41 protein-coding genes and 1 pseudogene are annotated in these 46,182 nt (G+C 68.2%); 15 read left to right on the top strand and 27 right to left on the bottom strand.

Annotation, left to right across the window (positions count from 1 at the left end; all coding sequences use genetic code 11):
- The first annotated feature begins 295 nt into the window (after positions 1–295).
- Positions 296–1,345, top strand: coding sequence for a replication initiation protein (locus JGR78_RS17665; RefSeq protein WP_182793046.1), 1,050 nt, complete (start codon positions 296–298; stop codon positions 1,343–1,345).
- A gap of 137 nt (positions 1,346–1,482) precedes the next feature.
- Here JGR78_RS17665 and JGR78_RS17660 read toward each other — a convergent pair whose 3' ends face one another.
- The gene (locus JGR78_RS17660) at positions 1,483–2,526 is read right to left on the bottom strand and encodes a cellulase family glycosylhydrolase (RefSeq protein WP_200559575.1); all 1,044 of its coding nucleotides are present in this window, start codon (positions 2,524–2,526) and stop codon (positions 1,483–1,485) included.
- 310 nt (positions 2,527–2,836) lie between these two features.
- Here JGR78_RS17660 and JGR78_RS17655 point away from each other — a divergent pair, with 310 nt between their 5' ends.
- Together JGR78_RS17655 and JGR78_RS17650 are read left to right on the top strand one after the other, a co-directional pair.
- Positions 2,837–4,222, top strand: coding sequence for an oligosaccharide flippase family protein (locus JGR78_RS17655; RefSeq protein WP_200559573.1), 1,386 nt, complete (start codon positions 2,837–2,839; stop codon positions 4,220–4,222).
- A gap of 6 nt (positions 4,223–4,228) precedes the next feature.
- Positions 4,229–5,278: a hypothetical protein gene (locus JGR78_RS17650; RefSeq protein ID WP_200559571.1), complete on the top strand. Its 1,050-nt coding sequence runs from the start codon at positions 4,229–4,231 to the stop codon at positions 5,276–5,278.
- An 11-nt stretch (positions 5,279–5,289) separates the two neighbouring features.
- On the opposite strand, the gene JGR78_RS17645 is transcribed toward JGR78_RS17650, so the two are convergent.
- The 5 genes from JGR78_RS17645 to JGR78_RS17625 are packed head-to-tail and all read right to left on the bottom strand — an operon-like array spanning position 5,290 to position 10,802.
- Positions 5,290–6,684, bottom strand: a complete 1,395-nt coding sequence (locus tag JGR78_RS17645; RefSeq protein ID WP_200559569.1) for an O-antigen ligase — start codon at positions 6,682–6,684, stop codon at positions 5,290–5,292.
- Positions 6,675–7,475, bottom strand: coding sequence for a glycosyltransferase (locus JGR78_RS17640; protein WP_200559567.1), 801 nt, complete (start codon positions 7,473–7,475; stop codon positions 6,675–6,677). The genes JGR78_RS17645 and JGR78_RS17640 overlap by 10 nt, the downstream gene beginning before the upstream one ends.
- Complete coding sequence (locus tag JGR78_RS17635) at positions 7,472–8,533, bottom strand: hypothetical protein (RefSeq protein ID WP_200559565.1); 1,062 nt, start codon at positions 8,531–8,533, stop codon at positions 7,472–7,474. The genes JGR78_RS17640 and JGR78_RS17635 overlap by 4 nt, the downstream gene beginning before the upstream one ends.
- Complete coding sequence (locus tag JGR78_RS17630; RefSeq protein ID WP_200559563.1) at positions 8,530–9,774, bottom strand: polysaccharide biosynthesis/export family protein; 1,245 nt, start codon at positions 9,772–9,774, stop codon at positions 8,530–8,532. Before JGR78_RS17630 ends, JGR78_RS17635 begins: the two co-directional genes overlap by 4 nt.
- Complete coding sequence (locus JGR78_RS17625) at positions 9,771–10,802, bottom strand: glycosyltransferase family 2 protein (protein ID WP_200559562.1); 1,032 nt, start codon at positions 10,800–10,802, stop codon at positions 9,771–9,773. The genes JGR78_RS17630 and JGR78_RS17625 overlap by 4 nt, the downstream gene beginning before the upstream one ends.
- A 221-nt stretch (positions 10,803–11,023) precedes the next feature.
- On the opposite strand from JGR78_RS17625, the gene JGR78_RS17620 reads away from it, so the two are divergent.
- Together JGR78_RS17620 and JGR78_RS17615 are read left to right on the top strand one after the other, a co-directional pair.
- Positions 11,024–11,983: a glycosyltransferase family 2 protein gene (locus tag JGR78_RS17620; protein ID WP_200559560.1), complete on the top strand. Its 960-nt coding sequence runs from the start codon at positions 11,024–11,026 to the stop codon at positions 11,981–11,983.
- A complete protein-coding gene (locus JGR78_RS17615; protein WP_200559558.1) occupies positions 11,976–13,133 on the top strand; it encodes a glycosyltransferase family 4 protein in 1,158 nt (385 codons plus the stop codon). Before JGR78_RS17620 ends, JGR78_RS17615 begins: the two co-directional genes overlap by 8 nt.
- A gap of 9 nt (positions 13,134–13,142) precedes the next feature.
- On the opposite strand, the gene JGR78_RS17610 is transcribed toward JGR78_RS17615, so the two are convergent.
- From JGR78_RS17610 to JGR78_RS17590, 5 genes are all read right to left on the bottom strand, one after another.
- Complete coding sequence (locus tag JGR78_RS17610; RefSeq protein ID WP_200559557.1) at positions 13,143–14,561, bottom strand: glycosyl hydrolase; 1,419 nt, start codon at positions 14,559–14,561, stop codon at positions 13,143–13,145.
- A gap of 342 nt (positions 14,562–14,903) precedes the next feature.
- A complete protein-coding gene (locus JGR78_RS17605) occupies positions 14,904–16,256 on the bottom strand; it encodes a GntP family permease (protein ID WP_200559556.1) in 1,353 nt (450 codons plus the stop codon).
- 173 nt (positions 16,257–16,429) lie between these two features.
- Positions 16,430–17,458 (bottom strand): glycine betaine/L-proline ABC transporter substrate-binding protein ProX, encoded by a 1,029-nt coding sequence (proX, locus tag JGR78_RS17600; protein WP_220495032.1) that lies wholly within the window; start codon positions 17,456–17,458, stop codon positions 16,430–16,432.
- A 76-nt stretch (positions 17,459–17,534) separates the two neighbouring features.
- Positions 17,535–18,470, bottom strand: coding sequence for a proline/glycine betaine ABC transporter permease (locus tag JGR78_RS17595; protein WP_182793059.1), 936 nt, complete (start codon positions 18,468–18,470; stop codon positions 17,535–17,537).
- Positions 18,454–19,689 carry a glycine betaine/L-proline ABC transporter ATP-binding protein gene (locus JGR78_RS17590; protein ID WP_200559555.1) on the bottom strand — a complete coding sequence of 412 codons (1,236 nt, stop codon included), beginning with the start codon at positions 19,687–19,689 and terminating at the stop codon, positions 18,454–18,456. The genes JGR78_RS17595 and JGR78_RS17590 overlap by 17 nt, the downstream gene beginning before the upstream one ends.
- A 326-nt stretch (positions 19,690–20,015) precedes the next feature.
- Between JGR78_RS17590 and panB the strand changes: the two genes are divergently transcribed.
- Positions 20,016–20,840 carry a 3-methyl-2-oxobutanoate hydroxymethyltransferase gene (gene panB, locus JGR78_RS17585; RefSeq protein WP_200559554.1) on the top strand — a complete coding sequence of 275 codons (825 nt, stop codon included), beginning with the start codon at positions 20,016–20,018 and terminating at the stop codon, positions 20,838–20,840.
- A complete protein-coding gene (gene panC / locus JGR78_RS17580; RefSeq protein ID WP_200559553.1) occupies positions 20,837–21,691 on the top strand; it encodes a pantoate--beta-alanine ligase in 855 nt (284 codons plus the stop codon). Before panB ends, panC begins: the two co-directional genes overlap by 4 nt.
- Before the next feature lie 12 nt (positions 21,692–21,703).
- Here the strand turns inward: panC and JGR78_RS17575 are convergent, their stop codons facing one another.
- The gene (locus JGR78_RS17575; RefSeq protein WP_200559552.1) at positions 21,704–23,017 is read right to left on the bottom strand and encodes an AarF/ABC1/UbiB kinase family protein; all 1,314 of its coding nucleotides are present in this window, start codon (positions 23,015–23,017) and stop codon (positions 21,704–21,706) included.
- A 244-nt stretch (positions 23,018–23,261) separates the two neighbouring features.
- On the opposite strand from JGR78_RS17575, the gene JGR78_RS17570 reads away from it, so the two are divergent.
- The 3 genes from JGR78_RS17570 to JGR78_RS17560 are packed head-to-tail and all read left to right on the top strand — an operon-like array spanning position 23,262 to position 29,146.
- The gene (locus tag JGR78_RS17570) at positions 23,262–24,419 is read left to right on the top strand and encodes an efflux RND transporter periplasmic adaptor subunit (protein ID WP_200559591.1); all 1,158 of its coding nucleotides are present in this window, start codon (positions 23,262–23,264) and stop codon (positions 24,417–24,419) included.
- Positions 24,419–27,559, top strand: a complete 3,141-nt coding sequence (locus tag JGR78_RS17565; RefSeq protein WP_234450993.1) for an efflux RND transporter permease subunit — start codon at positions 24,419–24,421, stop codon at positions 27,557–27,559. The genes JGR78_RS17570 and JGR78_RS17565 overlap by 1 nt, the downstream gene beginning before the upstream one ends.
- A 48-nt stretch (positions 27,560–27,607) precedes the next feature.
- The gene (locus JGR78_RS17560; RefSeq protein ID WP_200559589.1) at positions 27,608–29,146 is read left to right on the top strand and encodes a phosphatidylserine/phosphatidylglycerophosphate/cardiolipin synthase family protein; all 1,539 of its coding nucleotides are present in this window, start codon (positions 27,608–27,610) and stop codon (positions 29,144–29,146) included.
- Between the two features lie 281 nt (positions 29,147–29,427).
- Here JGR78_RS17560 and JGR78_RS17555 read toward each other — a convergent pair whose 3' ends face one another.
- Positions 29,428–30,780 carry an ISNCY family transposase gene (locus tag JGR78_RS17555; RefSeq protein WP_200559425.1) on the bottom strand — a complete coding sequence of 451 codons (1,353 nt, stop codon included), beginning with the start codon at positions 30,778–30,780 and terminating at the stop codon, positions 29,428–29,430.
- Positions 30,781–31,580: 800 nt separating this feature from the next.
- Between JGR78_RS17555 and JGR78_RS17550 the strand changes: the two genes are divergently transcribed.
- Positions 31,581–31,967: a hypothetical protein gene (locus JGR78_RS17550; protein ID WP_200559587.1), complete on the top strand. Its 387-nt coding sequence runs from the start codon at positions 31,581–31,583 to the stop codon at positions 31,965–31,967.
- A 93-nt stretch (positions 31,968–32,060) separates the two neighbouring features.
- On the opposite strand, the gene JGR78_RS17545 is transcribed toward JGR78_RS17550, so the two are convergent.
- From JGR78_RS17545 to badI, 10 genes and pseudogenes are all read right to left on the bottom strand, one after another.
- On the bottom strand, positions 32,061–32,450 hold the full coding sequence (locus JGR78_RS17545) for a hypothetical protein (RefSeq protein WP_200559586.1): 390 nt from the start codon (positions 32,448–32,450) through the stop codon (positions 32,061–32,063).
- Positions 32,451–32,603: 153 nt separating this feature from the next.
- On the bottom strand, positions 32,604–33,125 hold the full coding sequence (locus tag JGR78_RS17540; RefSeq protein ID WP_200559585.1) for a hypothetical protein: 522 nt from the start codon (positions 33,123–33,125) through the stop codon (positions 32,604–32,606).
- A gap of 375 nt (positions 33,126–33,500) precedes the next feature.
- A complete protein-coding gene (locus JGR78_RS17535) occupies positions 33,501–34,433 on the bottom strand; it encodes a formylglycine-generating enzyme family protein (protein WP_200559584.1) in 933 nt (310 codons plus the stop codon).
- Positions 34,434–34,452: 19 nt separating this feature from the next.
- Positions 34,453–34,989 (bottom strand): MgtC/SapB family protein, encoded by a 537-nt coding sequence (locus JGR78_RS17530; protein ID WP_182793035.1) that lies wholly within the window; start codon positions 34,987–34,989, stop codon positions 34,453–34,455.
- 56 nt (positions 34,990–35,045) lie between these two features.
- A complete protein-coding gene (locus JGR78_RS17525) occupies positions 35,046–35,306 on the bottom strand; it encodes a hypothetical protein (RefSeq protein ID WP_200559583.1) in 261 nt (86 codons plus the stop codon).
- Positions 35,307–35,416: 110 nt separating this feature from the next.
- Positions 35,417–37,057, bottom strand: a complete 1,641-nt coding sequence (locus JGR78_RS17520; protein WP_200559582.1) for a sulfatase-like hydrolase/transferase — start codon at positions 37,055–37,057, stop codon at positions 35,417–35,419.
- Positions 37,058–37,094: 37 nt separating this feature from the next.
- On the bottom strand, positions 37,095–37,517 hold the full coding sequence (locus tag JGR78_RS18325; protein WP_234450992.1) for a hypothetical protein: 423 nt from the start codon (positions 37,515–37,517) through the stop codon (positions 37,095–37,097).
- Positions 37,518–38,022: 505 nt separating this feature from the next.
- Positions 38,023–38,391, bottom strand: a pseudogene (locus JGR78_RS18480) (AMP-binding protein); the annotation flags it as partial.
- Positions 38,388–38,669 carry an AMP-binding protein gene (locus JGR78_RS17510; protein WP_200559580.1) on the bottom strand — a complete coding sequence of 94 codons (282 nt, stop codon included), beginning with the start codon at positions 38,667–38,669 and terminating at the stop codon, positions 38,388–38,390. The pseudogene JGR78_RS18480 and the gene JGR78_RS17510, both read right to left, overlap by 4 nt.
- A 61-nt stretch (positions 38,670–38,730) precedes the next feature.
- Complete coding sequence (gene badI, locus JGR78_RS17505) at positions 38,731–39,522, bottom strand: 2-ketocyclohexanecarboxyl-CoA hydrolase (protein WP_200559598.1); 792 nt, start codon at positions 39,520–39,522, stop codon at positions 38,731–38,733.
- Between the two features lie 7 nt (positions 39,523–39,529).
- On the opposite strand from badI, the gene JGR78_RS17500 reads away from it, so the two are divergent.
- The 4 genes from JGR78_RS17500 to JGR78_RS17485 all read left to right on the top strand — a co-directional run bounded on the left by JGR78_RS17500 (position 39,530) and on the right by JGR78_RS17485 (position 42,869).
- Positions 39,530–40,198: a MarR family winged helix-turn-helix transcriptional regulator gene (locus JGR78_RS17500; protein WP_234450991.1), complete on the top strand. Its 669-nt coding sequence runs from the start codon at positions 39,530–39,532 to the stop codon at positions 40,196–40,198.
- Between the two features lie 373 nt (positions 40,199–40,571).
- A complete protein-coding gene (locus JGR78_RS17495; protein ID WP_200559579.1) occupies positions 40,572–41,042 on the top strand; it encodes a MarR family winged helix-turn-helix transcriptional regulator in 471 nt (156 codons plus the stop codon).
- The gene (locus JGR78_RS17490) at positions 41,039–42,139 is read left to right on the top strand and encodes an FUSC family protein (protein WP_234450990.1); all 1,101 of its coding nucleotides are present in this window, start codon (positions 41,039–41,041) and stop codon (positions 42,137–42,139) included. The genes JGR78_RS17495 and JGR78_RS17490 overlap by 4 nt, the downstream gene beginning before the upstream one ends.
- A gap of 76 nt (positions 42,140–42,215) precedes the next feature.
- Positions 42,216–42,869 carry a sulfotransferase family 2 domain-containing protein gene (locus tag JGR78_RS17485; protein WP_182793042.1) on the top strand — a complete coding sequence of 218 codons (654 nt, stop codon included), beginning with the start codon at positions 42,216–42,218 and terminating at the stop codon, positions 42,867–42,869.
- Positions 42,870–42,947: 78 nt separating this feature from the next.
- Here the strand turns inward: JGR78_RS17485 and JGR78_RS17480 are convergent, their stop codons facing one another.
- The 4 genes from JGR78_RS17480 to JGR78_RS17465 form a co-directional block, all read right to left on the bottom strand.
- The gene (locus JGR78_RS17480) at positions 42,948–43,361 is read right to left on the bottom strand and encodes a type II toxin-antitoxin system VapC family toxin (RefSeq protein ID WP_182793043.1); all 414 of its coding nucleotides are present in this window, start codon (positions 43,359–43,361) and stop codon (positions 42,948–42,950) included.
- Positions 43,358–43,597 (bottom strand): AbrB/MazE/SpoVT family DNA-binding domain-containing protein, encoded by a 240-nt coding sequence (locus tag JGR78_RS17475; protein ID WP_200559578.1) that lies wholly within the window; start codon positions 43,595–43,597, stop codon positions 43,358–43,360. The genes JGR78_RS17480 and JGR78_RS17475 overlap by 4 nt, the downstream gene beginning before the upstream one ends.
- Positions 43,598–43,745: 148 nt before the next feature.
- Positions 43,746–44,690, bottom strand: a complete 945-nt coding sequence (locus tag JGR78_RS17470; protein WP_234450989.1) for a ParB/RepB/Spo0J family partition protein — start codon at positions 44,688–44,690, stop codon at positions 43,746–43,748.
- Positions 44,687–45,886, bottom strand: a complete 1,200-nt coding sequence (locus JGR78_RS17465; RefSeq protein ID WP_200559577.1) for an AAA family ATPase — start codon at positions 45,884–45,886, stop codon at positions 44,687–44,689. Before JGR78_RS17465 ends, JGR78_RS17470 begins: the two co-directional genes overlap by 4 nt.
- Positions 45,887–46,182: the final 296 nt, after the last annotated feature.

Genomic DNA, 46,182 nt, shown 5'->3' with positions numbered 1-46,182 from the left:
ATAAAAAGTCCATATTCCTACATCTTGGGATGGCTTGCGCTACCTTTCGGGTGCCTTCTCCTTACCAATCGGGATGGGAGGTCTTACCTTCCGGGACGACGATATCGCTTACTTTACGGGTGTCCCCGGCAACCTGCGGCAACCGCCCGCTTTTTCCCAAGGAATACAGCCTTCTGCGAATCACCTTTGTTCCCCTTGTCAAGCTGTTGCTTACTTTTCGGGTGCAACGCATGCTGCCCGGTTGAAGACTTACCAGAGCGGCGGTAACGAGGTAAGACTTGGACGAGGCGGGGCCATGGCAACAGCGATTCGCACGGTAGAGGCGCGGCCCAATGCCGACAGCCTCATCAAGCCCGGTGAGCTGGTTGATCTGGTCGAGGTGACGCCGCTGACGCTGAACGACCGGCGCATCTACAACCAGCTTCTGGAAAACGCCTGGGACGCCATCGACAAGCCAGTGACCCATGTCATTGCCAAGGCAGCGCTGCGGGGCAGCCACAACTCGAACGACCGCGTGGGCGAAAGCCTTGAACGGCTGATGTCGGCGATCGTCAGGGTCGCGGTGGTCTGGGATGGTGAACCCGCGATCGAGCGGGTGCAGTTGCTGGGCGGCAACCTTGAAAGCCGGCGCCCTGACGGGCTGCTGGAATACGAGATCCCCGCGCGGCTGCGGAAGATCATCCGCAACAGTCAGGTCTTTGCCCGGCTGCAGCGCGAGGTGATGTTCGCGCTGTCCTCGAAATACGCCCTGACCCTTTACGAGATGGTGCAGAAGCGCGGCAACCTGCGCTGGAAGGCATCGGAACGCTTCGCGCTGGACAACTTCCGCGGCATCATCGGCGTGCCGAAGGGAAAGCTGTCATCCTGGTCGAACCTCAAGCTGCGCGCCATCGACCCGGCGGTGGGCGAGGTGAACGCGCTGTCGGATTTCATGGTCGAGATCCTGCCGGTCAAGACGGGCAGGGCGGTCACGCATGTGGAACTGCGCTGGTGGCGCAAGGACGGCGATGCCTCGGGCGCCGCCGACCGGGCGCTGCAGTTTTCAAAGGTGGGCCGCCGCGCCAAGGCCGAGGAAACCTCCAGGAAGGCCGTTGCCCCCGTTCCGCCATTGCCGGCGGGGCAGGGGATCACGAGCCTGCGCCCGCGCCCCGCCTGGCTCGAGAGCCGCGGCGCCCCGCTGCTGACGGAAACCTACGAGACGGCACGCCTGCGTCATCCGGGATATGACATCTATTTCGTCGAAGGCGAATGGCGGGCCTGGGCCCAGGGAAAAGAGCCTCCGCAGGACCCTGACCGCGCCTTCCTGGCCTTCTTCCGCCGCTATGCCGAGGGCAATCCGATCTGAATTGCCAACTGGCAATTTCTGCGTCGGGCAGGGCGCTGGTGCCAGCAGCGCCTGCATATCACGGATGATGCCCTGCCGGACGCGTCGGTAAAAAGGTCCATGTCCTCAATCGGAGAAATACTGACAAGCCGTTGTTTTCACTTGTTGTCTATGCTTTCCAGAACCTCTCGCGCCGGCTTGACGCGCCCATCAGCAGCCATCAGTCCGAACCAGTCCTCGCGGTCCTTCGGATCGGTCCCGAGGTCGCGGTAGCTGTACCAGAACACCGGGCCGAGCCATGGCGTGACGCGGGCCAGGTCCACGCTGGCAGCCAACTGCTCGGCTTGCCGGGATTCCGGCGCGCCGCCCTCGGCCTCGTTCGTGGGTGCCCCGTATTCGGTGATCCAGATCTTCTTCTCTGCGTCGCCATGCGCCGCCATCAGATCACGGATCGGCCCGGCCATCAGTGCCCAGGAATTCCGCCAGCCCCGAAGATCGGGCAGGCTGGCGCCGGTATAGGGGTGAAAGCCCAGGGCGTCGAAGCTGCCCCCCGCGCCCTCGTCGTAGACGCGCTGCAGGAACTCCACGGCGGCGATGGCCCGCCCCGAACGGTCGGTCGAGGTCGCGGCGGCAAGGCCGCCGAGGATGACCGTCGCATCCGGGTCGGCGGCGCGGATGGCCGCATGCGCCGCCTTGAGGATCGCGGCAAAGGCCACCGGGTCGGGGCGGGGGGGGAAGGGCCCGTCCAGGTTCGGCTCGTTCCAGATTTCCCAGGTGTCGATGCCGCGCGGTTCATAGCGGCGGACCGCCGCCTCGAGAAAGCGGCCGAAGGCCTGCGGGTCGCCGGGGGGCGAATGGTCCTCGGGGTTCGCCCAGGCCCATTCGGGGGTCGAGCCGGCAACGGGCAGCACCCCGATGCCGAAGGATGCGGCAAGATCGACGATGCGGTCCATCTCGCTCCAGTCGAAGCTGTCGGGGCCGTCGCGCTGGATGCTGGCCCAGTTCAGGTCGGTCCGCAGCCAGCGCACGCCCATGGCGGCGTAATCCGCGAATTCGGCCCGCAGGTCGAGGCTGTCCTGCCAGCGCAGGGCGTCAAGGCCCACGGCAAGGCCCACGGCATCATCGGGGATCGAGGACGCCTGCACCGCCGCCCCGCCTGCGAATCCGAATTGCAGCAGGATCGCGGCAATTCCCCCGATCATTCCGCGCCGCAATGCTCGTGGCATTCCGCCGCAGGTGGGGTCGGAAAGGGCAAATGACGGGCGGCAGGGGGCAGGGATCGTTCCGGGCATGGGGAATTCCATTTTTCTCACGGACAGGACCCTACGGCATATTGCAATTCCGACACAACGCGGCCAGATCATTCGTGATCGGCGATGTTGGCGTTAACCGTGCTTGTTTATTGGGCACCTGCGGATTAGGCAGCGGAAACGGGCCGAGTGCAGGACATGAATGTTCAGGATCTGGATCGGAAGTTCCGCAGCAGATGCTGTTCTGAGGCTGTCTGCCCAGATGGCCAGCACGGTTGTGGTGGCCCGCATCCTGCCGCCCGCGGAATTCGGCGTGGCAACGCTGGTCCTGGCCGTGGCCACGATCATGGGCGCCTTTATCGGCCTGCCCTTCGAGGAGTCCCTCAGCCAGCGGCGCCAGGTGCGGTCCGCGCATCTGGAAACCGCGCTTTTCGTCTCGATGGTGCTGACAGGGGCCGCGGTGCTGCTGTCGCTGCTGCTGGGCCCGCTCATCGAGCATTGGGCGGCCGCACCCGGATTTGCCCTGTATCTGGTCGTTTCGGCCCTGCTGCTGGCGGGGCAGGGGCCGGGGGCGGTGGCGCGGGCGGTGGCCCGGCGCAGCCGCCGCTTTGTCGAGATCTCGTTCTGCCAGGCCGCCGGCACGGTGATCGCCTCGCTGGTCGCGGTGCTGGCGGCGCTGGCGGGCTGGGGGGTCTGGTCGCTCCTGCTGCAGCGGCTGCTGCCGAACGTGCTGTATCCGCTGCTTGCGGCGGGTTTCCTGTGGCATCGCGGGCAGGCAATGCGGACGCTCGTGCGCTGGCATCCGCAGCGGTTCCGGGAACTCTTCCGCTTATCCTGGCTGAGCCTCGCCGATGTCGGCGTCGGTTCCGCGGTGCCGGCGGTGCTGGCCTTCATGGTCAACGCAGTCTTCGGCAGCGCCACCCTGGGCCAGCTCAACATCGCGCTGAGGATCGTTGATCCGTTGCGGATGGCATTGATGGGGGTGGGGCACAATCTTGCGTTCTCGGTGCTGGTCCGGCTGCAGCTTGACCCGCCCCGTCTGGTCCGCACGGCCGGAGAGATCGTCGCGGGCGTTGCCATGGTCGCGGTCCCGGCCTTTGTCGGGCTGGCGATGGTCGCCCCGGTGCTGCTGCCGCTGCTGGTGGGACCGGGCTGGGACCAGGCGGTGCCGCTGTCGCAGATCCTGTGCCTCGCGGTGGCGCTGTCGCTGCCCTTCCAGTTCTACGATTCCGCCTATTCGGCCTTGGGCCGCCCGGAATACGGGTTGATCGGCGGCATCTTCGCGCTGGCCTGCATGGTCGCGGGATTTGCGATCACGGTCGGTGCCGGGGGTCGCAATGCCCCCGCGATCGCCTTCCTGGTCTATGAGCTGGCAACCATCGCCGCCGTCCTGTTCTTCGCCCTCCGCCTTGGACGGGGAAACGTGGCCCCGGCGTCAGGCCGTATCGGGCGGGTGTGGCTGGCGGCGCTTGCCATGGGGGCCGCGATTGCCGCATTGTGCTTTCGAAACGGCGTCCCGGAGCCTTCGGTGCCGACCCTGGCCGTCATCATCCTGGCCGGAGCGGCGGCCTATCCGATCGCTCTTCTGGTGACATGCCGCCCATGTGCCCAGGACTTCATCTCTCTGCTTCGCAACCGGAAATCGTGAGTTGACATGATCACCTTTGTAGCTACAGCCGAGCACCAGTACACCGTCCGTGACGTGCTCGAAACCCGCGACCACCCCCTGCACGGCCGTATTGTCATCCTGAGCTACGAGGAATTCACCGGACTGCCGCGCCTGCCGGTTTCGGCCTATATCTTCGCCGACCACGAACGCTTGGACGAAGACGAACTTCCGGCCGTCCTGAACCGGATCGACGCGCTGCGCCGCGCCTGCCCCGACTGCGCGATGCTGAACCTGCCCGACCGCATCGGCAACAGGCTGGACATCATGCGCCGCCTGCACGAGGCCGGGATAAACGACTTCCGCATGATGCCGCTGCGGACCCCGCCGGAATCCTTCCGCTACCCCGTCTTCCTGCGCCGCTTGGACGATCACGAAGGACCGAGGTCCGGGCTTCTGCGCACGCCCGAGGCCCTGCGCGCCGCCGTGGCCGCTCTCGACCTCGACGACCGCCAGGGAGACCGTTTCGTCGTCACCGAATATATCGATGCCCGCAACGAACTGGGACTGCATGAAAAACGGTCCTACACTCGTGTCGGCGACCGGCTGTTCCCCTCGGCGCTGGACCAGAGCCGGGACTGGATCTGCAAGGGCGAATTCACCGATCTCAGCATCGTGCCCGCGGCCGAGCGCGAGATGGCATTCCTGCAGGTCAACGAGGACGAACCCGTCCTGCGCGCGGCCTTCGAGGCGACGGGCATCCAGTATGGCCGCGCCGATTACGCGCTGGTCAACGGCCGTCCGCAGATCTTCGAGATCAACACAAACCCCTATGTCGACAATCCCGAAACCGTGCCGGAACGCGGGCACGTCGCGGCTGCGCATATTTCCAGCGCATGGCTCGACGCCCTTGTGCGGCTTTCGGATGCCATGCCCCCTTCGGCGGGAGTCTGGCGCGAGGTTCCGCATGGAACCGGCCGGATTCCGTGGGCGCCCACGCGGCGGCGGACGGTTCACATGGCCATGCGCGGGCTGCGCCAGCTTCACAATGAGACAAAGGCCATGCGCTGGCTGCGGCGGTTCCGGCTGATCCCCTGACCGGGCGGTCCTTACGCCGCCGAAGAGCGCGCGGGCGAGCGCCACAGCGCCAGCCCGACCCCCAGGGCGATCCAGCCCCCGAAAAAGCGGAAGCTGTCGATGCTGGCCCCCAGCATCAGCCAGCCGCTGAGCGTCATCGCCACTGCCAGATGCAGCCGGCCCGTGTAGCTCGCCCCCGAGGCCCGCAAGAGCGAGCGCAGCAGCAGCGGCAGGATCATCGCAAGCCACAGCAGGTAGCCCAGCAGCCCGGTTTCAGCCAGCAGGCGGACGTGCAGCGAATAGGCGGGCGGCCAAGTCAGCCCCACGTCGGCGGCGGTGGCATAGCTGCGGACCTCCCAGCTTCGCAGGTCCTCGGCCCGGATGTGGTAGGGATAGTTGAAGCCGTATTGCCCGAGGCCAACCCCCAGGACCGGGCGTTCCTCGAACATCGACAGGCCGGCGCGGATGGCGGCCAGGCGGGTGACGTTGGACACGTTCTCGGTCGCGCCCGGCGTCGGGTCGATCAGCCCGTCCATGCTGCCATAGCGGATCAGGTTGCTGCCCCGTTCCATGACCGCGTTCTGCACGCCCGGAATCAGCATCATCACCAGCAGCCCGACCGCCGCGGCCGAGGCGCCATGCAGCAGCCAGTCCTTGCGGTGGCGCAGGAAGCCCAGCAGGAACAGCATGAACTGGACGCCGATCACCAGCATCGCGGTGCGCGACTGCAGCAGCACCATCATCACCGCCACGATGGCCAGCACCAGCGCCACCCGCCGCCCGCTGCCGCGGGTGATGGCGAAAGGGAAGATGAAGGTCAGCATCACCGCCGCCCATGACGATTCAAAGGCGGTCATCCGCAGCCGGTCGGGATAGTATTCGTGGGTCTCGGCATGGATGACCAGCGACAGCGCCCCATAGATCTGGGTCGGGCCGGGGATGCCGTACCACGAGGCGACCTCGATCACCGCGATGCCCGCCATCACCATCAGCGCGACCCAGGCCCCGCGCGAGATCGCGGCCAGCCCCTCGGGGCCGCGGGCCGCGAAGTTGAAGAACATCAGCGTGACCAGCGGCCCCAGCGCGACGGCCATGCCCTGGGTGATGACCCGGCTCATCCCCGAGCGTCCCTTGTACCAGACGGTCGAGATTTCCGGGAAATTGATCGCGACCCCCGCCACCACGACCACAAGGAAGGCCACGGTCACAAGGAAGAAGGCCGAGGGGATGGCGATCCGTCCCGGCTGCATCACGAAGTAAAGCAGCGCCAGCGGCAGGACATAGATGAAGCCGTCCTTGGACAGCTCGCCCGCCGGCAGCAGCGGCATCAGGTCGTTGAAGACCGTCGCCACCACCAGAAGCACGATCAGCGGCGCGGCCTGCAGCCCCTCGCGCGTGGCAGCCGAGGCGCTGGCCGTCACTTCCACGCCTTCTTCTTGACCGCGTTCAGCCAGCCGAAGGGGATGGCCATGAACAGCAGCGTCCGCGCCATCCCGGCCCAGGCATGGGGATCGCGGGCCGAGAAATTGTCCCGCTGCACCCGGAAGCGCGCCACGAGGTTGCGCTTGCGCCTGGCCGCGGTCGTGCCCGTGGCGCTGATGGTGTATTGCGTCAGCACCTCCGGGATGTTGGCCAGACGCCAGTTGCGGCCCATGCGGACGAACAGGTCGTAATCCTCGGCGGTCTTGTAGCGGTCGGAATAAAGCCCGATGTCGCGCAGCGCCTCGGCCCGGATCATGATCGTGGGATGCAGAAGGGCAGGGACGTAGCGCTGCTTGCGCAGCATCTCGTCATGGTCCACCGGGAAGCGCAGCGTGAACATGTAGTTGCCGTCGTCATCGACGCAGCGCGCCCATGTGCCGACCATGCCGACGCGGGGGTTGGCCTTCAGGAAGTCCTCCTGCCGCGCGAACCGGCCGGGCAGGGGCAGGTCGCCGCAATCCAGCCGGGCAATATGCGGATAGCCGCGCGCAAGGATCGCCTCCAGCCCGGCGTTCAGGGCGTGTTCGATCCCCCGGTTGCGGTCCAGCCGCATCAGGGTCACGGCATGGGGGCCGTAGCTCTCGGCGCAGGTGACGGGCTGGGGCGAGCCGTCGTCCACCACCACGATGTCGAAGGGATGGGACTCGCGGCCCAGCACCTCCAGCGTCTCGATCAGCCCGGATTGGTCCTTGAAGACCGGGATCAGCACGCAGAGATCGGGTCTTGCTTCGGTCATTGGTCCCTCCGCGCAAGGCGCCGGCGCTGCCAGGCGCTTCGCAGGATGGCCAGCGACGATCCGGCAAGGAAGCCCGCCACCAGCCCCAGCGCCAGGATGATCGGCTTGGCGTTGAACCCGGCCGGGGTCAGCGGGACCACGGCGGGGGCGAAAAGCTGCACGGTCAGTTCCGGCGCGCCGATCCGGCTTTGAATCCGGCGGTATTCCAGCAGAAGCTGTTCATAGACGGCGGCGGTGGCCTGGACCTCGCGCTCGGCTTCGCGCTGCTGGGCATAGACCTCGGCGCTGGCCTCGATGGCCTCGGTCTGGCGCTGGCCGGTCAGGGTCTCAAAGCGCAACTGCATCAGGCGGCCGCGTTCGCGGGTGGTCTGGGCGCGTCGCTCGGCTTCCGCGAGGTCGCGGGTCAGGGTGTCCAGCTCGCGGTCGAGGTTCACCAGCATCTGCTGGTAGACGTCCAGCCGCAGGTCCGACCGGGATTTCAGGTAGCCCTGCGCCACCGCATTGGCGATGGTGGCCGAAAGCTCGGGACTTTCCGAGTTGTAGGTGATGTTGACCACATAGGACCGGCCGCTGTGGGTCACGTCGAGGCTGCGCGACATGTGCCGCAGCAGTTGCGCCCGTTGCTGCGCCTCGGTCATCGGCTCGTCGGGCGGGAACTCGGCGGTGACGATCAGTTCCGACTGCTGCTGGGGCGTCAGCGCGTCCAGCGCATAGGCCAGCGACACGGGGGTGTCGATGGTTTCCACGATGGTCGCGGTGGCGGCATCCTCGGCGGTGACCTGGGTGCCCGGCTCGGTCCGCTGGATGATGCCGGCGCGGTCGGCGTCCGAGATCAGCTTGGCCGTGGCCGAATAGCTGTCGGGCATCGCCTTTGCGGCCATGAAGGCGCCGCCGCCGCCGATCGCGGTGAACAGCAGCACCAGCAGCGGGCTGCGCCGGATCGCGGCGAAGACCTCGCCCAGGGTGAACGAGGCGGCGGGCTGCGGCACTGCCTCGGCCCCGTGATGTCCGGCCTGCTGCCCGGTTTGGGGGTCGGGGGGAAGGCTGGCGTGGTTCATGGCGTGGGCCTTTGCTGGGCCAGGGTCGAGAGCTGGCCGGAACGCCGCGGGACCGAGGCGGGTTCGGCCGACAAGGCACCGGCGGAAGGCGGCAGCCCGAAGAAGCTGTCGGGCAGGTCGACCTCGATCAGGTCGCCCGGCTGCAGGACGGTGTCCTCGCTGGCCTCGGCCGCTGTTTCCTGACCGTCGGCCACGCGATACAGCGTCACCTCGACGGCGTCGAAGCCGCCGGCGCCAAGCTGGGAAAGCTGGCCCGCGACGCCGTTCATGCGGGCGTTCAGCGCGGCGATGGCGGTCAGGGCCTCCTGCGCCTCGGCTTCCAGCGCGGCGGTGCGGCGGGCGTCGTGGCGGTCAAGCTCATGGGCGACGCTTTCGCGCTGGCGCTCGACATCGGCGATCGAGGCCTCGACTTCGGAAAGATTGCCGCGCAGTTCGTTGAGGGTGCGGTATTCCTCGGACACGCGGGTCTGCGGGGTCAGCCCACGGCTTTGCATGTCGGTGTAGCGGGTGACTTCCTCGATCTGCTGCTCGACCAGCGCCCGCTGATACTCGATCTGTTCCTTCAGCCGGGCGACGCGGGTGTCGATCATGGAAATGTCGCGGGTGTAGAAGGCCTTTTCCGCCTCGCTTTCGGCATTGGCCGCCGCCAGAAGGCGGTTGGCAAGCGCAAGGACGGCCTCGTCCTCGTTGCCGGCAAGCCGGGGCAGGTCGGCGGCGGCGATCTGCCCGGCGCCGTCCAGTTCGGCGCGGGCGCGGGCCAGCGTCGCGTGCTGGGCCAGAAGCTCGGCGGCGATGGCATCGCCTTCGGCGCGCAATTCAGCCGCGGCCCCCAGCGAGGGACGCAGCGCCCCCAGCCCCCCCGCCATGGCGATGGCGCGGCGCACGGTCATCCCCCGTTCAAAGGGGATCGCGCCGGGCTGGGCGACATCGCCGCCGATCACCACGGGGCGCACGGCGGCAAGCCCCACCGTCACCTGCGCGTCCAGCATGATCTCCAACCCTGACAAGCGTTCCTGAAGAAGCGCTGTGACATCCTCGGTGGTCTTCCCGGCGACCGCGATCCGCCCCAAGGGCGGAAAGGCGATCTGGCCGTCGATGTCCACGACGGCCTCGCGCGTCAGTTCGGGCACCCGGAAGACCGAGATTTCAAGTGTTTCGCCCGAGGCGATCACATGCTGCTGCGCCTGCGCGGGCGCGACCGCCGCCAGCAGCAGAAGAAGCGGCCAGATGAGGCGGGTCATCGGATGGTCCCCGGCTGCCCTGCGGCAGCGTCCCGCGCCGTGGCACAGAAGGCGCGGGCGCGGGCGTCGAACTCGCGCCACCTTTCGCCCGCCGCGATCAGGCCGGGGTCGACCGGTGCCGGCGCCCGCTGCCGCCAGCCCGCGCGCAGCCGGCTGTAAAGCCCTTCGCCCGCGATCATGCTCAGTGCCCGGCGGGCGGTTTCGCGCGGCGAGACGGGGGGCACGAGGCTGCGGGCCAGCGCCGCGAAGGCGGCGGGGCGGCGGCCGGAATCAGCCAGCCGCCAGACCCGGTCCTGCAGGAAATAGCCGCTGCGGGCGGCGGGCGACCAGTCGCCCGACTCGCGCCGGTACCAGGCAAAGGACAGGTCCGCCGTCTCGGCCCCGGTGGTCAGCCGGTCGGGGCGGGGGGATTCCTCCTTGATGACGCCCGGCTCGGGGTCGATGTGAAAGGCGATCCCGGCCCGGTCCATCCGCATGGCAAGGTCGGTGTCCTGGTTCACCCGCAGATCCTCGTCAAAGGGATGGGCGCGGGCGATGCCGGCGGGCAGGCTCAGCATCGAGGTTTGCACCCGGCCGCCGTCGCGGTAGCAGTATTCGACCAGCGAGCGGCCCGGCCGCCAGTCCGGCTGGTGCGGCCTGCGGATGTCGCCGTCGATATGCAGCAGGGCGCCGCTGACCAGAACCGTCCGGTCCCGGCCGGGCGCGGCATAGAAGCGGCGGATGTGGTCGTGGCGGCCCGGCAGCCAGACATCGTCCGAGTCGAGAAAGCTGACATGGGTGCCCCCGGCCTCGCGCACGCCGCGGTTCCGCGCCGCCCCGCCGCGCCGGCGGCTGTCCTGCCGCAGCACCCGCACGCCCATGGCCTGTAGCCGGGCGTATTCGGCGGACAGGTCCTCGTCCGAGCAGTCGTCGACGACAATGATTTCAGCCCCGGCGTCGTCATCGCGCACCGACAGGACCGCGCGGGCAAGGGAATGCGCCCGGTTGCGGTTGGGAATTACAACCGAAAGGTGAAACTCGCCCGACATCGAAACAAAACCTCAATCAGCAGTTGATCCATGCACAATAGATCAGCTTGCCCGTCCAGCCCGGGCGGATGCGAGGTCTTCTGACAGGAACAACGGGACGGGCGCAACCTCCGTATTTCGGCAATTCCCCGCCTGTCAAACACATTTCGGTTTGCCTTCGAGTGATCTGAGGCGTCCTATTAACTATATAACGATCTCCACGTTTCGCATCGGCGGCCTTGATGAACCGGACATTCAGGAATGCAGCAGCGCCCGGCGGCGATCGCGCAGGCGGCCCGCCGCGATTCTCGATCGTCATTCCGGCCTACAACCGCGCCGACACCATCGGCCGCGCGATCGAATCCTGCCTGGCCCAGACCTTCCCCGACTTCGAGGTGATCGTCGTGGACGACGGCTCGCGCGACAACACCGCCGCGGCGGTCGAGGCCATGGGCGACCCCCGCATCCGCTGCATCCGCCAGCCCAATGCGGGCGCCTCGGCCGCCCGGAACACGGGCGCGGGGGCGGCGGCGGGCGAATTCCTTGCGTTTCTCGATTCGGACGACGAGTTCCTGCCTCGCAAGCTGCAGCGGCTGGACGCGGCGATCCGCGAGGATGACGCGCCCGAACTGACCGTCTGGTATTCGCCGCTGCTGTTCGACCGCGGCGACGGCAACCGCATGGTCAAGCCGCCGCGCGCCATCGGCCCGGATGAAAGCGTGGGCGACTACCTGTTCGCGGACGACGGGCTGATGCAGACCTCGACCCTCGTGATCCCGCGGGCGCTGTTCGCGCGGGTCAGCTTCGACCGCGGCCTGCGCTGCCTCGAGGATCTGGACCTCTGCCTGCGGCTGGAGGAGGCGGGCGCCCGCTTCCGCATGCTGCCCGAGCCAGAGGTGATCTGGCACGACGACCGCGCCGCCGGGCGGCTGAGCTATACCACCTCGCAGGCCGAGGTGCTGGAATGGGCGGCGCGGCAGGCCGGGCGGCTGTCGCCCCGCGCCATGCACGGCTATCTCGCCCGCTTTCTTGTTCCCCAGATCGTCCGCACCCGGCCCTTGCGCGCCCTGTCGCTGCTGGCCTCGGCGATCCGCCATGGCGGCCTCGGCCCCAGCCGCGCCGCCATGCTGCTGGCGCGGGGCGCGGCGCCGGGGATCTACGGCCGCCTGCGCGACGCCGTGACAAAGGTGCGCCATGCGTGACGCCAACCCCCCCCTGCACCGCATCCTTCATGTGACCGAAGCCCCCCTGGGCGGTGTCGTGACCTATCTCGAGGAACTGGTGGGCGAGCAGTTGCACAGCCTTGCGGATGTGCAGATCGACGTCATCACCCCGGAAATCAACCGCGAGGCGCTGTCGAAGCTGTCCGGTCCGCGGTTCAGCCTCATCACCTTCCGCCACCGCCGCGGCTCGGTCCGGGCGCTTCTGCGGATGGCGCTGCTGACGCTGCGCCATGTCCGCCGGACCCGGCCCGACATCCTGCATATCCATTCGACCTTCGCCGGCGCCGCGATCCGCGCCTTCTTCCCGCTGATCCCCAAGGGGACGCATGTGGTCTATTGCCCGCATGGCTGGGCTTTCTCGCGCGAAGGCTCAAGCCGGATGCGGCGGGCGACGGCCCTCGTGGAACGGCTGCTGGCCCGCGTGACCGAGCGGATCGTCTGCATCTCGGACCACGAACGGCGCGAGGCGCTGGCCGCGGGCATTTCCCCCGACCGGCTGGTGGTGATCGAGAACGGCATCAGCCCGCCTCCGGGGAACGGGATCGCGGGCGACTACCTGACGCCCGCGCCCGCCCGCCGGCTGATCGCATTCGCCGGGCGCTTCGACCGGCAGAAGGGCTTCGACACCTTCCTCGAGGTCATGCGCGAGCTGGGGGACGATGCCGAGGCCGTCGCCATCGGCAGCAGCATCACCTCGGACGAGGCGCTGCCGGACTGCCCTGACAACGTCCGCATCATCGGCTGGCAGGACCGCGCGACGGTCTTCGACCTGTATCGCCGGGCCGACCTGCTGCTGGTCCCGTCTCGCTGGGAAGGCTTCGGCCTTGTCGCCGCCGAGGCGATGCAGCAGGGGCTTGCGGTCTTTGCCAGCCAGGTGGGCGGGCTGCAGGACATCGTCGTCGATAACGAGACGGGCCGGCTGTTCCAGCCCGACGACGTGCAGGGGATCGTGGCGATGATCCGCGCCACCTCGGACGCCGAACTGGCCCGCTTCGGCGAAAACGGCCGCCGCCGCTATCTGGCCCGCTACACGACCGCGCAGATGACGGCCAAGGTCACGGCGCTTTACAACGAGCTGCTGGCAGGGAAGGCGGGCGCCGGAGTCGTCAGCGCCCGCCATATCCTGTAAAGCTGCGGATCAGATCAGGAAGTCCGACGCGCTGAGCTGGTGGATACCGTCCAGGACGATGTTGACCTCGAACTCGCGGTCGTTGTCGGTGTTGGCCTGGATATAGGTCTTGTTATGCGCCCGGCTGGTGTAGACTCCCAGGTCGCCCGCGTCCCGCAGCCAGTTCGAGCCGACGAAGTCGAAGCCCTGGTGACCCCAGCGCCCGGAATCGGCATCAAGGCCGCGCAGGTCGATCCTGTCGCCCTTTTCCCAGTCGGTGATGCGGTCATAGGACCCGGTTTCGTTGAACACGAAGGTGTCCCGGCCCGAACCGCCCGTGAAGCGGTCCTGTCCGCCCCGGCCGATCAGGATGTCGTCGCCGCTGGTGCCGTGCAGCACGTCGTTGCCCCTGCCGCCCTCGATGGTCCGGCCGTTGTCGGACCCGGAACCCGAGTCGGGGGCCGGTTGCTGCGGCGGCGGTGCCGCGTAAACCGGGGGCTGTTCGGTCTCGCCCCGCGGCGGCGAGGAAACAGGCCCCGAGCCGCCGTCCTGGGTGCCCAGTTCCTTGAACGCCCAGTAGGCCTCGCGGCGGTTGCCGTTGCCGTCCAGCAGGCCGAAGCCCGGCTCGAAGCTGGAATCCTGGTACGAGAACCACATGATCGGCCCGGCCCAAGGCAGGTCCTCGGCGATGTCCACGGCATCGCGCAGCATCCGCGCCGCGTCGCCCTGGCTGACGGTCAGGCCATTGCCCGCCTGCTTGGCGCCGAACTCGGTCATCCAGACCTGCTTGTGCGAGTCGCCGTTGTCCACCATCGTCTTGCGGATGCCGTCTTCCATCATCTGCCAGCCGTTGTAGGACTTGTCGCTGCTGGGCATCAGCGGGAAGCTGTAGGGGTGGTAGCCCACGGCGTCGAAATAGTCCTTGGCCCCCGCGTCATACATCTGCTTGAGGTAGTCGACCGCGCCCCACATCCCGTTGCCGGTCGAGGGGACCGCCGCGGTGCCGCCGGTGATGACAGCGTCATCGCCGTTCACCGCCTTGATCGCGTCATGCGCCTGCTGCAGCACCCTTGTATAGTTCTGGGGCGTGATCCCGCTCTTGTTCTGCTCGTTCAGGACTTCCCAGTGGTCCACGATGTGGTCATAGCGCTGCGCCGCAGCGCCTGCGAAGCGGCCGAAGGCTTCCTGGTCGGCGCGGCTGGACAGGTTGTCGCCCACCCAGTTCGGGGTGTTGTTCAGCACCGCCGTGACCTTGATCCCCTTGGCGTCAAGGGCGTTGAAGACCTTGTCCACCTGCGACCATTCAAAGCTGCCGTTGGCGCGGGGCTGGACAAGGCTCCAGTGGATGTCCAAGCGCACCCAGTCGACGCCGAGCGCCACATAGTCGTCGATTTCGGCATTCATCTCTGCCGTGGAACGTCCCAGCAACTCTCCGAACGGAGTCGCCATGCCCAACTGTCCCGGTTTTGCTCTTGCTGCCATGATTCAGCAGGTTCCCTTTGTGATAGTGCCGGCGGAGGGGTTACGGCACACCCCATCACCTTGTCAGCATGGGGGAAATCCGCTCGGCGTAGCTTCGCCGAAGCATCGGCAAGAGAACGCTTACAACCTGCGGTTGTGATTCTCAATGATTTGTTATCTTCCCTTCAAGCGGCCGGACTATGCCAGATCGTCGAAGGGAATCCTCGCCTGAATCCGACAACCGCCAGCGCCCCGCCACCTTGGAAGGGGCGGGTTGCCGAGCGGCTGCGGTGACGGGAAATGCGCCGGGAACAGACGCGGAGCGAGGCTCTAGAGAACCAGGCTCACGAGGAACACCATGGGCAGGGATACCAGCGACGCCAGCGAGGTGACGACCGTCAGCGTCTTCAGCGCGCCCGAGGTGGAGAGACCCAGCAACGCCTTGAACATCCAGAAGAAGTTGCTGTTCACATGGACCGCGAACAGCGACCCCGAAGCGATGGCGAGGCCGATCACCACCGGCGAGACGGAAAGCTGCGGGATGATCGGCCCGATGATGCCCGCGGCCGTCAGCGCCGCCACCGAGACCGAGCCGATGGCCAGGTGCAGCACCGCCGCGATGAACCACGCCAGCAGGATGCTGAGCAGGACCGACCCGCTGGCGTCAGCCGAGAACAGACCCGCCAATGCCTCGCCCATGCCCGAGGCGCCGATGACCTCGCCAAGCGAGCCGCCGACCCCGGTGATCAGCAGGATTTCGCCGCTGGTATGGAAGCCCTCGGACACCGCCGCGTTGCTGCGCTCGATCCCGATGGACCGGCGGGCCTGCAGATAGGCCCAGAGCAGCCCGACGAACAGCGCCAGATTCGCGTTGCCGATGAAATCGATGAAGTCGTTGGTGATGCCCGCAAGGTCGGCGAAGGCCCCGAAGGCGATCATCAGCAGCGGCACAAGGATGGGCGCGACCGACATGGGCAGGCTGGGGATGTTCACGTCCCGCACCTCCTCGACCGCGCGGTCATGCGCCTCGACCTCCTCCATCGCGTCGTCGGGGTCCTCGTCCGAGACGGGTTTCCAGTAGCGCGTCCGCAGCAGCATCTGGAACAGGAAGGTCGTCAGCAGCGCGGTGGAAAGCCCGAGGATCAGGCCCCAGAACAGCCAGGCCCCGAGGCTCACATCCACTTGGCCTGCGATCAGCAGCACGGCCAGCCCCGGCACCACGAAGACATAGCCCGAGAAGATGCCCGTGCCGATGGCCCCCGCCAGCAGCGGCAGGCCGGTCCGCCCGACATGGGGCGCAACCGCGCGGGCGACCGGCGAGGCCAGCACCACCTGCACATCGACATAGATCGAGGGGAAGATCGTCGACATGACCGCCGCCATGGCATAGGGCAGCCGCCGTGGCCCGACGCCTGCGACCAGCACCGTGACGATGCGCTTGAAGGCCCCTGTCGCGTGCAGAAGCGAGCCGATCAGCACCCCGAAGCCGATCAGCAGCCCGACCTTGGCCATGATCTCGCCGAAGCCCGAGGTGATCGCGGCCAGCGTCCCGGTGAAACCCACCCCCGAGGCGAGCCCGAGGTAAAGCGAACCCAGCACCAGCGCGATGACCGGGTCCACCCGCATGCGGATGATGAGAAGGATGACCAGCAGGATCGCAACGGCGCAGTGCAACACGACCATGGGGCCTGTTCCTTTCCGCAGGTGGATGCCCGTTCACCGCTCCTCACGAAATGGCGAGCGGGCATTGGATGAACCCCAGCGCCCGAACCTGCCCGGCGGTTCCATTCCGGCCCGTGACGAAAACGGGCGCAGGTTTCCCGGCGCCCGCTGTTCCGTGCATCCTGTCTGTCGGGTCAGCGCGCGGCGGCGCGGGCCTGTTCCAGCCAGCCGTCCACGGTGGCGCGGTTTTCCGCGATCCATGCGGTGGCATGGGCCACGATGTCGGTGTCGCCCGCGTTCATCTTCGCGCTCTGCGCCGACATTTCGGCCGCCGGGATCTCGGCGGCTTCCAGCAGCGCCCGCACGGCCGGGTTCTCGTCCAGGAAGGCCGTGTTCACGACCGAGGAGATGTCGTTGGCCGGAAAGCCCAGCCGGCAGGGATCGCTGACGCAGCCCTCGATCCCCGGACTGGTGGCGGAATCCGCCAGGTGCATCAGGTCGGCAGGCAGGTCCACTTCGGGAACCTCGATCCAGACCACGTCCTCGCCGGGCACCAGTTCGTTCACCGTCCAGTTGGGCGTCCAGGTGTAGAAGAACACCGGCTCACCCGCGCCATGGGCCGCGACCGCGTCGGCCATGGCGGCGGCATAGCCCGCCTTGATCGGGTTCACGTGGTCGCGCAGGTCATAGGCCTCGATGTGATGTTCCAGCACCATCTCGCAGGCCCAGCCGGGCGGGCAGGCCACCAGGTCCGCGCGGCCATCGCCGTCGCGGTCGAAGGCTTCCTTGACCTCGTCGCGCTTGAAATCCTCGACCGAGGTGATCCCCAGCCGCTCGGCCGCGGCCTTGTCCACCAGATAGCCCTCGATCGATCCGCGGGGCGCGACCACGCCGACGACCTCGGCCCCGCTTTCATAAAACGGGCTGTAGGTGGTGTGGCCGGGGAAATAGCCGTCCACCCACATGGTCACGTCGCCATAGGCGACCGACTGGTAGAAGGCGGGGTTGTCCAGCGTCATCGGCTGGGACACCTCGTAGCCGAGTTCGCGCAGCACCTGGCTGAAGATCTCGGTCTGGAACCAGCCGGTGTCCCAGCTTGGGCGGGCCATGGTGATCGACTGGCCCTCGCCGGGGCGGTCCTGGTTCTGGGCCTGCGCCGGCATGGCGGACAACAGCGCCACTGCGGCAGTCGCGATCAGGGGAAGCTTGAGACGGGACATCATCCGGGTCTCCTTTTCTCTTGTTTCGATTTGCGGATGGACGGGCCAACGGTCGGCCCGCCATGCGAAAGAGGCAGGTTCAGCCTGCCTTCCGGGTTTCAGGCACGGGCGCCGGCACGGCCTGCGGGCGGAAAAGGCCCGAAATCCGCTGGCGCAACGAGGCGCGGCGGACGCCTGACCGCTCGGCCAGCCCCTGGGTGATGCGGTCCAGCACGATGGCAAGGACCACGATGCCGACGCCGCCCGCGGTCGCGCCGCCCACGTCCATGCGGCCAAGGCCGGTGTTGACGACAAGGCCGAGGCCGCCGCCACCGATCAGCGCCGCGATGACGACCATCGACAGCGCCATCATCAGCGTCTGGTTCAGCCCCGCCATGATCGTCCGCATCGCCAGCGGAAGCTGCAGGTCCCACAGCATCTGCCAGCGGGTGGAGCCGAAGGCCTCGGCCGCCTCGATCAGGTCGGCGCGGACGTTGCGGATGCCGAGGTTGGTCAGCCGCACGATGGGGGGCAGGGCGAAGACGATGGTGGCGATGATGCCCGGCGCCATGCCGACGCCGAACAGCATCACGATCGGCACCAGATAGACGAAGGACGGGATCGTCTGCATCACGTCCAGAACGGGCCGCATGATCTTCCACGCGAGGTCCGAACGCGCGGCGAGGATGCCCGCCGGGATGCCGATGACGGCGCAGAAGAAGACCGAGGTCACGATCATCGCCAGCGTGGTCATCGTTTCGCCCCAGAGGCCGATCATGTCCACGAAGGCGAAGCCGAGGATGGTGAAGATCGCCATCCCGCGCCCGGCAGTCTTCCATGCCGCCCCCGCGAACAGCGCCGTCGTCACCAGCATCGGCACCGCAAGGAACAGGGCCTCCAGCCAGCCGAGGACCGAGGTGATCGGCACCTGCGCCGCGCGGAAGAAGGGCCGGAAGTTCGGGACCAGCCAGCCCCGGACAAAGGCGTTCACCCAGTCATCGAAGGGCAGGGTCACGATGTCAGCGGGGCTGAGCATGGGCTTGCTCCTTGTCCTGGGGGATTTCGGCGCCGGCATCGCCCGACAGATGCGCCAGCACGTCCGACGGTTCGACCACGCCCACCAGCCGCTCGCGGTCGTCGGTGACGGCGATCGGCAGGCCGGAACCGGCCGCGCCGTAAAGGTCGCTGAGACTGGTCGTGGCGTCGGCGGTGGGGAAGTCGGTGATCAGCGCCTCTTGCAGCGTCGTCGTAGGGCTGGGGTCCATTTCCGAGGCGGCGAGCTGCTGATAGGTTACGACGCCCGCGACCCGCAGTCCGTCCATGACGTAAAGGGCGTTGCTGCCCCCCTGTTCCATCATCCGCAGGGCGTCGCGGACGCTGGTCTGGCGAAGCTGCAGGGTCGTGGCCGGGCTTGACACGTCGTCGGCGGTGAAGACGCGGCCGCGGTCGATGTCTGCCACGAAGGCCGCGACGTAATCATCGGCGGGGGCGGTCACGATTTCCTGCGCGGTGCCGATCTGGACGATGCGGCCGTCCTTCATGATGGCGATGCGGTTGCCCAGCAGCAGCGCCTCGTTCAGGTCATGGGTGATGAAGACGATGGTCTTCTTCAGCTTCTGCTGCAGGTTCAGCAGTTCGGTCTGCATCTCGCGCCGGATCAGCGGGTCCAGCGCGCCAAAAGGTTCGTCCATCAGCAGGATGTCCGATCCGGCGGCGAGCCCGCGCGCAAGGCCGACACGCTGCTGCATCCCGCCCGACAGGTCGGAGGGCAGGCTGTCGGCCCAGGGCGCGAGCCCGACCTGCTCCAGAACCTCAAGCGCGCGGGCGCGGCGCCGGTCCTTCGGAACCCCGGTGATCTTCAGCCCGTAGGCCACGTTGTCGGCCAGCGTCCAATGCGGGAACAGGGCGAAATGCTGGAAGATCATCGAGATCTTCTCGCGCCGGATGCGGCGCAGCGCGGCGGGGCTGGCGCTTGCCACGTCCTCTCCGTCGATGAGGATCTGGCCTGCGGTGGGCGCAATCAGCCCGTTCAGCATCCGTACCAGCGTGGACTTGCCCGAGCCGGACAGGCCCATGACCACGAAGATCTCGCCTTCCTTCACGCTGAACGAGGCGTCCTGGACGCCCACGGTCGCGCCGGTCTGGGCGAGGATCTCCTGCTTGCTTTTCCCCTGCTGCAGCAGGCGCAAGGCGCCGTCGGCGTCATTGCCGAACACCTTGTAGACCTGGCTTACCGCCAGCTTTGAATCCTGCATGTGGCTCCGTCTTCAACCCTGATCGGCGCCGGCCGGATGACCGGCGGCACATGAATGAAGGCCCCACACCGAAGTGCGGCGCTACCCTGCAATCGCATCGGATCACGAGCGGGCAGGACGCATCAGGAGGAGCGTCCGGGACCTGCGAACCCGGCGGGTCCTATACCGGGAAGCCTTGGAAAACAACCTTCTTGCGGCACAGGACCGTCAGGCGCGGCATGATGCGGGTTCCATTCCGCGCCTTGTCGTATATTCCCGGCATGGGTCGAAGGACGCATTCCAGCCCTGCGCGGGGCGGGAAATCCGGCGGGAAAGGACAGGCAGGCATGAGCGTAGCGGCAGCCATCCGGGCGATCACGCCGCCCGACATCCTGGCGCGCAAGGGGGGCGATCCCATTGCCTGCCTGACCGCCTACACGACCCCCATGGCGCGGCTGGTGGACCGGCATTGCGACCTCGTTCTGGTCGGCGACAGCCTCGGCATGGTGCTGCACGGGCTGCCATCCACCCTTGGCGTCACGATGGAGATGATGATCCTGCACGGGCAGGCCGTCCGGCGGGGCCTGGACCGCGCGCTGATGGTGATCGACATGCCCTTCGGTTCCTACGAGGAAGACCCGCAGCAGGCCTTCCGCAACGCCGCCCGGCTGATGGCGGAAACCGGGGCGGGGGCGGTCAAGCTGGAAGGCGGCGCCGGGATGGCCGGAACCGTGGGCTTCCTGACCGCGCGGGGCATCCCCGTCATGGCCCATGTCGGGCTGACGCCGCAGGCGGTCCACACGCTTGGCGGCTACAAGGTGCAGGGGCGGGGCGGGGACGCCGACCGGATCGCCGCCGAGGCGGCGGCGCTGGCCGGGGCAGGGGCCTTTTCGCTGGTGCTGGAAAAGGTGCCCGAGGGGCTGGCCCGCCGCATCACCGAAGCCATCCCGATCCCCACCATCGGCATCGGGGCGTCCGCCGCCTGCGATGGCCAGATCCTCGTCATCGACGACATGCTGGGATTGTTCGAGGACTTCCGCCCGAAGTTCGTGCGCCGCTATGCCGAGCTTGGCCGCGACGCCGGCAGCGCCATCGCCGCTTACGCCGAGGATGTCCGCGCCCGCCGCTTCCCTGCGCCGGAACACGCCTTCGGCGACGAACCCGCGCAATGAGCGTCCCGATCGTCTCCACCCTTGCCGAGTTGCGCGCCATCACCGCCCGCTGGAGATCCGAGGGCGCGACTATCGCCGTCGTCCCCACCATGGGCGCCCTGCACGACGGCCACCTGAGCCTCGTCCGCGCGGCGCTTTCCCGCGCCGACCGGGTGGTGGTCACGCTTTTCGTCAACCCGCGCCAGTTCAACAGCACCGCCGACCTCGCCGCCTATCCCCGCACGGAAGGAGAGGATGCTGCCAAGCTGGGGCCGACCGGGGCGCATCTGCTTTATGCCCCGGCGGCCGGGGAAATCTATCCGCCGGGCTTCGCCACCACCGTCTCGGTCCACGGCGTGACCGAGGGGCTTTGCGGCGCCCATCGCCCCGGCCATTTCGACGGGGTCGCCACGGTCGTGGCCAAGCTGTTCCTGCAGACCGGGGCGGATGTGGCCTTTTTCGGGGAAAAGGACTTCCAGCAGTTGCAGGTGGTCCGCCGCATGGCCCGCGACCTCGACATTCCCATCGAGGTGATCGGCTGCGGGACGGTGCGCGAGGGGGACGGGCTGGCGCTTTCCTCGCGCAACCTGCGGCTTTCGGCGGCGGAGCGGGCGGTCGCGCCCAAGCTCGCCGCGGCGCTGTTCCGCGCCGCCCGTGCGCTGTCCGGGGGGCAAGCCGCCGCGCCGGTGCTGGCGGCGGCGCGGGCGGCGATCCTTGCGGCGGGCTTCCGCGAGATCGAATACCTGGAATTGCGGGCCGAGGACGACCTGTCGCCGCTGACCCGCGCCGACCGCCCCGCCCGCCTGCTGGCGGCGGCATGGCTGGACGATGTGCGGCTGATCGACAACGTCCCCGTGGCCGGGGCCGGGTAGGGCGGCCCGCGTTCAGCCGTGCCGGGCCACGAGGTCCAGCAGCGGCACCCGCGCCCCCAGCCGCACGCAGAGCAGCGCGGTGCCGCTGATCTTGCGCTGGACAAAGATCGTCCCCGGCGGCGGCAGGCACCAGCTTTCCCGGTCGGCAAGGATCGGCGCGGCGAGTTCGCGCAATTCGGCCACGAAGCCGCGGTCGGCAAAGTCGAACAATCCGCCGCGGCTCGCCTCGACATGGGCCAGCAGGACGGCGATCATGGTCCCGATCACCGCGCCGTGCCGCTGGTCCTGCGCGGGCGAAACGAAGCCCGCCGCCACCAGCGCCCCGCGCAGACGCGCCCCGTCGCCCGCCAGCCCGGCCTGCAGCAGCCCGCGATAGGCGGCGGCGGTGTCGGGCGCGACCGGGCGCGTGGCGCCGAAATCCAGCAGGACGATCCGTCCCGTGTCCGCCTGCCAGCGGTAGTTGGCGAAATTGGGATCGGTCTGCATCAGCCCGAAGTCGAACAATTCGCGCAGCACAAGGTCCAGGAGGGCTGCCAGCGCGGCATTGCGCTGGTCCTCGGGGGCGGCCGCAAGGGCCTCGATCGGCGCACCCGGCTGGAAGTCCATCGGCAGGACGCCGGGGCGCAGCAGATCGTCCACCGGGCGCGGCACGGCAAAGCGGGGATCACCTTCCAGCAGCGCGGCATAGCGGCGCATCTGCGCGGCCTCGCGGGCATAGTCGGCTTCCTCGTGCAACTGCCGCCGCGCCTCGGCCAGCAGCGGGCCGGTGTCGAGGCCGGGGGGCAGCAGCCCCGACAGCCGCAGCAGCGTGGCGACATTGTCGATGTCGGCGTCAATGCTGGCCGCAACGCCCGGATACTGGACCTTGACCGCCAGCACCTGCCCCGAGGGCAGGACGGCGCGGTGGACCTGCCCGATCGAGGCTGCAGCAAGCGGGCGTCCCTCGAACCGGGCGAAGCGGCGGCGCCAGTCCGGCCCCCAGGCCCCGGCCAGCACCCCGTCAAGCTGGCGGGGCGGCATGACATGGGCCTCGTCGCGCAGCCGGGCGAGGATCGCGGTCAGTTCCGGCGGCAGCATGTCGCCCGCGTCAAGGGACAGCATCTGCCCCAGCTTCATCGCCGCGCCCCGCATCTGCGAAAGCTGCGCGGTCACCTTGCGGGCATTGGCGGGCGTCAGCAGCAGGTCGGGCAACTGCGGGCGCTCTCCCTTCGCCAGCCGGCGGGCGCCTTCGCCCAGGGCCCCGGCCGCGACGCCGCCGGCGATCCGGCCGAAGCCCGCGAGGCGGGCAAGCCGGGCCGAGGGAACCCGGCGGAAACGGTCGGTCATGGATGAAGCCCTTTGCCCGAGGGGTGCGGGCAGCAGATAGGCACGGGCGGGGGCCGGTGAAAGAACACCTCCGCGGTTTTCGGGCGCGGACCCGTCCCGCAAGGGCCTTGCCCGCGGGCGGGAAAGGGCCATAGCCTCGCTTCTGCGTGACCCTGCGGGCCGCGGCGGGATATTCCTGGCCCCGCCCATGCAACCGAACCGCGGCTTCCGGCTTGAGCCTGAAGGCAACATGAGGTGCGGGACGATGGTGCGACAGCTTCTGGCGACCCTTGCGCTTCTGGTGGCGGCCTCGCAGCCGGCCTTGTCCCAGCAGCCCGCGATGCCGCCCCCCGCCGTGGTGGCGGCCCCCGTCGCCGTCAAGCCGATCGCGGATGCCGAGGTCTTCAGCGGCACGGTCGAGGCGATCGACGCCGTGGACCTGATCGCCCGCGTGCAGGGCTTTCTTGAGGCCGTCGAATTCGACGCGGGCGATTTCGTGGATGAGGGCCAGACCCTGTTCCGCATCGAATCCGCCCCCTATGACGCCGCCGTTGGCGCGGCCGAGGCGCGGGTGGCCCAGGCCCGGGCGCAACTGCTGAACACCGAGCAGCAGCTTGCCCGGCAGGAGGTGCTGGTCCAGCGCAACGTCACCGCCCAGTCGCTGCTGGAGGACGCGCAGGCGACCGAGGCCGCCGCCCGCGCCGCCGTCGCCGTGGCCGAGGCCGACCTGCAGAGCGCCCGCATCCAGCAGGGCTACACCACCATCGCCGCCCCCTTCGCGGGCGAGATCAGCCGCGCCTTTTATTCGCAGGGCGCGCTGGTCGGGCCGACCAGCGGGCCGCTGGCCTCGCTGGTCCAGACCGACCCGATCCGCGTGGTCTTTTCCATCTCGGACCGGCTGCTGATCGAGCTTCGCAGCCAGGAGGCCGAGGGGCAGCACCTGTCGGCGGGCGATCTCGCCTTCCGGGTGATCCTTGCCAATGGCGCGGCCTATCCCTTGGAAGGAAGGCCCGAATACGTGTCCAGCCAGACCGACCCGGCGACCGGCACGGTGCCGGTGCGGCTTGTTCTTGAAAACCCCGACCGCATCCTGATCCCCGGCCAGTTCGTCAGCGTCTCGGTCGGGCCGCGGACCCCGCCCGAACTGCCGGTGGTGCCCCAGCTTGCCACCCTGCAGGACCGCGAGGGGCGCTATGTCTATGTCGTGAACGACGACGGCACCGTGTCGCAGCGCCGCATCCGCACCGCGGCGCAGGTCGGCACCGAGCTTGCCGTGACCGAGGGGCTGTCGGGGGGCGAGACCATTGTCCTGCAGGGCCTGCAGCGGCTGGCCGACGGGATGGCGGTGCAGGTCGCCCCGCAGCAGGCGGTCGTGACCGGCACGGCCGGCGCCGCCGTAACCAGCACCGATGGTGCGAACTGATGTCGCGCTTCTTCATCGACCGGGTCCGCTTCGCCGTCGTCCTGTCGCTGCTGATCTCGATCGTGGGGGCCATCGCGCTGGCGATCCTGCCGGTCCAGCAATATCCCCAGATCACGCCCCCCACGGTCAATGTCATCGCCGCCTATCCCGGCGCCGATGCCGTCACCATTTCCGAGGTCGTGGCCAGCCCCATCGAGACCGCCGTGAACGGCGTCGACGGCATGATCTACATGAGTTCGACCAGTTCCAACGCCGGACTCTACATCCTGTCGATCACCTTCGAGGTCGGCACCGATGTCGATCTGGCGCAGGTGGACGTGCAGAACGCGGTGCAAAGCGCGATGCCGCAACTGCCGACGCCGGTGACGCAGCAGGGGGTGACGGTGAACGCCAGTTCCCCCGACTTCATCCTGGCCATCGCGCTTCTGTCCCCGGACGGCAGCGTGGACGAGCTGGAAATCGCCAACTACGCCTCGACCACGCTTCTGGACCCCATCGCGCGGGTGAACGGGGTCGGGGACACCTCGGTCGTGGGGGCGGCGGAATATTCGATGCGGGTCTGGATGGACCGCCCGCGCATGGATGCGCTGGCGATCCCGCCCGCCGAGGTGATGGCGGCGATCCGGCAGCAGAACATCCAGGCCTCGCTGGGGACAATCGGTGCGCCACCCTCGCCAGGCGGGGTGGACCTGCAATACACCATCGTGGGCGAGGGGCAGTTGTCCGAAGTTCGCGAGTTCGAGAACATCATCATCCGCGAGGGCGCGAACGGCGCCATGATCCGCCTGGGCGACATCGCGCGGGTGGAACTGGGCGCGCAAAGCTACGCCGCGCAGGCCCGTGTCAGCGGGCTGGAAGCCGCGATGATCCAGGTCAACCAGTCGCCCGACGCCAATGCGCTGGACACCCGTGACGCCGTGCTGGCGGAAATGGAGCGGCTGTCGGCCCAGTTCCCGCCCGGCCTTGAATACCAGGTGATCTACGATGCGACGCTGTTCGTCAGTTCCAGCGTCAACCTGATCCTGACAATCCTCGTCGAGGCCTTCATCATCGTCATGGTGATCGTCTTCCTGTTCCTGCAGGACTGGCGGGCGACGGTAGTGGCGGGGGTGGCGATTCCCGTCTCGCTGCTGGGGGCGATGGCGGCGCTGCTGGTGATGGGCTATTCGCTGAACACCATCTCGCTGCTGGCGCTGGTCCTTGCCATCGGGCTTGTCGTCGATGACGCGATCCTTGTCGTCGAAAACGTCCAGCATGTGCTGGAGGAAGACCCGAGCCTGTCGATGCGCGAGGCCGCGCGGCGGGCAATGGACCAGATCACCGCGCCGATCATCTCGACCACCTTCGTGCTGCTGGCGGTGGTGACGCCCACGGCCTTCCTGCCCGGCATCAGCGGCCAGCTTTACCGGCAGTTCGCGGTCACGGTGGGCTTCGGCCTCGCCATCTCGGCGCTGGTGGCGATCACGCTCAGCCCGGCCTTGGCGGCGGTGCTGATGCGTCCGCCGCGGCCGGGGGGCAGCCGCAGCCCCTTGCGCTACGTCGGCCGCTTCATCGACTGGGTGCGGGACGGCTATGGCCGCATCGTCGCCTTCCTGCTGCGGATCTGGATCGTGCCGCTGGGCATCCTCGCCGCCTGCTTCGCGGCGGCGGTGTGGCTTTTCATCAACCTGCCCGCGACCTTCCTGCCCGACGAGGACCAGGGGGCCTTCTTCGTCAACATCCAGTTGCCCGACGCGGCATCCCTGTCGCGCACGCAGGAGGTGCTGGACGAGGTCAACGCCACGCTGGCCGAAACGCCCGGCATCGCCAACACCATCTCGGTGGCGGGCTTCAGCATCCTGCAGGGGACGGTGGTGCCGAACGGCGCCATGGTCGTCGCCTCGCTGATCCCCTGGGAGGAACGGACAAGCGACGAGTTGCAGCTTTCCGCGCTGGTGGGGCAGCTCAACGCCCGGTTCGCGGCGATCCCCGGCGCGGTGATCGGGGTCTTCGCCCCGCCGCCGATCCCCGGCGTGGGCGCGGTCGGCGGCCTCGACCTGCGGCTGCAGGCATTGCAGGGCCAGTCGCCGCAGGAACTGGGCGAGGTGCTGCTGTCCTTCGTTAGCCAGGCCAACCAGGCGCCCGAGATCGGGGGGGTGACCTCGACCTACAGCGCCTCGGTCCCGCAGGTCTTCGTGGAAATCGACCGCACCCGGGCCGAGCGGCTGGGTCTCAGTGTCAGCGACATCTACAACGTGATCGGCACGCATTTCGGATCGGCCTATGTCAACGACTTCACCCTTGGGGGCCGGGTCTTCGACGTGAACCTGTCGGCGGACGCGCCTTACCGCGATACCGCAGACGACATCCTCGACCTGCGGGTGCTGAACGAGGACGGCCGGATGGTGCCGCTGCAGAATGTCGTCACGGTGCATGACGACCTCGGGCCCTACACCGTGCAGCGCTATAACCTGTATCAATCGGCGACGATCAACGGCCAGCCCGCGCCCGGCGTCAGCACCGGCGCCGCCATGGGCGCGGTCGAGCGCATCGCCGCCGAGACCCTGCCCGCGGGCTTCTCGCTCGCCTGGTCGGGGCTGTCGCTGCAGCAGGCGGAAAGCAGCGGCAGCGAGATCGTGGTCTTCGGGATCGCGCTGCTTTTCGCCTATCTGTTCCTTGTCGCGCTTTACGAAAGCTGGATGCTGCCGGTGTCCATCATCCTGTCGCTGGGGGCAGCGGCCTTTGGCGCGATGCTGGCCCTGCGGCTGGTGGGGCTGCCGACCAGCCTTTACGTCCAGATTGCGCTGGTCCTGCTGATCGGGCTTGCGGCCAAGAACGCGATCCTCGTGGTCGAGTTCGCCAAGGACCGCTCGGACGACGGCATGACTCCGCGGCAGGCGGCGGTCAGCGGCTCGGTCGCGCGGTTCCGGGCGGTGCTGATGACCTCGCTGGCGTTCATCTTCGGCGTGCTGCCCTTGGCGCGCTCGGCAGGGGCGGGGGCGGGGTCGCAGAACTCGGTCGGCGTCACGATCATCGGGGGGATGATCGGGATGACGCTGATCGGGATGTTCGTGATCCCGGCGTTGTTCTTCGTGATCCAGACGATGCGCGAATGGTTCCACAGCCGCGGCCGCAAGCAAAGGGACGTGCCGGCGGAATAGCAGCGCCTGCGCTGTTGACGCCGCCCGAGCATCACCTTTCATGGGCCCATGCTGAAGAAAGCCGCCGTCCTTCTGGCCCTTGTGCTGGCGCTGCTGGCCGGCCTGCATCTGGTCTTTCGCCCGCCCCCGCTGGAGGGGCGGATCGCCAGCGCGGCGGTGCAGGCGTCAGTCGGGACGCCGCTTGGCCGGCTGGCGCTGGCAGGACCGGAGGGACAAAGCGGCGTGGTGCCGCTGATCGAGGGGCCGGACGCCTTTGCCGCCCGCGTGGCCCTGATCCGGGCCGCGACGCAGGCGCTCGACGTTCAGTATTACATCTGGCAGCGCGACGCGACAGGCCTGATCCTGCTGGACGAACTGCGGCGCGCGGCCGAACGCGGGGTGCGCGTGCGGCTGCTGCTGGACGACAACGGCATCGCCGGGCTGGACCCCGACCTCGCGGCGCTGGATGCGTTGGCCGGCGTCGAGGTGCGGCTGTTCAACCCCTTCATCCTGCGCCGCCCCAAGGTCCTGGGCTATGCCTTCGACTTCGTGCGGCTGAACCGGCGGATGCACAACAAGTCGCTGACCGCCGATGGCGCCATGAGCATCCTCGGCGGCCGCAACATCGGCGACATCTACTTCGCCTTCGGCGAGGGGGTGCATTACATCGACACCGACGTGCTGGTGGCGGGGCCTGCCGCCCATGCCGTGGGCGCGGATTTCGACCGCTACTGGGCCAGCGGCTCGGCCTATCCGGCGGGGCTGATCCTGCCCGCGCCGCAGGAGGAGGCGCTGGCGCGGCTGGTCGCGGATGCCGATGCCGCCGCGCTTTCGGCCGAGGGGCGGCTTTACGCCGGGCGGCTGGCGCAGTCCAATGTGGTGACGGCGATCGGGACGGGCGGGCAGGTCCTTGAATGGACAAGGGTGGCGCTGGTCAGCGACGACCCGGCCAAGGGGCTGGGGCAGGCGAGGGTGGACGACCTGCTGTTCCCGCAACTGATGGCGCTGCTGGCGGGACCGGGACGCTCGGTCGATCTGGTCTCGGCCTATTTCGTGCCGGGCCGCCGCTTCACCGAGGCGCTGGTCGGGCTGGCGCAGTCCGGCACCCGCGTCCGCATCCTGACCAATTCGCAGAATGCAACCGACGTGATCCTGGTCCATGGCGCCTATGTGAAATACCGTCCCGACCTGCTGGCGGCGGGCGTCGAACTTTACGAGCTGAAGCCCGGCTTCGCCGCCGACCCCGAGGAGGAAGAGCGCGCGCCCATCGGCGGCTCGTCCCGCGCCAGCCTGCATTCCAAGATCATGGCCGTGGACGGGCGCGAGGTCTTCATCGGCTCGTTCAACTTCGACCCCCGGTCCTTCGGGCTGAACACCGAAATGGGCGTGCTGATCGACAGCCCGCGTCTGGCCGCCGGCCTTTCGGGGGCTTTCGCCACCACCTTCCTCGATGCCAGCTACCGCCTGTCCCTGCAGGACGGCGCGCTGGTCTGGGAAGAAACGGTCCGGGGAGATGCCATGCGCCATGAGAAAGAGCCCGGCGCGACCCCGTTCTCGCGGCTTCTGCTGGCGCTGGTGGGGCTGCTGCCGATCGAGTGGCTGCTTTGAGGTTCCCGATCGAGGCAGCCGAGGGGGAGGGGTGCCGGTTCTTCCGGCCGCTGTTCTGTTGGTGCCCAGCCGAGTGGGGAGGATCAAAGTCGCACTCCAAGATAGCGCGTCCCCCAAAGGCGACAAATGTTGCAACCATCCAGAAATGTCACCCTTGCTGGCAATTCAGGAATGTCACCGGGCGCCACGATGCCGGCAGCCGGGCAGGGCGGAGACCTCCGCCATCGCAGCCCTGACCGGCTGCCTTGAGCGGCCGTCGGATCCAGTGCTCCGTCTGGCGTTCAGTTCGTTCTGGCTTCGACCTGCGCTCGACGTGCCTTGACCAGCAGAGGTGTGCGACCAGGTCCGACGGTGCCCTTGGGCTCATAGCGGGTGCGCTGCTTGCCGACGCGCCGCGCCCTGGGCGGGTCCTGGTCCTGCTGGGTCTGGATGAAGGCCAGCACCTCGGTCAGGCGCTTGTTCTCGGTGATCGCGGCGTGGGTGACGCGCTGCTCCTTGTCGAACATCCGGCAGGGCAGGGACACGCCCCTGGCCCGGATCTCCAGCCGGCCGTCCGGGAACTCGTAGGTGTCGACGTATGTGCCGACCAGGCCGAGCGTCAGGTGGTTCGGTTCGAGGATGATGCGCTTCCTGTCGTAGGACAGCGCCAGCTGCTGGCCGACATGGCGTTCGTCGCGCAGGCAGAAGATGTCGCGGAGCCGCTCCGGCTCGACGTTCAGGGGACGGTGCAGATCGTCCGACCGGCGCGGGATGCGGGCGAAGCGGGTATTGAAGGCCGCGATGAAGCCGGGCAGGAACGTATTGCCGGCTGCCATGTCCGCGATCCCGGCAAGCCGCAGTTCCTTGACCAGACGGTCCTGCAGGGTGCGATTGGCGCGCTCGACCCGGCCCTTGGCCTGCGAGGAATTGGCGCAGAGGATCTCGATGTTCAGCTCGTTCAGCGCCCGGCCGAATTGCGTCATGCCATGGCCGCTGCGCGCCTCGGTGCGGTTCACCCGAAACACGCTGTGCTTGTCCGAATAGAAGGCCACGGGCCGGCCGTGCTCCTGAAGGTAGCCCTCCAGCGCATTGAAATAGCTGAAGGTGCTCTCGGAGGCGACAAACCGGAGATGCATGAGCCGGCCGGTCGCATCGTCGATGAACACCAGCAACGTGCAGGCGGGGCCCCGATCCTCGAACCAGCGATGCTCCGAGCCGTCGATCTGGACCAGCTCACCCAGGGCCTCGCGCCGCAGCCGCGGCTGGTGCAGCACCCGCTGCTGCTTGCGCGAGACCCATAAACCGTCTTCGATCATCCATTTGCGCAAGGTCTCGTGCGAGATATGGATGTCATGCAGCTCGGCCAGCTTCTCGGCCGCAAGCGTCGGACCGAAATCGGCATACTGCGTCCGAACGAGTGCCAGCACCTGCTCCCGATGAAGGGCAGACAGGGCGTTGTTCGGCGCACGTCCGCGCGCACGGTGGGCCAGCCCGGCCGGGCCATCCGCCCGAAACCGCGCCAGCAGCCGAAATACCTGCCGCCGGGTCAGGCCGAGCAGGCCGGCGGCGTCTTCAACCCGCAACCGGCCAGTCCCAACCTCCGACAGCACCTCGATCCGGTTCAGCTCGCGTTCGCTCATCACCAGCCATCCCATGTTCGTCCCCCGAGGATCATGCTTCAACCGGGGGAGAGTGACATTCCTGCTTTGCTCAGCGGTGACATTTTAGCTTTGCGCGTATAACAAATGTATTTATAATTTGATTTATGTAACCCCGCGGTCTGCGCCGCTGCACCCCGATCTCGTGGGTGGAGTCCCGCCGCGCCTGTCCTGGCCGGCAATTGCAACCTTGGCGGCGTCCCGATGGGACCGCGGCAGGTCCGATCCGGCTTTCCATCAAGCCCCCAGCATCATCCGCGATCCGCCTTCGGTGCAAGGGATGGCCGGTCAGGGGTCGCCGGCATAGGCGAACCCGGCCGGGGCGCAGTCCCCGAAACCCATGTGGTGGCTGTAGCGGCAGGCCGTCGCCGGGGGATGTTCCGGGAGGGCTGGGTCATGGCTTCTCACGCGGTTCGGCCGGGCGGTGAAGATCCCGCCGGCGCGTCCGTGGCAGGCGGCGTTTGAATTCGTCGTCCCTGCAGGGCGCCGGATCGCCCCCCCGGCATCGGGGCCATCAGTCCATGTCCATGCGCAGATGGGGTCATGGTCTTCTCCTTCAGCCGGCTTCAGGGGCGAGGCAGGTCAGCTCGCAATCTGCCACTTCGGGCCGGTTCACGTCGCCGAAGACCAGGGCCGAGGCGGCGGCCCCGCCCTGAAGGAACGTCAGGCTGCAGAAGCCGAAGCCCCCTCGACCTGCCTTTGCTGCGGGTCCATGCTGCGCCCGCAGGTCGGGTGTTCCCGGGCCGCCGCTTGTCCACCGTCGCTGGGAAAACGATCGTCACGCAAGGGAAACCGCCATGTTCCGCAGCATCCTTGCCGCCGCGCTGCTCCTGTCGGGCACCGCCCCGCAGGCGCTGGAACCCGAGCCGCTGCCGGTTCCGGCCGAAGGGGAACAGTTCTGGGGCCTCGGCTCGACCGGCATCCTCTGCTACCGCCCGCCCTGCCCGTGGCGCGGGGTGTTCCGCATCGACCCCGACGGCACCCGCACCCGTCCGCTGTCGGGCAACGACCTGCCCGAGCCGCCGCCGCTTGAGGCCGGCGCGGGCGACCGCGCAAGGATCGAGGCCGCCTTCGCGGACAGCGGCTGCGTGGTGGCCGAGGGGCATTTCCGGGGCGACACGCTGGTGGTCGCCCGCATCGCCGGCGAATGCCGCGACTGGCTTCCCCGCCCGCCCTCGGAATAGGGCGCCGGGGTCACGGGTGGCGCTTGCGCTTTCCGGTCCCTGCGACCGATCCAGCGGCAGTTCGTCCTGCCGTCCCCCGGCCCGGCGCCCGGCCTATTGCCCCGAGTATTTCTTGCGCATCGCCCGGCCGGTCTCGATCCCGAACCGCCGCGCTTCCGAGGCGAGCCAGGCGTCCGCCCCGGCCTTGCCGTCGCGCTGGACGCGCATCCGGTAGCGGGGCTCAAGCTGGCGCCGGTGTTCCTGCATGATCCGGGCGCCCTCGGCCCGGGCGCGCGCTTCGGCGGCGGGCGACATGGTGCCGGGCCGGGACTTTCCCTGACGCGGCGCAGGAGCCTCGCCCGGGCTGGCCTGCTGCTGCTGATGCGTGCGCAGGTTGTGTTCCAGCATCGTGTCGAGATGGATGCCGAGGTAATCCTGCGCCGTGGCAGGCGCGGCGAGGGTCATGGCGGCCAGCAGGGCCGCGGGGCCGGGCAGGTGCTTCATCGGTCTTCCTCGGGGATTGTGATGGCAGAAGGCTTTGGCATGCGACCGCATCTGGGGCGGCTCCGACAAGTTCCAGGCGGGCCGCGCGTCGCGGAAGGGGGTCTGTCCCACACCGCGGCAGGGGAAGGCATAGGCGGCTCCTTTCCCCCCCGCTCAGCGGTTTTCCAGCCCGTTGTCGCGGCGATGCCGGCGGATCTCGGCGCGGCTGGAATCGACCTTGTCGATCAGGCGGGCAAGGCCCGCGCGGACCTCGGCCAGTTCTGCGGCATGGGCCTCCTTGGAGGTCACGGGGTTCGCATTCGCAGCGTCCCAGTCCAGCGCCCATTCCATTGCCGCGATCCAGTCGTCGGGGTCGCCGGCGATGTATTCGTTGACAGGGCGACCGACCTGCTCGGTCAGCGCCGAGAACAGGGTGCGGTCATTCGCCCCCGCGCCGGGCGCCCCTAGCAGGAAGCGGTAACGGACCTGCCCCGCATACATCCAGTTCGCCGCCTCCTGCCCCCTGCCTTCGGCCAGCAGCCGGGCGGCAAGAACATAAAGCGCCGAAGGGTGCAGCGACCCCGCCTGTTCGACGATCTGCGCCGAGGTCATGCGGTCCAGCGTCTCATCGGCCTGCGCATGGAAGGGCAACAGCAGGCTGCAGACCAGCAGCAGGGCGGCGAACAGGCGTCTCATCGGGCGATTCTTGTGCTTCGCGCATGTGACCCCATGAAAGCGCATAAGCCCGGCCTTGTCTTTACCGCAGAGGGGTTCAGCGCAGGCAACAAGGCACGCGGTCGAGGCTGAGAGCGCCCCGGCTCCGGCGGTTGACGGGGCGCCACCCGATCCGCTCGCAGCCGGTGTCACCGCCGGGCGCCGGAAGGCCGAGGTCGCACAGGAACACCGTCATCGTCCCGGCACCCTGTTGTCGGGTTCTCTTTCAGGACCTTCCCCGCGCAGCCTGCCCCCAGCCTTCTTTCACGACATCCCTCGGACTGCAGGCCCCTGCCGTCCGAGGGCGCGGGGACCATGGACGCCCCCCGACGGGCAGGGCCGGGGCGGGCGAGGAACTCAGCCGCCCGGTTCTTCGTCCATGGATTGACCCGGCCCGCGCCGGAGGCAGCGGAAGCCGATATGGCTGGTGGAACTGTCCGCGGCCTGCGGCTGGCGCGCGGCCGGGCGATAGCGGCGGCAATGGTTCGGGGCGCAGAGATGCGAGCCGCCCTTGACCACCCCGGGACCCGTGGCGCCCCCGTCCGGCGTGCAGCAGGACCGTGCGCCGGGCAGGCGGAACGCGTCGGCCGTCCATTCCCAGACATTGCCGATCATGTCGAAAAGGCCGTAACCGTTCGGGGGAAAGGCCCCCACGGGCGAGGTCCGGGGAAAGCCGTCAAGCGCAAGGTCCTGCCAGGGAAAGGCGCCCTGCCAGATGTTGGCCTGCCAGCGCCCGCCCGGCGCGGGATCGTCGCCCCAGGCATAGGCCGCGCCGTCAAACCCGCCGCGGGCGGCATATTCCCATTCCGTCTCGGTCGGCAGGGCCTTGCCCGCCCAGGCAGCGTAGGCTGCGGCATCCGCATGGGCGACATGGACGACCGGATGATCCTCGCGCCCCGCCAGGCCGCTGCCCGGTCCCTCGGGCCGGTGCCAGCAGGCCCCCGGCACATAGGCCCACCACAGGCGCGGGTCGTCCAGAGGCACCGGACCGGGTGGCGGGCGGAAGACCAGCGAGCCGGGAACCAGCAGCGCCGGATCGGCGCCGGGATAGTCCGCGAGGTCCGGCGCCCGCTCGGCCAGGGTGACATGGCCGGTGGCGGCCACGAAGCGGGCGAAAGCGGCGTTGGTGACGGGGGTGCGGTCGATCCGGAAGCCGGCAACGGTGACGCGGCGGACCGGCCGCTCCTCGGGGTAGAAATCATCCGACCCCATCAGGAAGCTGCCGCCGGGGATGAAGGCGCAGCCCAAGCGATCCCCCGCCTCCAGCGCAGCCCCGGCCGGATCGGCCATGCGCCGCCTCACCGGGGCGTCACGGTCCCGAACTGCCGGTTCCACCCTGTCCACCCTGCCCGTCCGCGTTCCCCTGACCGCCGGCGTCATCGTCCATCTGGATGGTGTAATCCTGGGTAAAGGGTCGGCTGAGCAGAAGCACGACCAGCATCGTTCCGGTCAGCAGCAGCGAAAGCCAGATCATCCCCAGCCCGCAGATGATCCCGATAGCGCCCGAGGCCCAGATCGAGGTGGCCGAGCCTGCGCCATAGACGGTGTAATCCTCGCGGAACAGGGTGCCTGCGGCGATGAAGCCGATGCCGGTCATGACCGCCTGCAGCACCCGTGTCGGGTCCACCGAGATCGTGTCATCGACGGCGCGATAGGCGAATTCGATGGTTCCCACCGTCAGCGCGCAGGATGCCAGCGCGATGATGACAAAGGGGCGGAAGTCGATGGGCTTTTTCCGCAGGAACCGTTCCAGCCCCAGCGCCAGTGACAGGACCAGCGCCGCCCCCATCCGCAGGACCGCGTCCGCCCATGCGAGGTGATCGGGGCTGAAGGTGTCAGGCTGCATGGCGGTCGAACGCAGGGCGCGCGCGCCTTGTTCCGGCTGGCCCGCCTGCTGCGGGTTCAGCGGTCGTCGCCGGTCTCTGCCCTTCCCGGCCGGGCGATGGCCTCGGTCACGGCCTGCCGGGTCGGGTCGCCCAGGTTCTCGGTGGCGGGGAAGATCCCGACCTTGTCGCGGACCCCGATCTTGCGGGTGCGGCGAAGCTGGGCCACCGCGTTCCCGCCCAGCTCGGACAGGAGCAGCAGGCTGCCCGCCGCCTCGACCCGCCGGGCATAGCCGTCGATTACCTCGATCAGCGTGGCGCCCGGTTCGTGGCGGCGCATTGGCCAGCTTGTTGTCCGTGCCAGGGTCGAAGCCGACGATGGTGGGGATCTGGCTCAGCGAAACCGAGACTCCGGCGACCGCATCCTTGCGAAGATTGCGGGCCACGGGGTCAGCCGGCGTCGGCCGGGGCGAACATCGCCGGGTCGAAGGGCCGCAGGTCCTCGCCCAGCTCGCGCGCGACCAGCTCGTGCAGCTTGCGGGTCATCTCGGCCAGCGCCTGCGCGTCGTGGCGCGGGTGGGCGGGGTCGGCCACGCTCTCCGTCTCGCCCGGGTCGTTGATGAGATCGTAAAGGCCCACATCGCTGCACGCCCGCAGTTCCTCGACCGAAGCGGGGTTGCCGTACTCGTCGGGGCTGAACCAGCGCACGATCTTCCAGCACCCGTCAGTCAGGCTGCGGTGGAAGTTGCGCTTGCCGAAATCGGGCGCGCCGTATTCGGCGCCGACCTCGGGAATGCGGGCCAGCCATTCGTCGGGCGTCATCACGCCGCCCTGCAGGTCGGTCAGTTGCGCCAGCGCCCCGGTCAGCGCCCAGTCGTTGTCCAGCGCGTGCAGCGTGTCCCATGTCGTCAGCGCGCCGCTGCCCGGCTGCTCGGCGCTGCCGCGGGGACCCGCGCTTTCGGGCGCCGTCGTCAAGGGACGCAGCGAGCGGCCGGGAAGGTCGGGATAGTCGGCGCGCAGCCGCTCCTCGGGGACGCCGGCGTAATCGAGGCATGTCGGCACCAGGTCCAGAAGCGAGCCGATGGCCTCGGTCCGCGCCCCCCGCCGGCCCTGCGGATCGCGGATGATCAGGGGCACGACCTGGGCCTCGTCAAAGGTGATGCCGCCCTTCTGGGTCATGTTGTGGGCGCCGTTCATCTCGCCGTGATCGCCGGTATAGATGACCACGGTGTCGTCCCAGCCGCTGACCCGGTCCATCGCCTGCAGCACCTTGTCGAACTGCATGTCCACCAGCCGCATGCAGTTCAGCAGGTAGTTGCGCTGCTTCAGCCACAGGTCGGTGCGATCCTCGGGGATATGGCCGAAATGGATGCGCAGGTATTCGTAATAGGCCGCGACCCCCGGAGGATGCTTGTCCTGTTCATAGGCGTGATTGTCGGGCATGGCGACGTCCCATTCCTTCTGGAAGAAGGGACTTTGCTGGATCGGATGCTGGCTGGCCGAGGCGAAGCCCGCATCCAGCCCGCCGATGCCCTTGTCGGGAACCACGAACATGACGTCATGCGGGTTGATCAGGCTGACCACCAGCGCCCAGGGCTGGTCGAGCGTCGGGGCGCGGTGTTCCAGCCAGTCCACCGCTTCTTCGGCGACGCTGGTGTCGAGCTGCGCGCCCTGCAGGGGGCCGCCGAACATGTCGCCCCATTCCTGGGTGTCGGACCAGCCGAAATCCTCCAGAGGATGCGGCTTGCGGTCCAGCCTGGACAGGTGCCACTTGCCCTTGAAGGCGGTGTAATAACCCTGCCCGCGCAGCATGTCGCCGAGGGTCGGGATGTCTGGGTCCATCCCCTTCGTCAGCCAAGCGTAGTTGGTGTTGTCCCACATGTCGATCTTCTTGGCGTGCTGCCCCGTCCACATGGTCGCGCGCGAGGGCGTGCAGATCGGCACCGTGCAATAGGCCCGGTTGAAGGCCACGCCTTCCCTGTGCAGCCGCCGCCAGGCGGGCAGCGGCAGGTCGTCGGGGACCGGCATGTGGGCCTGCCACTGGTCCTCGACCAGGATCAGCAGGTTCGGCTTGCGGGCGGTGTCGGACATGGGGCGGACCTTTCAGGCGGGATGGGCGGGCAAAGGGTTATCGGCCCGGCTTGGGGCGGCCGGGGGTCGTGGTGAAGCCGGGGGCGTCGCGGCTCAGCACGCGGGCGAGCGCCGGCAGCAGGATGATGCCCAAGGTGTTGACCATGGTGATGATAGCCAGCACTTCGGGGGCGGCGCCGAAGTTCTGGACCGCGATGATCATGGTCGCCGCCGTGTTCCGCCACCCCGACCCAAGCGCGCTCACGTCTTCCAGGTCGTCGCGGTCGCTGCGGCCGCCGGCGAGATAGCCGATGCCGAACATGGCCGCGATGAAGACCAGCCCCATCAGCATCGCACCCTCGCCGACCATGCCCATGACCTCGGGCAGGTTGCCGAGGATGGTCGTGCCGATCGTCAGATAAAGCGCGATGTTGCCGATCCTGGCAACCCAGGGCTGGATGCGGGGAAACCGGCGCCGCATCGGGGCCTGCGGCAAAGGCCCGCCCTGCCCCGCCGCCATGACCGATGCGGGCCACGTTGACGATCCGGCCCCAGCCGCGTTTCAGCATCCCTGGCGCAAAGGCGCGGAACAGGTGAAAGCCCCCCATCAGGTCCATGGTGGCGCGCCACTGCTTCCCGGTCATGTCCAGAAAGGGCGTGTAGAGCCGGGGGCAAGCGCAGCCCGCCCACGAGGTTGACAAGGATGTCCACCGGACCCAGCGCCCGCGCGGCCAGGGTCTCGTCGAGCCGCCGCCCCGGGATGTCGGCCAGCGCCGTCCCGCGGTCCCGTCCGCGACCAGCCGGCCGATGACGGTTCGGCCCAAAGGCCGGTCACGACGGCAATGCGGCGGGCAGGCCAGTCCATCTCCTCGCGCAGCATCCTGCACAGCGCGAATTTCTGGATCTTGCCCGAGGCGGTGGGTCGAGGCCATGGTGAAGGCGATGCCCTCGTCCTGCACCATCCGCCGCTTCAGCCGCTTGTCCCACATATCGAACAGGATGAACCGCGCCCCGAGGCAGATCGGCATCAGAAGGCCATGCCGGAAGCCGGTCTGGTGGTCCATGGGCGCGGCCATGGCGATCGCCTCCCGGCCTGTCAGCCCCGGCCGTTCCGGACAGGGGATGAGGTTCGGATACATGGTGTTCGAGGTGTGCATCACCCCCTTGGATTCCCCGGTCGTGCGGCTGATGTAAATCACCTGGTTCGCGTCATCGGGGCCGGGATGGCTGGCACTCACGATCCGCTGCAGGTCGGGGTCGTCGGAACCGGGGTTGGCGAGCAGCTTGTCGAAGGTGTTCTCGCCATCGGCCTTGTTGACGACGACATGGCGCAGGTCGGGAAGCTGGGGCTTCATCCCCTCGGCCATCGCCTCGTGGTCGAAGTTGCGAAGTCCTTGGGAACGATGAAGACCTTGGACTCGCGGTGGCCCAGCATCAAGGACAGTTCATGCTCGCGGAAGATCGGCATCACCGGGTTGAACACCACGCCGATCCGCGCGCAGCCGGGATAGGTCACGACGAACTGCCAGCTGTCGGGCAACTGGCAGGTCACTACGTCGTTGCGCCCGACGCCGAGCCGCGTCAGTCCACGGATCCGGTCCAGTTCCGCGGCGTCGAAAACGGTCCCGGACATGATGCCTTTTCCTTGGCAGATCGGAAAGGGGGGCCGCCCGGCGGGACGGCCCCCGCAGGATTCAGCCCCTGCGCATGTAGTGCTTGCGGAAGTCCGGCTTGCGCTTTTCCTTGAAGGCGAGGCCGCCCTCCTTCGCCTCGTCGGTGTCGTAATACAGGCTCAGCGCATACATCCCCATGCCCGCGATGCCGCGCTGGTGTTCGGTGTCCATGTTGAAGGACCGCTTGGCGATGGCGATGGCGGTGGGCGATTTTTCCAGGATCTCGGCGCACCAGCGATCGACCTCGGCGTCAAGCTGGTCGTCGGGAACGACGGCGTTGACAAGGCCCATCTCCAGCGCCTGATGCGCCTTGTAGCGGCGGCACAGATACCACATCTCGCGCGCCTTCTTCTCGCCCACGACGCGGGCGAGAAAGGCGGTGCCATAGCCCGGATCGACGGATCCGACCCTGGGGCCGACCTGCCCGAACTGCGCGCTTTCACCCGCGATGGTGAAGTCGCAGATGGTGCAAAGCACGTTGCCGCCGCCGATGGCATAGCCGCGCACCTTGGCGATCACGGGCTTAGGCACGTCGCGGATGATGGAATGCAGGTCCTCCATGGGCAGGCCGATGGTGCCGCGCCCGTCATATTGCCCTTCGTGCGCGGACTGGTCGCCGCCGCTGCAGAAGGCGCGTTCACCCGCGCCTGTCAGCACGATCACGCCCACCTCGCGGTCCCATCCGGCGCGGTTGAAGGCGTGGATGATTTCCTCGACCGTCCGGCCGCGAAAGGCGTTCATCTTGTCGGGGCGGTTGATGGTGATGGTGGCGACCCCGTGCGTCTTGTCGAACAGGATGTCTTCATAGGTCATGTCGGTCATGATGGTTCCTTTTCAGCCGTGCATCGTCAGGCCGCCGGACACCGAGATCACCTGTCCGGTGAAAGGCGTCGCCGGAGGCGAAGAACAGGATCGCGCCCGGCAGGTCCTCGGGACAGCCGAAGACCCCAGGCGAGCGGCGTCGGACACCACGCCGACCATCCGCCCTGCCCCGACCACCCCGAAGAATACCGCCATCGACGCGCTGACCGCAGGGTTGCGGAACCGGCCGTTCTGCCGGCTCTGCCAGACCGCGAACCTGCTGAACAAGACCGGCAGCCGCGCGCTCGCGGATCATGGCGTCACCACTCGGCAATGGGCGATCCTCGGCGCCCTGGCCGGTCCGCGCAGCCAGGGCGGCATCCCGGTGGGCGATCTTGCCGGGCTGCTGATGGTCAGCCGCCAGAACCTGACGGGGATGCTGTCGCGGCTGGAAGCCCGCGGCCTCATCACCCGCACGGTGGACAAGCGCGGCAAGCGGTCCCGCTTGATTCGCATGACCCGGGAAGGGCGGCAGAGATGGGCCGCCATGCAGCCGCGGATCAACGCCTTCCACGCGGCCGCGCTGGCGGGCTTCTCGAATCCCGATACCAACGCCGCGATGCATCATCTTGAAAACCTGCGGCAGAATTTCGTCGCGCTGGAGCGCGCACGGGGCGGGGGCGGATGAGGACTGACCGGCTGCGATCAAGACAAGCAAGTGTTGCAACCGGAAGATGCCCAACAGGTCGTTCAGGACGCCGATCCTGACCGTCATCCCCTGCACCATCGCCGGCCCCGCCCCAGCAGGATAGCGGCCGCGATCACGAGCTTTCCGAGTCCAGCCAGCAAATTACATCCTCCCCGATGTGATTGCCTTTTCCTCCCCCCGGCCGGACGGGCCGGGACGAGGCAGACGGCAAGGCAGGGACAGGATATGTAAAAACATCTTGCCATTCATCAGGTGTGAAGACCATTGGTCCGGCCGCGCGCAAGCTCCTGCGGACTGGTGCGGCGATTCGTCGGTCTTGATTTGATTTGACCTTCAAACTATATTTCAGGCCATGTCCGACCCTCTTGCCCTTCGTGCCCGCTTCGGGCTTCGTTTCTCGCTGCTCGCCCGGCGGTGGCGCCGGGTGCTGGATGCCCGGCTTGCACAGGTGGGGCTGACCGACGCCACCTGGGTGCCGCTGGTGCATCTGAAGGAAAGCGGCGGCGGCATCACCCAGAAAGACCTTGCGGCGCGGGTCGGCGTCGATGGGTCCAGCCTCGTGCGGGTGATCGACATCCTGTCGCGCGAAGGACTGGTCGAAAGGCGCCGGGACGAGACCGATGGCCGGGCCCGGCTGGTCCACCTGACCAGGCGCGGCGAGCAGCGGCTGGCCGGTATCCGGCGCGAACTGGCCAAAGCCGAGGAAGCCATGCTGGCGGACCTGTCGGACCCCGAGATCGCCGCCATGCTGGCCCATCTGGAAACCATCGAACGGCGCATTACGACCCTTGAACGCGCCGGGACCAAGGACGCCGCCGAATGAGCCGCCGCCCTCCAAGCCGCCGGCAGGTCATGCGGCACCTGCTGCATCCCCGCAATCTTCGCGGCAGCCTGACGCTGTCGCCGCAGCCGTCGCTGCGCAACGCGGCGCTGGCCGGGCTGCAGGCGGCGGTCGCGGCGGCGATCGCCCTGCCCCTCACCCTTGTCTCGCCCTGGCCGCACCTGATCGGCTTTGTCGCGCTGGGGGTGCTGGTCGCCCTGTTCGGCCGCTTCGCCCCGCCGCGCAGCCGCAACCCGATCCTGCTGCAATGCGCCCTGTGGCAGAGCCTCGCGGTCTTCGGGATGTCGATGGCCGTCTGGCTCGGGGCCTCCGCCGCGGGCCAGCTTGCGCTTCTGGCCTTCGCCTGCGGGTTCTTCTTCCTTGTCTGCGTGACCGGCCGCTTCGGGGCGCCGGGGCCGCTGATCTTCGTCTTTGCCGTGGGCGCCTCGATGGCCGACAGCCTGACGCTGGCGCAGGTGCTGGAACGCACCGCCGCGACCGCGGCCGCCGCCGCCTTCTCATGGGCGGTCTGCGCGGCCAGCGAGGCGCTGCGCCACCCGCCCCGCCCCGGCCGGCCCTTTCCGGCCGAGCCGGCGCGGCCTTTGCCGCACCGGCTGATGGCTGCGGCGCGCATCACCGCGGGCACGGCACTGGCGGCTTACGCCAGCCATGCCCTTGGCGCGAACCATCCAGCCTGGGCCGCGATGGGGACGCTGGCGGTCATGCAGGGCACCCATCTGCATATCAGCATGAACCGGGCGCTGCAGCGGATGGCGGGCACGGTGGCGGGGGCGCTGCTGGCCTGGGCCTTCCTGATCCAGAACCCCACGGCCTGGGCGGTCATCGCGGCGCTGGTCCTGCTGCAGTTCGTGACCGAGGTGGTCATCGGCGCGAATTACGGGCTGGGGCAGGTGCTGGTCACGCCCATGGCGCTGCTGATGACCCATCTGGCCGCCCCCCATGCTGCCGGGGCTGCCATGGCACCCGAGCGGGTGCTGGACACCCTGCTGGGCGCGACGATCGGCATCTGCCTGGCAGTGGTGCTGTCAAGCCTCGACGACCGCCGGCACCTGGCCGGGCAGCGCGACGCCCGGCCCTGAGCCGGGGCTTGCCTTGCGCCGCCCGCGTCCGGCAGACCGGCGGCGGGGCGATCCGGCCCCGGCCCGAGGGCAGCGCATGATCATCTCTCACCGGCACCGCTATGTGTTCGTCCATATCCCCAAGACCGGGGGCACCTCGCTGACGCTTGCGCTGGAACGCCGGCTCGGGCCGCAGGACATCGTGCTGTCGGACACTCCGAAGGGCCTGAAGCGGCGGCGGCGGGTCAGGGGCGTGGCCGCCCGCGGGCGGTTGTGGAAGCATTCGACCCTCGCCGACATCGAGGGGCTGGTCGATCCGGCGATCTTTTCCGGCTACCTGCTGGTCACGCTGGCGCGCAACCCCTGGGCGCGGGCGGTCAGCTACCACCGCTGGCTGCGGCTGCAGAGCTTCGAGAACCCGGCCGTGACGCTGGCCAAGGCGCTCGATTTTCCCGATTTCCTGCGCCAGCCGCTGATCCTGTCGCACATGGCGGTGCCGGTCCGGCATTACCTGACCGACGCACGGGGGCAGGAACATCCCGCCCTGATCCTGCGGCTGGACGACCCCGGCCCCGGCCTGGCCGAACTGGAAGCGCACCTGGGCTTTCCGCCCGGCCCCCTGCCGCGCAGCAATGCCTCGGGTCCGCCCGGCGTGGACTGGCGCGGCAGCCATGACGCCGAAACCCGCGCGCTCATTGCGGCGGCGGCGGCCGAGGACATCGCCCGCTTCGGCTGGAGCTTCGACGGCTGAGGCAAGGCGCCCTGCCCCTGCAGCCGCAGGAAGGCCTCCTTCCCGGGATGCGCGACGGCTTTCCGCCTTTCCGGCAGGTCACGGGTCTTCGGGCGCGATCAGTTCGACCTTGGGGAAATAGCCCGCATAGCGACTGCGGTCGCGGGTCAGCAGGCGGTAGCCCCGGATGGCGGCATGGGCGCCGATGTAGAAATCCGGCAGCGGAGAGCGCCGGGCACCGCCCCGGCGGCGGTAGGCGACAAAGACCTTGCCGGCAAGGAAGCCCGCCGCCCAAGGCAGGGGTTCGCGGGCGAAGACCTCTTCGGGCAAGGCCGCGTCCAGCGTCTCGATGCGGCTATGGGCCACCGAAACCTCGGCATAGATCAGCGGGTTGATGACCAGCCGCGCCCCCTGCCCTTCCCGCGCCAGCGCCCCGGCCGACCATGCGGCCCATTGGGGATCGTCGGTGGCGATGTCGATCAGGATGTTGGAATCGACCAGGACCGGCGTCATCCGCGGGTCAGGGCCATGATCTCGTCCGTTGTCATCCCCGCATCGGCGCTGCCCCTGAGCCGGGCGATGGCTTGGCGCACCGCCTGCCCCCGGTCCTCGCGCAGCCGGTCGGAAGGGATCACCCGCACCAGCCCGTCATCGCCCATCAGAAAATCGACCTCGGTTCCCGGATGGAAGCCTGCGGCCTCCCTGATCGGCTGCGGAATCGTGACCTGACCCTTGATGGTGATGCGCATGATGGTTCCCCCTGCCAGTATTACCAAGGGTAATGCCTTGTCAGGGCTTGTGCAAGCTAAAGGAAATGCCTTCATTCACAGCGGTTTAACAAATTGCCAATTGGCAATTTCCAGTCGGGAAGCGGCGTTGCCAGTTGGCAATTTCCCGTCAGCCGAACCTTTCGGCAAGGAAGCGGTCGAGTTCCGCCCGCAAGGTCGGCTCGTCGATGTCGCGATCGAACTGCAGTGTCACCTCACGCCCCCGCTCACGGACCCGCAGCTTGGCCGATGGGGCCGCGACCTTGGCGGCAGGCGCCGTTGCCGCCTTCAGCCGTGCGAGGACGCGGGGAACGGGGACAGGGGCCCCCTGCCCGGCCCGCGCCCGATCCTGTTCGGCGGCGATTGCCGTGGCCTCGGCCAGCACGCGGTCTTCGGCATCCGAAAGCAGGGGCCGCAGCGTGCGGGCGTGCAGTTCTTTCAGATCGGTGATCTGCGGCCAGGCGCGGACAACGACCTCGGGCAGCCGGGCAAGATACAGATAGCGCGACAACCACGCCTCCGAGACCTCCAGCCGCGCCGCCATCGCCTTCTGCTTGCCGCCGTAGTAAAGATCCAAGGCGCGGGCGTAGTCACGGGCGCGTTCGTAATCCGACAGGTCCGCACGGTCCCGGTTCTCGATGTCGGCGAGGCGAAAGGCTTCCTCGTCGGTCAGATCGCGGACCTCGACCAGATAGCGGAACTGCGGATAGTTGTTGGCCCTGAGCCACGAGATCGCGAAATGTCGGCGGGCGCCACAGATCACCTCGTATTCCGCGCCGTCGCCCGAACGGCGGCGGACGATGGCCGGGAACTCCTGCTGCCCCTGCGCGCGGATGCTGTCTATCAGCTCGCGGCAGTTGGTTTCGTTCAGCAGGTCATAGGCGCGGTTGTGGCGTTCCCACATCACGCAGGTGGCGGGATCGACCCAGCGCAGCACCTTTTCCTCGCGCGTGCCGCTATCGGCCAGCGCGTTCGAGCGCTTGAGGAAACGGGTCCCGCCCTTTTCCGCGGTGGGAGCCGGGTCATCCATGTCACGCAGCAGGTCGTCGAAGATCGCGTCGTGGCGCTTGCTCACAGCAGTCCCTCCTTGCGCAGATCGCGGTGGTGGCTGGGCCAGGTCTTGCGGGCCAGCAACTCGACCTCGCGCCCTACGGCGTCCAGATAAGCACGGCAGCGCTTGTGCGTCTCGGTCCGCGTGGCCGCGCCGGTCATTTCATAGACCGTCATCAGGTTGGCGCTGGCGTTGTCGATCTCGGCGCTGTCCTTCAGCACCGCCATCAGCATGTCCTGCGCAAAGACCGCGTCCATCATCCGCTTGATCGCCTGATGCGCCGATTTCTGCTCGTTCATCTTCGAGGTCAGGATCTTGACGAAGCTGTACTGCCGCTCGCCCCCGTGGCGCGAGAGTTCCGCCAGCGTCGCCTCTAGCATCTTGAGGAAATGCGCGGTCGAGGCGAAGTCGATGTTGTTCGGCGGCGCAGGCACCAAGAGCGCGTTCGCCGCGCGCAGCACCGACAAGGACAGCATCCCAAGGGCAGGCGGCGGATCCAGCAGGATGATATCGAACTGGTCCGCGATGCTGTCGACCCCTTCGCGCAACCGGTCGAGGATGAAGGCCGGGTCACGCGCCATCCGGGCCGCGAATTCATATTCCGCATCGTAAAGGCCAAGGTTCGCCGGGATGATCGCGATCCCCGGCCAGTAGGTCGCGCGCAGCGCGTAATGCAGCGTCTTGGGGCCGCCATGGCGCAGGAAGGGATAAAGCGTGTCTTCCTCCTCATCCACGTCCACGTCGGGGTTCAGCCCGAAGACGGCGGTGCTGGAGGCCTGGCTGTCGCAGTCAATGATGCAGACGCGATAGCCCTTGAGCGCGAAATACTGCGCCAGATGGGTGACGACCGTAGATTTCCCCACGCCGCCCTTGAAGTTCTGCACGGCCAGGACCAGCGGCGGGTCGTCGGGGGCGCGATGCGGCAGGGTGCCGAAGACCTCGCGCATCCGGGCGATGTCGGCCAGCGAATAGCCGCGGCGACGGCCGGTGTCCTCGTCCTTGTCGGGGGATGGCAGGCGGCCGTCGCCCTCGGCATCGCGGATCGCCTTTTCGGACCGCCCGACCATCTCGGCTGCGGTGCGGACATTGAAGCGCAAGTCCAGCTGCTTCTGCGTGCCGGGGGCGAAGACCCGCTCGCGCAGCCGCTCGATCACGGTGGCGGCGCGGCGGCTGAGGACGGAAAGTTCGTCCAGTGCTACGGGAGGTAGAACGCTGTCCATGATCCTGTTCCTTGCTGTGCAGGCGACCATGCACCGGCAGGGTATCGGGGTAAAGTTCGGTCTTTCAAGTGTGGAGCCTTCAGGAACCGTAACATGTGCCTCTTGGGTCCAAGACTGAACCTTCGTGCCTTTCAGTCGTGTTGTCAGCACGTGAGAGGGGTCAGGCGTCCCAATTTGTAAGGTCTTCAAGAGCCAGTGGTCCAACTGCTCTTAAATCCTGTGGATAAGAAACCCCTCCCTTGTTCTGGATTCTTCTTGTTCTCTGTTCATAGCCTATAATTATTTGAAATTAATAA

Origin of the sequence: Paracoccus sp. MC1862 (assembly GCF_016617715.1) — a bacterium.
GTDB lineage: Bacteria > Pseudomonadota > Alphaproteobacteria > Rhodobacterales > Rhodobacteraceae > Paracoccus.
Note: the sequence above shows the minus strand (reverse complement) of the source record. Positions and strands in the feature narration are given on the sequence as shown.

Excerpts from the sequence above, each read along its gene's own strand:
- JGR78_RS17665 (WP_182793046.1), top strand. The coding sequence starts at position 296 with ATGGCAACAGCGATTCGCACGGTAGAGGCGCGGCCCAATGCCGACAGC.
- JGR78_RS17660 (WP_200559575.1), bottom strand. The coding sequence starts at position 2,526 with ATGATCGGGGGAATTGCCGCGATCCTGCTGCAATTCGGATTCGCAGGC.
- JGR78_RS17655 (WP_200559573.1), top strand. The coding sequence starts at position 2,837 with ATGGCCAGCACGGTTGTGGTGGCCCGCATCCTGCCGCCCGCGGAATTC.
- JGR78_RS17650 (WP_200559571.1), top strand. The coding sequence starts at position 4,229 with ATGATCACCTTTGTAGCTACAGCCGAGCACCAGTACACCGTCCGTGAC.
- JGR78_RS17640 (WP_200559567.1), bottom strand. The coding sequence starts at position 7,475 with ATGACCGAAGCAAGACCCGATCTCTGCGTGCTGATCCCGGTCTTCAAG.
- JGR78_RS17635 (WP_200559565.1), bottom strand. The coding sequence starts at position 8,533 with ATGAACCACGCCAGCCTTCCCCCCGACCCCCAAACCGGGCAGCAGGCC.
- JGR78_RS17630 (WP_200559563.1), bottom strand. The coding sequence starts at position 9,774 with ATGACCCGCCTCATCTGGCCGCTTCTTCTGCTGCTGGCGGCGGTCGCG.
- JGR78_RS17625 (WP_200559562.1), bottom strand. The coding sequence starts at position 10,802 with ATGTCGGGCGAGTTTCACCTTTCGGTTGTAATTCCCAACCGCAACCGG.
- JGR78_RS17620 (WP_200559560.1), top strand. The coding sequence starts at position 11,024 with ATGAACCGGACATTCAGGAATGCAGCAGCGCCCGGCGGCGATCGCGCA.
- JGR78_RS17615 (WP_200559558.1), top strand. The coding sequence starts at position 11,976 with ATGCGTGACGCCAACCCCCCCCTGCACCGCATCCTTCATGTGACCGAA.
- JGR78_RS17610 (WP_200559557.1), bottom strand. The coding sequence starts at position 14,561 with ATGGCGACTCCGTTCGGAGAGTTGCTGGGACGTTCCACGGCAGAGATG.
- JGR78_RS17605 (WP_200559556.1), bottom strand. The coding sequence starts at position 16,256 with ATGGTCGTGTTGCACTGCGCCGTTGCGATCCTGCTGGTCATCCTTCTC.
- proX (WP_220495032.1), bottom strand. The coding sequence starts at position 17,458 with ATGATGTCCCGTCTCAAGCTTCCCCTGATCGCGACTGCCGCAGTGGCG.
- JGR78_RS17595 (WP_182793059.1), bottom strand. The coding sequence starts at position 18,470 with ATGCTCAGCCCCGCTGACATCGTGACCCTGCCCTTCGATGACTGGGTG.
- JGR78_RS17590 (WP_200559555.1), bottom strand. The coding sequence starts at position 19,689 with ATGCAGGATTCAAAGCTGGCGGTAAGCCAGGTCTACAAGGTGTTCGGC.
- panB (WP_200559554.1), top strand. The coding sequence starts at position 20,016 with ATGAGCGTAGCGGCAGCCATCCGGGCGATCACGCCGCCCGACATCCTG.
- panC (WP_200559553.1), top strand. The coding sequence starts at position 20,837 with ATGAGCGTCCCGATCGTCTCCACCCTTGCCGAGTTGCGCGCCATCACC.
- JGR78_RS17575 (WP_200559552.1), bottom strand. The coding sequence starts at position 23,017 with ATGACCGACCGTTTCCGCCGGGTTCCCTCGGCCCGGCTTGCCCGCCTC.
- JGR78_RS17570 (WP_200559591.1), top strand. The coding sequence starts at position 23,262 with ATGGTGCGACAGCTTCTGGCGACCCTTGCGCTTCTGGTGGCGGCCTCG.
- JGR78_RS17565 (WP_234450993.1), top strand. The coding sequence starts at position 24,419 with ATGTCGCGCTTCTTCATCGACCGGGTCCGCTTCGCCGTCGTCCTGTCG.
- JGR78_RS17560 (WP_200559589.1), top strand. The coding sequence starts at position 27,608 with ATGCTGAAGAAAGCCGCCGTCCTTCTGGCCCTTGTGCTGGCGCTGCTG.
- JGR78_RS17555 (WP_200559425.1), bottom strand. The coding sequence starts at position 30,780 with ATGGGATGGCTGGTGATGAGCGAACGCGAGCTGAACCGGATCGAGGTG.
- JGR78_RS17550 (WP_200559587.1), top strand. The coding sequence starts at position 31,581 with ATGTTCCGCAGCATCCTTGCCGCCGCGCTGCTCCTGTCGGGCACCGCC.
- JGR78_RS17545 (WP_200559586.1), bottom strand. The coding sequence starts at position 32,450 with ATGAAGCACCTGCCCGGCCCCGCGGCCCTGCTGGCCGCCATGACCCTC.
- JGR78_RS17540 (WP_200559585.1), bottom strand. The coding sequence starts at position 33,125 with ATGAGACGCCTGTTCGCCGCCCTGCTGCTGGTCTGCAGCCTGCTGTTG.
- JGR78_RS17535 (WP_200559584.1), bottom strand. The coding sequence starts at position 34,433 with ATGGCCGATCCGGCCGGGGCTGCGCTGGAGGCGGGGGATCGCTTGGGC.
- JGR78_RS17530 (WP_182793035.1), bottom strand. The coding sequence starts at position 34,989 with ATGCAGCCTGACACCTTCAGCCCCGATCACCTCGCATGGGCGGACGCG.
- JGR78_RS17525 (WP_200559583.1), bottom strand. The coding sequence starts at position 35,306 with ATGCGCCGCCACGAACCGGGCGCCACGCTGATCGAGGTAATCGACGGC.
- JGR78_RS17520 (WP_200559582.1), bottom strand. The coding sequence starts at position 37,057 with ATGTCCGACACCGCCCGCAAGCCGAACCTGCTGATCCTGGTCGAGGAC.
- JGR78_RS18325 (WP_234450992.1), bottom strand. The coding sequence starts at position 37,517 with ATGCGGCGCCGGTTTCCCCGCATCCAGCCCTGGGTTGCCAGGATCGGC.
- JGR78_RS17510 (WP_200559580.1), bottom strand. The coding sequence starts at position 38,669 with ATGTCCGGGACCGTTTTCGACGCCGCGGAACTGGACCGGATCCGTGGA.
- badI (WP_200559598.1), bottom strand. The coding sequence starts at position 39,522 with ATGACCTATGAAGACATCCTGTTCGACAAGACGCACGGGGTCGCCACC.
- JGR78_RS17500 (WP_234450991.1), top strand. The coding sequence starts at position 39,530 with ATGATGGTTCCTTTTCAGCCGTGCATCGTCAGGCCGCCGGACACCGAG.
- JGR78_RS17495 (WP_200559579.1), top strand. The coding sequence starts at position 40,572 with ATGTCCGACCCTCTTGCCCTTCGTGCCCGCTTCGGGCTTCGTTTCTCG.
- JGR78_RS17490 (WP_234450990.1), top strand. The coding sequence starts at position 41,039 with ATGAGCCGCCGCCCTCCAAGCCGCCGGCAGGTCATGCGGCACCTGCTG.
- JGR78_RS17485 (WP_182793042.1), top strand. The coding sequence starts at position 42,216 with ATGATCATCTCTCACCGGCACCGCTATGTGTTCGTCCATATCCCCAAG.
- JGR78_RS17480 (WP_182793043.1), bottom strand. The coding sequence starts at position 43,361 with ATGACGCCGGTCCTGGTCGATTCCAACATCCTGATCGACATCGCCACC.
- JGR78_RS17475 (WP_200559578.1), bottom strand. The coding sequence starts at position 43,597 with ATGCGCATCACCATCAAGGGTCAGGTCACGATTCCGCAGCCGATCAGG.
- JGR78_RS17465 (WP_200559577.1), bottom strand. The coding sequence starts at position 45,886 with ATGGACAGCGTTCTACCTCCCGTAGCACTGGACGAACTTTCCGTCCTC.